The organism is Brevibacillus parabrevis (genome assembly GCF_003710905.1).
In the GTDB taxonomy this organism is placed as follows: Bacteria; Bacillota; Bacilli; order Brevibacillales; family Brevibacillaceae; genus Brevibacillus; species Brevibacillus parabrevis.
The window spans coordinates 402,617-458,324 of sequence record NZ_RHHV01000006.1; the positions used below are offsets into that span (position 1 = coordinate 402,617).

Here is a 55,708-nt window from a genome sequence, read left to right on the forward strand (position 1 = left end):
GCGACTGCCTCGCGAATGGATGTGCCGATGTCAGCGTAGCGCTTGACGAATTTCGGCGTCAATTGGGAAGCGTAACCAACCAGGTCGTGGAACACGAGCACTTGTCCATCACAGTCTGCCCCAGCACCGATGCCGATTACGGCAATCTCCAGCTTTTGGGCAATCATTTTGGCTACCTCTTGCGGCACGCATTCCAGCACAATCGCAAAAGCGCCAGCTTGCTGCAAAGCCAATGCGTCATCCAGCAATTTTTTTGCCGCTTCCAGATCGCGTCCCTGCACTTTATAACCGCCAAGCTGATGAACCGACTGCGGAGTCAGGCCGATATGTCCCACTACCGGAATGCCTGCCTGAACCAATCGGGTGATCAGAGGCGCAAGTTCGCTTCCGCCCTCCAGCTTGACTGCTCTGGCGAGTCCCTCCTGCATTAGTCTTCCCGCATTTTTCACCGCTTCTTCGATCGTGCCGTGATAGCTGAGAAACGGCATGTCCGAAACGACAAAAGCGCGTTTGGCCGCTCTTGTCACCGCCTTCGTATGGTGGACCATATCGTCCATCGTCACAGGCAGCGTGGAGTCGTAGCCAAGCACGACCATGCCGAGCGAGTCGCCAACGAGAATCATGTCCGCGCCAGCGTCCTCCACCAGCTTTGCCGATGGAAAATCGTAAGCTGTCACCATCGTGATGGGAATGCCCGCTTCTTTCTTTTTGCGGATGTCCGAAGTCGTGACTTGTTTTGTCATTTGCGTCTTCTCCTCTTTCGCGCCAAGCTTCGTGGATAGAGAGGAATAAAAAAACCTTCTCGCTCATAAAAGGGAGAAGGTTGTCCATGCCAAAGAGACATACTTGTCTTGAACGGATTCCTTCTGTCTCGGTCCACAAAGGCTCTGAGCAGATTTTTGTCCTTGCGTATTTGCCTTATCTATACACCATTTGCTGCAAAAATACTCCGGGAGTACCGTTCTTGAAAAGATACAGCCTCCCTTTTGGAGTATAGCAAATCATCTACACATTTGCACGATAATTGACGTCCGCCGAATACACTTTATGGATCTGGCCTGCCCGATCTTCCACCATGAGCACGCCTTCCTCATCAAGCCCTATCGCTTGACCTTCCAGCTTTTGCGAGATCGTCTGGACGGTTACCCAGCGGCCAATCGAATAGGAGTTGGCTTCCCACTCTTGCTTCACACGCGCGAAGCCTGCGCGCAAGTAATGGTCGTACTCTTCCTCGAAGTTTTGGCAAAAGCGCTGGATGAACGAAACGCGCTTGATCGGAGTGCCTGACTCGATTCGCAAAGAAGTCGCGATAGACAACAACTCTTCGGGAAAGTCAGCCTGTACACTGTTGGCGTTCAGCCCAATGCCGATCACCAAGTAATTGACGCGATCCGATTCCGCGTTCAGCTCGGTCAATACCCCACACACTTTTTTGTCCCCGATAAAAATGTCGTTCGGCCACTTGATTTTGACAGGAAGCCCTGTTTCCTCGCGAATCGTTCTCGCGACAGTCACCGCTGTCAGCAAAGTCATCTGCGGCGTTTTCGGCAGCGGGATCGCAGGGCGGACGATCAGGCTCATCCAGATGCCTGTCCCTTTCGGAGAGTGCCAGGGACGTCCCAGCCGCCCTTTCCCCCCCGTCTGTTGCTCCGCCAAAACGAGCGTGCCTTCCTGTGCGCCTTTTGCCGCAGCCTCGTGCGCGAGCGGCTGCGTGGAGACGACCTCATCATGGGCGATGACATGCTGTCCGATCCGCGCGGTAGACAGCCCCGCCATGATTTCTGCCGCAGACAGCCGATCAGGCGCTGCAAGCAAGCGATAGCCCGACTTGCGGACAGCTTCTACCTCGTACCCATCCCGCCGCAACTCCTCGATGTGCTTCCAGACCGCTGTTCGCGAACAGCCGCACGTCTGGCTCAGCTCTTCGCCGGAAATAAAGCGTCCCGGCTGATCGCGAAAGGCTTGAAGAATGACTTGTTTAATGTTCATCTTGCGCAACCTCTTTCTTTGCAGCTTCAATCAAATCATGGGGGGTGTTCGGCAATCCGTGCAGGGCCGCTTGCCGCAGCAGCGTCCGCAACACGTGGACAATCCATTCCCCCGGTTTCTTTTGCAGGGCGAGTTGCAGATCAAGCCCGGTTATCGCAAGTTCCTTCATGGTTTTGACCGGCATCGCGTGATATTGTTCGGACAGGCTCGCCAGCATGGCTTGCGGCTGTTGATTCCACCAGCATGCCAGCAAAAGCTGGGCGAGCTGCTCGCATTTTTCCCAGCCTGCTTCGAGCAACAACTGCCCCCACTCAAGCGGTTTTGGCTGATCCCACTCCGGTTGCAAATGCCGCAATTGCTCCACAAAAAAACCGATTGCTTCCGTCTCCCGCTTGGACATTCGCAAAAGCTGGCAGGCAGCGATCGCTTCCTCGGAGGTAAACTGCGCTGCGTAGAACAGAAGCGCCCATTTTTGCGGCAGACTGTTTACATGCGCACTCCGCCAAAATTGGGAAGCCGAATCGCGAAACAATCGCTGCAAGACAGGTGAATAGCCAAACAGTTCCGTTTCGTTGATCAGATCGCAACCGATTTGCGGGGCTTGGCTGCCGAGCATTTTATTCAGCTCTTCCCGGACACGCTCCACAGCGATATGCGCCAAAAGCGAAGCCGTCTCGCTCATGGCAGCAAGCGTCCTGGCCTCAATCGCAAAACCGAGCTGCGCCGCAAAGCGAACGGCTCGGAGCAATCGCAGCGCATCTTCCCGAAAGCGCTCCAGCGGTTGTCCCACGGCCCTGACCAGTCGCGCTGCCATATCTGCCTGACCGCCAAACGGGTCCTGAAGCTCTTTCATCCGATTCATCGCCATGGCATTCATCGTAAAATCCCTGCGCTCCAAATCCAGTCTGAGATCGGACACGAACTGGACGTCTGCCGGACGGCGATAGTCTTCATACTTGCCTTCCGTCCGATAAGTCGTCACTTCAAAAAATTGCCCCTCGATCCTGACAGACACTGTCCCATGCTTGAGTCCGGTCGGAACGTGATCGGGAAACAAGCGGATGACGTCGCCAGGATGGGCATTCGTACATATATCTATATCGTGCACGGGCCGAGACAGCAGCCAATCGCGGACGCATCCGCCGACATAGTAAGCTTCAAATCCGTGATTCTCCAACGTCTCAAGAACCCGGTTTGCCAGATGGAGCGTCATACCGCTCCCCCCTTTCTCGCATGGTTCACCCGATGTTATGAGGAGGCGACACTCATGAGATTTTTGTATGGGCTGTTCATTTTTGTATCCAAGTTGCATCAATTGGTGAAAAGCCGATTGTCCCGCCAATAGCTGTTGTTGCCCGTATCGAGTGCTTATCCGAGCAGCTTGGCGTAGAGCGCCTCGTACTCGGAGGCAATCGTTTCGTGACAAAACGTTTTGCAGGAGCGTTCGATGCTGTTCGCGGAAAACTGGCGATACATTTCTTCATTTTGCAACAGACGAATCGCCGCTTGCGCCATGCCTTCGACGTCTCCGATCGGACGCAAAAAGCCGTTGACGCCATCGACAACCACTTCGGGAATCCCGCCAGCCACGGAAGCCACGACAGGAACGCCACACGCCATTGCCTCCAGCGCAACCAGGCCGAAGCTTTCCTTTTCCGACGGCAAGAGCATCAAGTCTGCCATGGACAACACTTCCGCTACGTCCTCCTGTTTGCCCAAAAAGCATACGTCCTCTGTCAAATCTTGCTCGGCGATTTGCTTGCGGACGGCCCCCATCTCCGGTCCTTCCCCAATCAGGATCAGACGCGCAGGCATCTCTTGTCTGACTCGCGCAAAGATGTCAATGACATCCGGAACGCGCTTGACCGGACGGAAGTTGGATATGTGCATGAGGATTTTCTCCCCGTTTGGAGCGAACACTTTTTTCAGGTGCTCTACCTCTTTCGGGTAGTAGCGCCGCTTGTCGACGAAGTTGTACACCGGAACGATTTCTTTTTCGACGTGCAAAAGCTCTTTTGTCTGCTTGATCAAATCTTTGGATACAGCCGTCACGAGATCGCTGCGCTCAATGCCGAAGCGAATCATGTCGCTCAAGTTCGAGTCATACCCCAACACGGTAATATCGGTCCCGTGCAGAGTCGTGACGATTTTCAGATGATCCCCGACCATTTGTTTCGCTAAAAACGCACACAGCGCATGTGGCACGGCATAATGTACGTGCAATAAGTCCAGCTTTTCATTTTTGGCCACCTGCGCCATCCGGTTTGCCAGCGTCAAATCGTACGGCGGATATTTGAACACGTCATAATGGTTCACTTCTACTTCGTGGTAAAAAATATTCGGATGGAAGGCTCCCAGGCGAAAAGGCATCCCGCCGGTAATAAAATGCACCTGATGCCCGCGCTCCGCCAACAGCTTGCCAAGCTCTGTCGCGACAACCCCTGAGCCTCCCAAAGATGGGTAACAAGTAATCCCAATGTTCATTTCTTAGGTGTCACCCCTTTTCACAAGCTGTTCAATACATAAGGCGCAGCACTGACAAATCCTTCTGCATACGTCACGCCTGCTTGTTGCCCAAACAAGCGCTCGCGATACTCGACCGATTCCAGATACCCGTTGGTCAACGGAGTCTGCACACTGCCTTCTTCCAGCTCGAATTGACTGCGGTAGCAGCGGAGCACTTCCATTTTTTGCGGGTAGATCGCGGTAATGTCGACCACAAACTGGGGTGTGACCGTCGAATTAATAAAATAGTACAGAAATTGAGCAGGGCGATACGCTGGCAGCTCCGAATCAGGCAAATACTTGCGGATACCCGCATTGAAGATAGCTTCCCGCACGATGCGGCTTACGCTCTCATGATCGGGATGCCGATCGGAAAAATACGGAGCGAGCACTGTACGCGGACGCGTTTCGCGGATCAGCTTCACGACCCGCTCGATCGCTTGCTCCCTGACGCTCTCCAGCCCGCGGTCAGGCAAGCCAAAATTGTAGCGCGCCGCAACCCCTAGCAGCTTGTCAGCCGCAGCCGCTTCCTGTTGTCTGCGCTCCACCGTGCCATTCGACGACAGCTCGGCGTACGTCAGATCGAGAATCGCTGTACGCTTCCCGGATTGCGCCGCCAAAAGCAGGCTCCCCGCCGCGCCGATCTCCACGTCATCAGGATGCGCACCAATCGCCAAAATGTCGAGTGAACTCATGCCTCATTCTCCTCGTGCAGCACCTCGCGCCAGGACAACTCCCCGCGCTCCAGCGCCTTGAGCATGATTTCCGCAGACCCAAGGTTGGTGGCAAACGGAATTTTATGCACATCACACAGCCTGAGCAGCGCAATAATGTCCGGCTCATGCGGCTGCGAAGTAAGCGGATCACGCAAGAAAATAATCAGATCCATCTCGTTTCGGGCAATTTTCGCCCCGATTTGCTGGTCGCCCCCCAGAGGTCCTGACAAAAATCTGGTGAGTTTCAGCGAAGTGGCATCCATGATTCTTGCGCCTGTCGTACCCGTGGCATACAGCTCATGCTCGGCCAGGATCGACTCGTAGGCCGTTGCCAATTGGACAATCTCTTCTTTCATTCGATCATGCGCTATCAATGCAATTTTCACGAGAAACTCTCCCTTATGTCTCGATAGAGATCGCTTTTTTAATCAAACGTTTAATCAATCAAATGTTCCAGCCCGTAAATCAAACCGTACATGCTCATCACAGCTTTGATCGCCAAGTTGACGCCTGGCATAAACGACTCGCGATTGATGGAATCGTGGCGAATCGACAACGTTTGCCCGGTCGCACCGAACAGCACTTCCTGGTGAGCAACCATTCCCGGCAAGCGGACGCTGTGAATGCGGAAACCTTCGTACTCGGCTCCCCGCGCACCCGGAATCGTCTCCACTTCTTCCGGGTGTCCCTGCTTCAGCTCCTGGCGCACAGCAGCGATCATTTCCGCCGTCTTTAGTGCTGTGCCGCTTGGCGCATCCAGCTTGCGGTCGTGGTGCAGCTCGATGATCTCCACATGCGGCATGTACTTCGCTGCCATCGCGGAAAATTTCATGCAAAGAATGGCCCCAATCGCAAAATTCGGAGCAATGATCGCCCCCAGACCCGCTTCTTTGTAGCGATCGGTCATTTCCTGCAACTGCTCGGGAGTCAACCCGGTCGTCCCGATCACAGGTCGAACGCCGTGTGCCAAACACAGCTCCATGTTTTTGTACACGCTATGCGGTGTCGTAAAATCGACAAGCACGTCAGGCTGCATTTCTTCCATTTGTTTGGCAATTTGTTCCGCGTCAAGGCGCGTATCCAGATTGCCGGTATAGATCATCTGGTCGTCCTGCGCCAGCATTTTGACAACTTCCTGTCCCATGCGTCCGTTGGCGCCCGCCACCGCTACGCGTATTTGTTTATTCATGCGGATCGTTCTCCTCAATTCTTGTCCAGCGATCTTTATCGCGTGTGTTGAATTTGTGCATAATACGATCAAACGCTTCCTGCAAATCAATGCCAAGCGAGTTGGCGAAGCAGATCACAATAAACAGGACGTCGCCCAGTTCTTCTTCGACCGTTTTCTCGCCTTCGTCTTTCTTTTTGGGCTTTTCGCCGTAAAAATGATTGATCTCCCGTGCCAGTTCCCCGACTTCTTCCGTCATGCGAGCCAGCATGGACAGCGGTGAAAAGTACCCTTCCTTGAATTGCGATATGTATTGGTCCACTTCCTGCTGGATTTCTTGCATTGTTTTTTGCCGTTCCATTCGCCCACTCCTTTGTTGTTTTCATCCTTCTCTCTTTCACCTATCGTACACAAAAAGGCTGCGTTTGCCAAATCTCAATACTTCCTCTTCCAACATATGGACAATCAAATAATCGGTCATTTATAATGGCTTTCGTATGACCCTCAGGCATCAAGGTTTTCGCTCGCACAACTGCACAACATGTCGGACAAAAAAGCATCCATTTCGGCTCCGGCAAAACAGGAGGACACTATGAACATCCGTTTAAAGAGCATCATCGCCATCATTATCGGTTCTGCCATCATGGGATTCGGCATTAACGCCTTTAACATCCCCAACCATCTTGCCGAGGGCGGTATCACGGGGATTAGCATTTTGATCAAGCTATTGTTCCCGGTCGTAGATCAAGGGATTGTCTTTTTCGTCTTGAACGTACCGCTGTTTTTGTTAGGTTGGAAAATTCTCGGCCGCACGTCTTTTTTCTACACGATTTTAGGAACGGTCGCCCTTTCCGTCTTTCTCTCCGTCTTTGACGGCGTCATGCCGCTCGTGATGAAAGATCGACTGCTCGCTTCCCTGTACGCTGGTGTAGCTGTCGGCGTCGGTTTGGGCATTATTTTCCGCTATGGCGGAACGACTGGCGGAGTAGACATCATCGCCCGCTTGCTGCAAAAATACATGGGTGTCAGCATGGGTAGAACGCTGTTTTTCGGCGACATCCTCGTCATCGGCGCATCGCTCATCTACTTGAACCTGGAGAGCGCGATGTATACGCTCGTCGTCGTGTTTATCGCAGCGCGCGTGATCGACTTTTTCCAGGATGGGGCTTACGCCGGAAAAGCGCTGACCATCATTTCCAATCACGCCGAGCAAATCTCGAAGCAAATTCTCGATCTCGGCCGTGGCGTAACGCTTCTGGCGGGTAAAGGAGCTTACTCTGGGGAAGAAAAGAAAGTCATTTACGTCGTCGTCAGCCGCAACGAAGTCATGCGCTTTAAAAACATCGTGCAAGAGATCGATCCGCACGCTTTCGTGATCGTCAATGACGTGCACGAGGTGCTGGGCGAAGGCTTTACGCTTGATGAGAATAAAAAGCCGCTGCATGATTAAAGCTTCAAACGCAACAAAACCTTGCCTGAGCATAAGGGCAAGGTTTTTTGTGTACGCTTCCTTCCGTTTTCAGGTGGAGCGAATTTCGCCATCGTACTTTTTCCACGCCACATAAGCCAAAGCGGCAACGAGCGCAATCGCAATCGAGAGCAGCATCGTCATGGGCGAATCAGGCCGCATCATCAGGCGGGCAAAAGTGCTCTTCTCCTCGCCGACAAATGCCGTCTGAATGGAACCGTTCAAATCGCGCAAAGCTTCCCTGATGAGCTGCCAGTCCATTTGCGCGTTTCTCATCTCTTTGGAAATGACATCGTAAGCCGAGGAAATCGAAGCCAATTGCTCCTCCGGCAGCTGGATGCTCATGCCCGGTTTGATCGCCAAAAACAGCCGATAATTCTCGTCGAACTGCTCGCGAAATTGGGTGAAATTACGCTCTACCGCAGATTGCTGCAAGTTTTGCACTTGGGTGACAAGAGAGGGATAATAGCTGCGCCACATCGGCTGATGTTCATGCGTCAAAGCATCAATCGCTACCCGAACTTGCGTGGCGTGCCACAACAGCTGCTGCTCGCTCACGTTGGCCGAAGAAAAGCTTTTTTTCGCCGCCAAAATCGACTGCGTTACCGCGTTCAGGCTCTCGATTTTGAGCGGAGACGTCAAATGCTGGTTCGGGAACTTCTCCGCCAGTTGCACAATCCGCTCTTGTGCGCCTTCAATATCCCCTTTTTTTGCGTAATTCAAAAAATCATTGGCAATCTGATCCAGAGCCACTAATTGCTGTGCTTCGATCGGTTGATTCAGCTTGGAGTACAAACTGTGTATCGGCCAGGACAAAAACAATCCGATCGCCAAAAAGAACAGTAAAAACCGGATGTTTTTCTTCAACGCAAAAAACCTCCTTCCCCTAGTACAGCCTATGGAAAGGAGGACAAGATTAGACCTTGTTTATCGTGTGCTTGCTGTTCGCAATCCAAATAACCGATATGGATACCAGGCTGAGAAGCACAGTAAACAGCCCGACGAAACCATCGTACGGGTCAAGCACACTCGGCAGCCATGGGTGGATATCCATCACGTAATCCAAAAAGTCGTTGTTTAAAGTCCACAGCGCAGCGATCCCCACTGGCAGGATGCTCAATTTGTAAAAGCGTGCATACAGCACCGATTCAGCCGCCATTCCAGCATGTGAAATAATTAACATCACATCTGTCCAGCGTACTTCATTCCCCATCATCCAACCCGCCAAGATAATGCAAACGGCCCATACACCATACTTGAAATTCGTGATGCCTGCCAGTGCTTCCAGTACCGGGATGTGGCGACCCAACAAATAGGTAAGGATGACCAAAGTAAAAAGGCCACTACCTGTTGGGCTGTCTGGGACAAAAGGAGTCAAGTACGCTGGCGTTTCTGCCAGCTGGTTTTTATACCAGATGAATCCGTATATAGTTCCCAGCAGGTTTACGATAAACAGCGTCCATAGAAACCATCTTTTCCCCAAAGAATGCTTGAACCACTCCCATATCCAGATCATGTTTATCGTCTCCCGCTGTGTACGCCGCTAAAGAAAAAGCTGACCGCATCGTCAGCCAGCTTTTTCTCTATTAGCTTATTTCAAGGTTGCCATGTACTCGGCCAACTTCGTGATTTCCGCATCATCCTTGATCATGCCGCCTGGCATTGCAGGTGGCTTACCATTTTTGATGATATCGGCAATCTGCGTTGCATCGTATTTTTCACCGATCTTCTGGAGGTTTGGACCCATGCCGCCCTCCATGTTTTTGCCGTGGCAACCCATGCAGCTTGTTTGAGCTTTCCATACCGCATCTGCTGTAAAGCTGGTGTCAGCAGGTGCCGGAGCCGTTGCGTTGGAGCCATGACCAGCGCCACCAGAATCCTTGCTGGATGGATGGCTCAGGGAGTGCTCGTGATCCGCAGCCCACGTAAGGTAGAAAACGCCTACCAGAGCTGTCAGCATCAAACCAGTTGCTACCGGACGCTTGGAAGGACGGCGCTCTTTGCTGGTATCCAGCCAAGGAGCAAGCATCAGTCCGCCAAAGGCGATACCCGGAATAATGATCGTACCGAGGACTACCCAATCTCCCGCAGCCCAAGGGTATTTCAGCATTTGGTACAGGAACAGGAAGTACCAGTCTGGCAACGGAACGAATGACGTATCATTCGGGTTTGCCTTGTCAGTCAGCGGCGATGGATGAGAAACCGTCAGCACGAGGAAGCCGACCAAGCAAACAGCTGCCACCATCCACTCTTTCAGCAGGAAGTTCGGCCAGAACGGCTCATTTTTTCCCGGAAAGTCGGAGTAAGATGGAGAAATATTAGGGATACGCTTCGCCGATACTCGGGAATCTCCGACGAAGGTAGCATCTTTATCTTGTTTTGCCATGCTATTTCCTCCTTTTTATCGAAGACCCATTATAGTGGACCCGAGATACCTTGCGAACGGATCATAACAAAGTGAGCGCCCAACAGGCCGAGCAATGCGCCTGGCAGGAAGAATACGTGAATCGCGAAGAAGCGAGAAAGCGTTTGCGCACCTACGATGTCTCCACCTGTGAGCAACATTTTTACATACGGACCGATGAGCGGAACGGAGTTTGCAATCTCCAAACCTACTTTTGTCGCAAAGTATGCGGTGTTGTCCCATGGCAAGAGGTAGCCTGTGAAACCGAGGCCCAGCATGACGAAGAAGATCAGCATGCCCACAACCCAGTTCAGCTCGCGAGGCTTTTTGTATGCACCTGTAAAGAAAACACGCAAAGTATGTAGGAACATCATCACGATGACCAAGCTCGCGCCCCAGTGATGCATACCGCGTACGATTACCCCGAATGCAACTTCGTTCTGGAGGTATTTAACAGACTCGTAGGCGTTGATAATGTCTGGTACATAGTACATCGTCAAAAACATACCAGACAAGATTTGAATAACCGTAATAAAGAACGTTAGGCCCCCAAAGCAGTAAACGAAAGCAGAGAAATGGTGTGCCGGGTTCACGTGCTCAGGTACTTCGTGGTCGGCCAAGTCGCGCCACATCGGAGTGATATTCAGGCGCTCATCGACCCAATCATACATTTTTTGTAACATCTTAGCCGTTCACCCCCGGACGAGGATTTGCCTTTACCTTACCCAAATAAAGCTTGCCGTCTTTTACTTCTGTTTCGTACTCATCAAGAGATGCTGTCGGCGGTGTACCCAAGATGTGTTCACCGTTGATCGTGTAACGGCCCAAGTGGCATGGACAGAAATACTGATCTGGATGTTCCGGACTGGTATTCCAGTCAACGGTACAGCCCAAGTGCTTACAGATTGGGGACAGAGCAAGGATCTCACCCTTGTCGTTTTTGGTTACCCATGCAGACAACGTAGATTCGGATTCATACCAACCGTCCTTGGTATGTACCTTAAATTCAACGCGCTTAGGTACTGCGCTGAATTCATCTGGAGAACCAACTGCTACTTTATCTCCACCTGCATGTCCCTGCAGTAAAGGGTCAACCGCAAAGCGAATCATCGGGGTGATCATACCCGCAGCAAGGAACCCGCCAGTTCCCATCAGAGCGTAGTTCAAAAAAGTACGTCTGGAAATTTCGCGTTTGTCTCCCATCTCTTTTTTCCCTCCTTATCCTGTAAAATAGCGCTACGATGGCGTTTTCATACATATACACTAGGTCAATCCCAATCATAGCTAACGCCTATAAAGATGTCAAGAATGTCCAGCGGGCATGGTAGAAGCCAACCCCTGCCTGCTGATAGATTGTTGCCATTTTGTCAAAATTTGCTCCTTGTCCCTCCCGTTTTCCTGTAGTATTACCGGAAAACGCTTTCTCTATTGCGCCGTCTTTCGCTGCCACAGACGAATAATTTCGTGGACCAAAACATCCACAGTCACTTCAAAACGCAAGGCTGAGTCCAGATCTTCTTCTCCGACCGGAAGCATGAGACAGCCTTCCTGCCCCTGCTCGTCCAAGCGAATTTTGTCCTGCGAAAAATGCAATCCGACTGAAAAAGCGAAGTCTCGCGGCGTCTTCTGGCCTTGACTCGCTTCTGCAAACTGATAGCTGAGCGGAAACAGAAGAACTCGCCCCTTGAGCCGCTGTTCGATGCCTGCCGCTATATTCAGCAAATAGTTCATGCGCAGCACGTGTTCTTCTACCCCGATACCGTCCTTGTACAAATAAAGAGGGAGCAGCGCGGTATCCACATAGGGTCGCAGCTCCTCCCAATTTTCAAATTCGTTTACATTCCATTGCATAACGCCGTCTCCTCTTCTCGTGTAGATTCTGGAAACTAGCGTACCATGAATCGGCAAAGTCTCGCAACACAGCTTCCGGCCAAGGCAGCTACGCCTTTTCGTAAGCCATGATCTCTTTCAATTCGCCCGTCAGGCGGATGAACAGCTCTTTGTTTTTGGTAGCCAACGCCTCGTCAATTTCCTGGTACAGCGTCCGCTTGCGGTACTGCCGCATTTGCTCGTCGATTACCATCTCGGACAGCAACCCGGACACCATTTGATTGTTCGTTCCGTACGCGTTGGAATAGAAATTTGGCCACTCCATACCCATCCCTCACTTCAATAAAATAGTCGTTTCCGTAAAGCCGTTGTATTTTCGAAGCCAAGTCTGGCTCGCATAGGTGGCAGTGTACAACCACTGTTCATGCTCGTCTTGGCCGACTCGAAGCAATCCGAGATGCACCATCATTTTGCAGACTCGATTGATCAAAATATCTGCGGGTGCATCGTAGTAGAACTCTTTGATCCAGGGAACCAGCGTATGCAGCAGCGATTCCTGCCGCACCCAGCCGCCAGAGGCGATGAGCGGAATCAACTGGACAAGCATCGGCAAATTCGGGATCGCCCGCTTGTACAATCGCATCCAGAAGCGGATCACATCATGGTAAAGCTGATCGGAATACGGCTGTTCCAACCGCTCCCGTCCCGCCTCGGTAATGCCTACTCTCCCCTCCGCCTCCTCCATCCATTTGTTGTAGTAGCAGAAGTCGTAAAGCAAAGAGAAGCGATCCGGGTATACATCGAAGTGCAGTCCGTATCCAAAGCGCCATTTTTGCGGCAAAAGCGGCTCTTCCTTCACGTACAAAAATTGAAACAACTGCTGCTGATGCCGTTTGTACATGCCTCCCTCAGCCGTAAGCGGTACAGGCTCCTGCTGAAGGAATTGTAAAAATTGCATGATATCGTCGCAAAGAGCCGTTCCTTCGTCCCTGTACGCCTGCGGGCCGGGGATCACCAGATCGTTCTCCTCGCGCCACTGATCGAGCCAGGCTTGTATGAAAGGTTCTCGGATGTCCAACGGAATTTGATACTGCCCGACCGTTTTGCTTTTGGCAGGAAATATCCAGCCTCTTTTCATCGCCGCCGCGACAAATTGCCTTGCCGAATCCTGCTTTTTTTCTTTTGCTGCCAAAAGAGCCACGCCCGCTTTGGCGAGCAAATCCTCCAGCGACATGACGGTTCGCTTGTCGAGCAAAAGCTGCAGCAAAAAGTGTATTTCGGCTTGAGACAACTGCGCTACTTCCTGAGAGATTGTCAACCGGTGACGCAGACTGGACAAGAGAGAAGTGATCAATTCGTTTTTGGAATGAGGGTTGCATTCGCATCCGTAGTGGTTGGCAATCTGATGGAGCTGCCGGATATCGGTGTAGACCAAGATCTCAGCCAAGTTCATCTGTGCATCCCTTCTTTGCGATGGCTTTCTTGTATCCCTCATTCTTGCCAATAAGCGGAAAAATAAACAGGAAGCCACATGAGTGACTTCCTGTTCGTCGATTTTTTTATGCACTGAAGCTTTTTTTGCTTACTCTTCTTCTGTTTCGTGATCCCACTGATCGTGCAATTGCTGGTATTCTTTCGCTTCGTCGTATCGTCCCGCTTGCGTCAACAGCGCAATCAGTCGGCGAATTTGATCGAGGTCAAAGCCGGACAGCGTCACGTATTGCTTCAAGGCGTCGATAGCTTGCTCGGTTTTGCCCAGCGACAAGTAAATGTCTGCCGCCAGCGGGTACGAAGCCACGTACTCTTCGTCAATGGCTTGCAGCGTGGTTACCAGCTCCACCGCTTCCTCCAGTCGTCCCACGTGGAAAGCCATCAGTGTCGCTCCATACAGCACTTCCGGCGAGCGATCGAGCACAAGCGCCTGGCGGAATACTTGATACGCCTGCTCGAACTGCCCGTTTTGCGCCAACGAGCGTCCTTTGGTCAAGAGCAGCTCCAGACTTTCACTGCCCGCCTGCTCCAGAAGCTGCATCGCTACTTCATCTTCCCCGATGCGGAAATACAGGTTGCCGAGCGCAGCCAAAATGTCCTGATTGTCAGGCTCTTTTTGTCTGGCCTGCTCCAAATATTTGACAGCCACCTCGTCCAAATCTTGCAGCGCGTACAAATCTGCCAATAGCAAATCGAGCTGAATGCTGTCATAGCCCGATTCTTTGCACTCGTAGAGCAGATGCTGCGCCGTTTCAAAATCACTGGAATCAAGCGCGATTTCGGCAAGCAGCAATTGGCACTCTCTGCGCAAGGAAGGGTCCAGCTGCGGATTGTTTTCCAGAACCTCCGACAACAGTTTGCCTGCCACGTCCAAATGGCCCAGACGGTACCACACTTCCGCCAAATACATCATGACATCAGGCAAGTCAGCCCCGTGCTCCTGCACTTTTTGCAAGGCTGTCAAACCCAGTTCCACTTCGTCGTTCTCAATTCGCTTAATTGCCTCATCTATGACATACAGCCATTTTTTTGGCATCGTGCTCACCTCATATGTATTATGCTTAGGCCGTATTCTGGATGAATAGCCACAAAAGACCGTCCTAAGACGGTCTTTTCATTTCTCTTGATCATATACCATTATGCACGTGTAAGCCAGCTCATTGTCAATACGGTCATCAAAATCCCGAACACACTGAGCACAATCGGGTAGTTCGGCTTCGCTGAATCCGTTGCTGCCGGTTTTCCATCCAGCGGAACGATCGAGGCGGTCGCACTAGCCAGTGCATCACTTTGCGAAGTGAGCGGCTGTGCTTCTACCACGTATGTACCATCGTCTGTCTGCATGGAAGAGGAGATGACTTGCGCTTTTGGCGTGTTCATCGCCATCACTTCCCCGTTGATCACGAGGGAATTGGCTTGCTCGGTGGAAGTGGAATTGACATATAAAGTAAAAGTAAACAACAATAGCAACAAAACGGCTACACTTGCTCCCATGCGTCTCATTCTGGCTGTTACACTGAAAATTTTTCTGCCAATCGGGATCGCCCATTGCTCCTCGGACAAAATCCGGGCCATGACAGCATCAACAATGGAACGGGAAGGCGTAACGGAATGGTACTCTTCCTTGTCCATTTCCATCCACTCCCCGCTGTCCGACCAGATTTCATAGTCGGCACGACAGGCATAACACGATGCCATATGGTGATCAACACGGCGTTGGGTCACCTCTGACAACAGATTTTCGGCGTATTCAGGCAGAATTTCCTGAACTTCTTCACATTTCATCATCGATTCATCCCTTCAGCTTCATCCAATTGAGGGTCCAGGATGTAGGTTTCCAGCTGGCCTTTTATACTTTGGCGTGCCCGAAACAGCAAGGATTTCACGGAGCTGACGGTCAAATCGAGAATCGTGGCGATCTCTGTGTAATCCATTTGTTCGTACTCTCGCAAAATCAAGGCTGAGCGCTGCTTCTCCGGCAAGTTGTTAATAGCCAGTCTGACCATGCTCTCCCGCTCGTTGCGCAACAAAACCTGCTCGGGCAAAGTTTTGGGAGATGCCATCGGCACTTGCAGTGTATCATCGAGATACACGTCGGAGTTGCGGCTTTTGCGCAATTCGCTGAGTACAGAGTTACGGGCAATCGTATAGAGCCAAGTAGAGAAGGTTGCTTCTACATCACGGAAAGAATGAATGCTCTTATACGCCTTGTAAAACGTCTCCTGACAAATATCCTCAGCAATATGCTCCAGATGTGCCTGACGCAAAAGATGAGTGACAAATGAGAGGATCTTTTTTTCATATCGACGAATCAGTTCAGCATAGCATTCCAGATTACCTTCTTTAATTTCTCGGATAAGCTGGGAATCGGTCATGATCAGGATTACCTCCTTGCGATTCCGATCCCTCAGCGGCCTTTGTAACATTAGACTGCTGGGGATGTAAAAAGTTGCGCGACCTTACGATTCTTTTTCTCGTCAGACTGCGGGAATCCTTCACGAAAAAACCCCCATTTTTGGGGTTAAATGACATATGCGTAGGGCTTTGTGTCGAAAAGGCGTCTGCCCATCCCAACAGACGAGCTAAACTGCGCGTTTCGATACAACCATTTACCGTTCGACATAACAGATGTTGGAAGATGCATTTCGCTAAAATTGAGAATAGTGGAAAGATCATACTTTGTCAACCAGTTTTCCTTTTTCAGGAAGACAATATCAGCGTCTGCCCCTGGTGTCAAGCTCCCTTTTTGCGGATAAAGCCCGACTGCCTTGGCAACGTTTGTCGAAGCAAGTCTGACGAGTAGACAAAGCAACCTTTCCGGCGAATACCATCTCCGGCGATAATCAATGCGAACATCGTGAAGGGGAGCAGCGACTTGCCAACTGTCGTAAAAGTGCTGGTGCATGTGGCGAATGGCCCGGTCTGTCACTTCTGTTGGCAAACGAAAAATGTGCAAAAACGGATCGTGTTCTCTTGTTTCAAAGGCCACTGACGGATCAGCGATGACGGTACGCACCTTCCAGTATTTAGTAGCGTCCAGCCAAAGCTGCCGAATTTGATCACGCTGTTCTTTTTTTACGGACGCATCATTTTGTATGTGCAAATGCAGAATCGTTTGTTTAGACGTATGAAGTTGCAAAAGCGTTTCCCATTTTATTGTGGAAATTTCTTCTGGGCTGCGAACCGATACGTGAAAGGCCGCCAAGCCATGTTCACCGTATCTCGCCACCGTTTTCGCCTGTAGCTGGTCAGCCCCGATCCCGACATGCCAGACGTAATCCAGCGGACTGTTGAAATGGCGGGTTTGCTGGTATTCCATCTGCGGCTTGCTCATCCAGCTTTCGTGCAAAAACACGTCGGCGAAACTGGTGCAGCCGCTCCTGACAAATCCCTGCATCACTTCTATGTATGTGTGCCTATCTTTTATTTTATATAAAGATTGTGTCGGCAGTGCGACAAAGCCAGGCAAAAGATACATATCGGACGCGTCTACTTCGGCAAAAGCAGTCTCGCCTGTCGTCTTGGGCAAGGTGTCTTTGGCGATGCGGACGATCTTTCCTTCGTGCACCCACAAATCCGCTTCCTTGATTCCGTATGCAGTAACAACGGCTCCCCCTCGAATGACCATTCCTTGCTCCGACATGCTTGTCCCCTCCCGACCCTCGCATCGCACTGCGATTTGTACGAGCATATGCGCGGAAAAGGGAAAAAATGCAAAACGGCCATGGCCGTTTTGTTGACCGCAAGCGGTCACATCCCGTTTCATGAAAAACGTCTCGACGTTTTTCACAAAAAAAAGACCGCCGTTGATTGTAAGCGCATTCAAACGGCGGTAGCACATGTGTGCTTTTATAATATTGGATAGGAGTGGAGAGAAACCATACTGTATTTTTATAATAAACGGAATGTAAGCGCTTGTCAAATCATTTTTGCTAAAAAACGTCAGAGCAGTTCCTCCTCTTCTAGGCCCAATTGCTCATACAGAAAGGAGCCTGCTGTCTCGTCAACAGCAGGCTCTCTCTCCCGTTCCCTTATTGGCTGATGTTTTTCAGCAGTTCTTCAAAGCCCGGGAACGATACATTGATCGCTTCCTCGTTCTCAATCCCCGTCTCTCCTGTCGCAGCAAGACCAGCAATCGCCATCGCCATGCCGATACGGTGATCGCCCATGCTGTCGATCACCGCCCCTGTCAAGGCTGTCTGTCCTTCGATGATCATTCCGTCGTCCGTCGGCGTGACCCGGCCTCCGAATTTAGACAGCTGGCTCACGACCGTAGCGATCCGGTCGGTTTCTTTTACTTTCAGTTCTTCTGCATCACGAATGACCGTCTGTCCGATTGCCTGCGTAGCCATGACGGCAATGACCGGAATCTCGTCAATCAGTCGCGGAATGATATCCCCGCTGATTTCGATCCCGTGCAGCTGCGAATGGGTCACGAGCAGGTCGGCGACCGGCTCTTCGTTGACAATTCGCTCGTTTTGCAGCTCCAGGCTTCCGCCCATCGCTTTCACCACGTCGATGATGCCTGTACGGCTCGGGTTGATCCCGACATTTTCAATCAAAAGCGAACTGCCTGGCACTACCATGACCGCCGCGATCAAAAAGGCCGCAGAGGAAATGTCGCCCGGGACGGAAATAGCTCGTCCGGTCAGCTTTTGGCCGCCCTCTACAGACACCGTCAGCCCATCGCGAACGACAGAAACGCCAAACGCTTGCATCATCCGCTCCGTATGGTCACGGGACAAGTGCGGTTCGGTTACGCTGGTCACGCCTTCTGCTTGCAAGCCGGCGAGCAAAATCGCCGATTTGACTTGCGCGCTCGCGACCGGAGACTGGTACGCCATGCTTTGCAGCTTGCCGCCGCGAATGGACAAAGGGGTAAACTCCCCGTCTTTTCTGCCGTCAATTTTTGCCCCCATCTGGCGCAGCGGTCCGATGACACGGCGCATCGGTCTTTTGGCAATCGACTCGTCGCCTTCCATGACCGTATGAAACGGCTGTGTCGCCAAAATGCCGGACATCAGGCGAATCGTGGTACCGGAGTTGCCTACATCCAGATGCTGCATCGGCTCTTGCAAGCCGTACCAGCCTTTGCCTTGTACCGTTACTTTGTCACCCTGCTGCTCGATCTCGATGCCCATGCGGCGGAAGCAACTGATCGTACTGAGGCAATCCGCGCCAGGCAGGAAGCCTTCGATCGTCGTAACGCCTTCTGCCAAGGCTCCGAACATGACCGCACGGTGCGAAATGGATTTATCTCCCGGAACACGTACGGTTCCTGCTATTTTCTTTGCTGGACGAACTCGAAGCACAGTGCCACTCCCCTTTTTCTCTTCACCCGTTAGTCATACTGTGAAGCGTCTTCGTTGTAAAGCGTGTTTGCGCGACCAGGCTCATGTACGCCTGTATACATTGTAATCGAAAAAGCGGAGAAGTTCCTCCCCCTTTTCCATCTCCTCCTGGGAATGGAAGGTGATGCGCAGCGCACCGTATATATCTTCACGCGTCTCCCTGATTTGCAGGTTGGTGATGTTGATTTGCTTCGCACCGAGCAACGTCGTAATGCGCCCGATCTCCCCTGGATGGTCAGGAATGTCGATATACAAATCGTTCAAAGGCGGCAAAGCTCCTGTTTTGCGCTCAGGCAAACCGTCGCGGAAGTCGCGGGCTGTCTGGAAGAACCGCTCGATTCCATCCGGGTCGCCTTCTTCCACAAGCTCGACGACATCTTCCAAAGCTTTTGCCCAGTCTTTGGCGATCTTCACAATATGCTCGCGGTTTTGCAGCAATACGTCGCGCCACATGCGCGGATTGCTCGAAGCAATGCGGGTAATGTCACGGAAGCCGCCTGCGGCCAGACGCGCATGCCACGCGTTCTCTTCGTCGTATCCGGCGACCAGGTTGACCAGAGCAGATGCCAGGACATGCGGGAAATGGCTGACTGCTCCCACTACCTGATCGTGGGAATCCGCGTCCATCTGTACTACTTTTGCCCGCGTGAGGGAGAGAAGCTCGGTTAGACGCTCCACTTTTTCTGCTGCCGTGCCAGGGGCTGGCGTCAAAACGTAGTAGGCATTTTCCAACAGTCTGTCCGAAGCCGCCTCCACGCCTGATTTGTGCGATCCGGCCATCGGATGCCCGCCGATAAACGTCACATGCGGCGGAATGACTTCTACCGCCTGTCTGACAATGCCTGACTTGGTGCTCCCCACGTCTGTGACGATGACGTCTGGTTGCAGCTCCATGTCTTGCAACAAGCGCAGTGTAGCTACGATTTGCTCGACGGGGGCTGCGAGGAAAATGACATTGGCTTCGCGGACAGCCGTTTGCAAATCAGTCGTTCCAGCGTGAATCACTCCAAGTGTCAACGCTTTATCTAATGGTTCTTGTCGTACATCGTAACCGACAACACGGATATTGGGGTCACGTCGCATGGACAAAGCGATCGAACCGCCAATCAATCCGACACCGATTACAGTGATGGTTACTTTTTTCATCTCCACTTCCTGTCCTTCCTCATATGCGCGTAGACAAAGATGCCGGGGAACGCCCGGCATCTCGTGTCCGTTATTTCAATGCGCCAGTTACGATTTCTTTTAGCACAGACAAAATCTTTTCGTTCTGTTCTTTTGTTCCCACTGTAATCCGTTGATATCCAGGGAAGCCGAGCGCATTGCCCGAGCGAACGATGATTCCGTTCATCAAGAGCTTTTTGAATACTTCATCGGAATCCATTTTCAGGTCTACCAAAATGAAGTTGGTTTGCGTCGGGAAGTAGGAAAGTCCCCAATCGTCGAATGCGTCAGTCAATTGCTTCAAGCCTTCGCGGTTGCGGTCGCGGCAAGAGATGACAAACTCCTGATCGTGCAGGGCCGCGCGTGCTGCCACCTGACCAAGCGCTCCGGTATTGAACGGCTCGCGGACGTGCTCCAGAGCGGACACAAGCTCTTCGGAGGCGATGCCGTAGCCGATGCGCAGCGTTGCCAAGCCGTAAATCTTGGAGAACGTGCGCAAAATGATCAGGTTCGGATACTGGGACAGCATCGGAACGGTTTGCGGATACGCGGAATCAACGACATACTCGTAATAAGCCTCATCCATGACGACGAGAACGCTGCTCGGCACTTTTTGCAGGAACGCTTCCAGCTCTGTCGCCGTAACGATCGTGCCGGAAGGGTTGTTCGGATTACATACCCAGACGACTTTCGTCTGCTCGTTGATGGCAGCCGCCATCGCTTCCAGATCGTGCACGCCATCCTTGAGCGGAACCTCGATCAGCTCTGCCCCTTCGATAATCGCATTGGAGCGATATTGGGAGAACGTCGGCGTAGCCATGACGGTGTTCGTGCCTTCGCTCAGGAAAGCGCGAGAGATCATCAACAAGATTTCATCGGAACCATTTCCGAAGATCAGTTGACTAGGCTTCACACCGAGGGCATCTGCCAAGTCCCAGCGCAGGTTGAGGCTTGCGCCGTCCGGATAAAGAGCGAGATTGTCCAGTTGTTCCGCAATAGCTGCCTTTGCCTTTGGCGAGCAGCCATAAGGATTCTCGTTGGACGCCAGCTTGATCACTTCTGTCAAACCAAACTCCCGTTTGACGTCTTCAATGGGTTTCCCTGGCTGATATACCGGGGCATTGAGTATGCGTTGCTTCGGTTGCATCCACGTTCACTCCAGTCACATTTTTCCCACTATTGTAGCGCACTCGCCAACTGATGTACAAACGTTTTTATTTTTTCAACAGCATCTGGCATTCGTGCCGGATCTTTCAGTTCGTTCTCGTAGTTTTCAATCTGCTGCACAATCGCACTGCCCACGATTACCCCGTCCGCATGAGGAGCCACGGCCCGCACCTGCTCTGGTGTAGAAATGCCGAATCCGACAGCAGTCGGCGCACTCGTACTCGCCTTCACCCGTTGCAAAAAGTCTGCCAGATCCTCGCGCAAATCCGTCCTCGCCCCTGTCACGCCGAGCGACGAGACGCAATACAAAAAGCCTGTCGCCTGTTCGCCAATCGTTTGGATGCGCGCTTCGGAAGTCGGCGCGACCAGCGAAATGACATGAAGGCCGTTTTGCTTCGCCGCCGCAACGCAAGGGCCGTTTTCTTCAATCGGCAAATCGGGAATGACGACGCCATCTGCCCCGTGTGCCGCCATTTCCGCAAAAAACCGCTCGACTCCATATTGCAGCACCGGGTTGAAGTAGGAGAACAACACGATGCCCGCTTCTACTTTCGACTGGCGCAAACGGCTCACCAGTTGCAAAGCGTCTGCAATCGACACGCCGTTTTCCAGTGCGCGCTGGGAAGCTCGCTGAATGGTAGGGCCGTCTGCCAGCGGGTCAGAGTAAGGTATGCCCAGCTCAATCACATCGGCTCCGGCCTCCGCCATGGCGGTCACAAGCTGAAAAGTCGCTTCGATAGTTGGATCGCCCACCGTAATGAACGGGATAAAACGCTTGCGGCTGCGATCCGCAAACAAACGGTCGATTCGATTGGTAGCTGCCGTCATTACGCCTCGCCTCCTTCTGTCCGTTCTGCCAACGCTTCCTGAATGGTCAACACGTCTTTGTCTCCGCGCCCCGACAGGCAAATGACCAGCACTTGCTCAGGAGACATTTGCGGAGCGCGCTTGATCACTTCCGCAATCGCATGAGCGCTCTCCAGCGCGGGGATGATGCCTTCCGTCCGGCACAAAAGCTCGACTGCCGCCAGCGCCTCCGCATCTGTGACAGACGTATACGTCACTCTGTCCGTATCTTTCAAATACGCATGCTCGGGACCGACACCCGGATAATCCAGCCCGGCGGAGATGGAATGCGCTTCTTGCACCTGTCCATGCTCATCTTGCAGCAAGTAGGTAAGCGAGCCGTGAATCACTCCTGGACGTCCAAGCGTCAAGGTTGCCGCGTGTTTGTCCGTATCGATTCCTTTTCCCGCCGCTTCCACGCCGCGCAGCGCAACAGACTCATCCTGGATGAACGGATAGAACATGCCGATCGCATTGCTTCCGCCTCCTACGCACGCGACCACTTCGTCAGGCAATTTGCCGAGCTGTTCCAACACTTGACGCCGGGTTTCCTCTCCGATGATTTTCTGGAACTCGCGGACCATGTACGGATAAGGATGCGGGCCGACGACCGATCCGATGACGTAAAACGTTTCCTCTACGTGAGAAACCCAGTGGCGAATCGCTTCATTCGTCGCGTCTTTGAGTGTGCGCGAACCTGATACCGCCGGAATGACTTCCGCTCCGAGCAAGTTCATGCGAAACACGTTCAGCGACTGACGGCGAATGTCTTCCTCGCCCATGAATACTTTGCAGGAAAGCCCCAGCTTCGCTGCTACGGTAGCGCTCGCGACACCGTGCTGGCCCGCTCCTGTTTCCGCGATAATCGATTTTTTGCCCATCCGTTTTGCCAAAAGGGCTTGACCGAGCGCGTTGTTCAGTTTGTGCGCCCCGGTATGGTTGAGGTCTTCGCGCTTGAGGTAGATTTGCGCCCCGCCAAGCTCTTGCGTCAACCGTTCAGCGTACGTCAACGGCGTAGGACGCCCAGCGTATTTGCTCAGCAGCTCATTCAGCTCTGCTACGAACTGTGGATCACGTCGCGCTTCCTCAAAAGCAGTCTCCAGCTCGTACAAAGCGTTCATCAACGTTTCCGGGACGAATTTCCCTCCAAACGCTCCAAAACGTCCATTTTCGTCAGGCACGACCCGCGCGGTTGTCTGTGTATTGCTTGGCATGCGCCTTCACCCTCTCCACCAGTTTTTTTATCTTTTCTCCGTCTTTCTCTCCATCCGTTTCCACTCCGCTGGACACATCGATCACAGGGGCCTGATACGTTTCGAGCAGCTCTCCGACATTTTCGGCGTGAATGCCGCCCGCGATGATGCAATCAGCCGCTTGGCACGCAGCCTTCAACAGAGGAATCTGCTCCCACGAAAACTTTTTCCCGGTTCCCCCGGCTTGGGCAGGGTCATACGTATCGAACAAAAAGGCGCTTACGATCCCTTGATACGCTCCAATCGCCCGGGCTGCATCCTCTTCGCCGCCGACAGCCAGCGCTTTCCACACTTCCACGGAAAAACGTTCCCGCACTTGACGGCAAAATTCCGGCGTCTCCTGCCCGTGCAGCTGCACGGCAGCGAGCGGCACTTCCTGCAACACCTCCGCCAACTCGTCCAGCGTCGGGTTGACGAACACGCCTACCGCTGGCGGATGAGCCGGGACGGCTGCAAGCAGCTCTCCAGCCGTCCGTGCGTCGATCCTGCGCTTGCTCGAGGCAAAAACCAGGCCCACGTAGTCGACATCCAGCTCTTTCAAAAGCGCAAGCGTTTCCGGGCGTTTGATCCCGCAAATTTTTAATCGGGTCACAAACTCACCCCCGCTTTCGCTCCAACCAGCTCGATCACCGCTTGCGCTACGTCTGGCTGACGCATGAAATGCTCTCCCACCAAAACGGCGCGCGCACCTGCTCTCCTTACCTTCTCGACATCCTCCGCTTTGGAAATGCCGCTTTCGCTCACGACTGTCAACGAAGCAGGCAGTCCGCCAATCAGTTCGTCTGTCACAGCGAGATTCGTCTCGAATGTGCGCAAATTCCGGTTGTTGATTCCGAGCAGCTTCGGTTCGATCGCCCGGAATACGCGGTCGCATTCCGGCTTGTCATGCACTTCGACAAGTACGTCCATCCCCAGCTCTTCTGCGGTTTGATACAAATGCCGCAGTTGCTCGTGATCGAGAATCGCCGCGATGAGCAAAATGCAATCCGCGCCCGCTGCCCGCGCTTCCACGACCTGGATGTCCTCGATGAGAAAATCTTTGCGCAGGAGCGGACGGTTTACCACTTCGCGGATGCCTTGCAAATAAGCCAAACTTCCTTGGAAAAATGTCTCGTCGGTCAAGACGGACAAGCATTCCGCTTCGGCAGCTTGATACGCCTGCGCGATTTGCAGCGGATCAAAATCCGGGCGAATCAGCCCTTTGGACGGAGACGCCTTCTTCACTTCTGCGATGACGCTGACTGGACGGGAACTTTGCACAAGCGCTTGATGGAAGCCGCGCGGACGATCCTGGTTTTTCGCTTGCTCAAGCAAGTTTGCGATCGTCGTCACTTGTTTCAGGTGAGCAATTTCTCCGCGTTTCTTTTCCACAATGTTAAGAAGCATGAATCATTCCTCCTGCAATTTGCCGGATGTGCTCCAGCTTGCGCATGACCAGTCCGTCGTCGATCAGCTCTGCCGCCCGAATCACTCCTGCCTCAATGGAACGCACGCGATCAGACAAGTAGAGGATCGCTCCTGCATTCAACAGCACGATGTCGCGTGCCGCACCGCGCTTGCCAGCGAATACATCGCGAATGATCTCGGCATTTTCGCTCGAATCCCCGCCGCGCAGCGCCTCTTTGTCATGTCGGCGCAATCCGAACTGCTTGGGATCGATCTCGTACGTGCGAATCTGGCCATCTCGCAGTTCAGCGATCTGGCTCGTTCCCGTCACGGTCAGCTCATCGAGTCCGTCCGAGCCTGCCACAACCAGCGCCCGCTCTACGTGCAGCTCTCGCAGTACAGCCGCAACCGTCGGGAGCAGCTTCGCATCGTAGACGCCCATGAGTTGGTGACTGGCGTTTGCCGGGTTGGTCAGAGGGCCGAGCAAATTAAACACGGTGCGTACAGCCAGCTCCTTGCGCGGTCCGGCTGCATGCTTCATCGCCTGATGGTACAGCGGGGCAAACAGGAAGCACAGATTGGTAGCACGCAAGCAATCCGCAGCCTCTTTTGGCGACAGGTTGACTGGGACTCCCAGCGCTTCCAGCACATCCGCACTGCCGCTCTTGCTCGATACGGCACGATTGCCGTGCTTGGCGATCCGCACGCCGTCGCTTGCCGCCACAATCGCACTCGCCGTCGAGATGTTGAACGTGTTGCTGCCGTCTCCTCCGGTGCCGCACGTATCGACCAAACCGGGATGATCGATCGGAAAACGCATCGCTCGTGCCCGCATCGCCTGGGCAAACCCGATAATTTCCTCAACCTGCTCTCCCTTGAGCCGCATGCTGGCCAAAAAGGCGCCGATCTGGGCAGGAGTCGCTTTGCCGTCCATGATCTCTCCCATTGCTTCCTCAGCGATTGCTCGTGTCAAATCGCTTCCTTGCAAAATTTGTTCCAGTGCATAGGTCAGCATAGCAATTCCTCCTTGCGCGCAAATAGCTGTTCTGCTTTTTCCAGAGCCGAAATCATCGCGGCCGCCTTGTTTACCGTTTCCTGATATTCGCTTGCCGGAATGGAATCCGCCACGATGCCTGCGCCAGCCTGCACATGCGCGTATCCATCCTGGAAGAACAAAGTGCGAATCGTAATGCAGCTGTCGAGCGAGCCGTCAAAGGAAATGTAGCCGATCGCTCCCGCATACAAATGGCGCTCATCCTGTTCCAGCTCGGCTATGATTTCCATCGCCCGCAGCTTCGGCGAGCCTGAGACAGTTCCCGCAGGAAAGGCGCTCAACAGGGCGTCAAACGCGTGCAGTCCCTCGCGCAGCTTGCCTGTCACATGCGATACCATGTGCATCACATGCGAGTAATTTTCGATGACGAGCGCCTCCTCCACTTGCACGCTTCCGTACGCGGAGACTTTGCCGACGTCATTTCGGCCCAAATCGAGCAGCATGTAATGTTCGGCCCGCTCTTTTTTGTCTGCCAAAAGGTCTGCGGCCAGCTCCTCGTCCTCTTGCGGTGTCGCGCCTCTTTTTCTCGTCCCGGCAATCGGGCGCATCTCGACTTTTTCATCCTCCACCCGCACGAGCAGCTCAGGAGATGTTCCGACCACCGTCTCGCCTGCGTATTCGAGGTAGTACATGTACGGAGAAGGATTCAGCGTACGCAGCAGCCGGTACACGGCAAACGGGTCGACATCGGTCTTCACGGAAAAGCGTTGGGAGAGCACGACCTGAAAAATGTCTCCTGCGGCGATGTACTCTTTCGCCTGTTCGACCATGCGCTCGTATTGCTCGCGGCTCATGTTTGGCTCGACCTGCAGCGGTTTGGGCGAATCGACTGCCACTTGAATCCGGCTGTCCTGTTCCAACGGAGCGGTGACTTTTTCCGCCAATTGCTCCAGCCGTTCGCAGACTAGCCTGTATTTTTCGTCAATAATGGCTGGCGAATCTCCTGGCTCGACGTGCAAATTCACGATCAACTGAATTTCTTGTTTCAGGTGATCGAACGCGATCATCTCGTCGACGAACAGAAAACGCATGTCAGGAGCTTGAACCGCTTCCTTGCGATGGGCCGGGAGGTTTTCAAAATAGCGCAGCGTATTGTAGCCAAAAAAGCCGACCGCTCCGCCGCTAAGCCGGGGAAAGCCCGGCAGCTTGGGGCTTTTGAAGCGATCTGTCTCCTCGCGCAAAAAGTCGACGGGGTTGCCTGTCATCGCTTTGCGCTCACCGCTTCTCGACACAACGGAGATGTCTGCTCCTTTTGCTTCCACGATCTGAAAAGGGTTCATCCCGATGAAGGAAAAGCGTGCCCAGCGCGCGCCGCCTTCTACGCTTTCCAGCAAAAACGAATCGCTGGTGCGAATCTTCTGATACAAACGGATAGGAGTCTCCTGATCAGCCAGAAGTTTCAAGCTCACAGGAATCAGGGAATACGACGCCGAAAGGGTCTTGACCTCGGCAAGGGAGGGAAAATACATGGAACTCTCATCTCCTTTTTAGTGGGAGCGAAAAGGACGAAGACACCCGTCTTTTCACCACCCGCTGTCTAGAGCGAGAGGTAGGGGGAGAAAAAAATATACAAAAAAATCCAGCAAAAAGAACTGGATCGGGTAGATAAATATGTACCCAGCCTGCTCTTCTCTCCTCAACCTAACTCATCTCTACTCTGCTCTACTCATTCTCATCTCAGCCGGAATTGGCTCTTCACGAACAAACGAGGCGCTCTCGTTTCACTTATGGTAAAAGAGAGCGCCCTGATTGTCAACTGCGATTTGTCAAATCAGGTCGAAGCTTTACAGCATCCCGCAAGAAGACGTGTTGAATCTCTTTTGCCGATTTCTCTGTGTTGACATGCATCATGACACGTATACAGAGCGGCAAGCTGCCTGGTACAGGAATTTCGCGTGCGCACATCAGGGGAACATACTGCCACGCTTCCCCTTCAAGAAGACGTGCCGCCTGGGCGGGAAATGTCGCACACAAATCCTCTGTCGTCGTGATGATAATGCTGCCAATCTCTTCAGGATTCACTTCATTGCGCGTAACCATTTCTTCCAGCAGCCACTTGGTGGAAGAGACAATCTCGTCTCGCGTATCGGCTTCCACCGTGACTGCGCCTCTAATTCCTCGCATTCCCATTACAAAGCCCCCGCTTCTTCACTCATTACTGTCAGGATGAGCTGTTCGTCTACATTTTTCACAATCTCCGCCTGCCCGATTGCGCTAGGCAATACGAGGGCAAGCTTGCCGCCAACGGTCTTCTTGTCCCGCTTCATCGCATCGAGTACATCTTGCGGCAGCAGTCCTTTTGGCCAAGCCGTAGGCAAATGGTACAAACCAATCAAGTGCTTCGTGCGGTCGTACACACCGTTTGGCGCAAGACCGATTCGCTCTGCTAGTTTGGCAGCCAGACACATCCCGATTGAAATCGCTTCGCCGTGATTCAGCGTGGAGTAAGCTGACAACGCTTCAAACGCATGCCCGAACGTATGCCCCAAATTCAATAGCGCCCGCGGGCCCTGCTCCGTCTCGTCAGCAGAGACAATCGCAGCCTTCACTGCGCAGCCTTTTTCAATCGCTTTCCCTAACAATTCTGAATCAAGCTCCCACAGGCTTGCGGCGTTCTCCTCCAGCCAATCTGCAAAGGAAGCATCGGAAATAAGGGCGTGCTTGATTACCTCGGCAAAGCCGGCAGCCACTTCACGCTTGGGCAAAGTGTGCAGCACTTTTGTGTCATAGATCACGACGCGAGGCTGATGAAAAGCGCCGATCAAGTTTTTCCCCAATGGGTGATTGATCGCCACTTTCCCTCCGACCGAGCTGTCGTGGGCAAGCAAAGTAGTCGGCAGCTGGACAAAATGAATGCCGCGCATAAACGTAGCCGCCACGAAGCCAGCCAAATCTCCCACGACTCCGCCGCCCAATGCGAGAATCGCAGATTGGCGATCCAATCCCGCTTGAATCGCTTCGGTCATCAGCCGTTCATAGACTGGAAGACTTTTCGATTGCTCGCCCGCTTCCACTACGCTCGCTGTCGCGTTGTATCCGGCAGCGCGCAGAGCATCACGCAGCGGCTCTAAGTAACGAACCGCCACGTGCTCATCTGTTATAATCATGAGTTTGCTTGTGGAGACAACCCCCGCCTCCGCAAGCAAACCAGGCACCCGCTGCAATAGAGAATCACCGATCACAATCTCGTAGGAACGCTCTCCCAGCTCTACTGTCAGTCTGTTGGTATCCATTAGAATTTCTCCGTGTACGCGCGGTATTCACGCACGTTTTCAATCATGTCGTCCATGGAATCGCTCGGGAATTTTTCGCACATCGCTTGGGCGATTTCCCATGCCACCACAGCTTCTGCCACGACACTCGCTGCCGGAACCGCGCAGCTGTCGGAACGCTCGATGCTGGCCGAGAACGGCTCTCTGGAGTCGATATCGACGCTCATCAGCGGCTTGTACAGCGTCGGGATCGGCTTCATCACGCCTCTGACAACGACAGGCATGCCTGTGGTCATGCCGCCTTCCAGTCCGCCTGCCCGGTTTGTTTTGCGACTGTAGCCTGTTTCCTCGTTCCAAACGATCTCGTCATGAACTTGGGAGCCTTTCAAATCCGCAGCTTCAAACCCGATTCCGATCTCCACGCCTTTGAAGGCTTGAATGCTCATGATCGCCTGAGCGAGTCGTCCGTCCAGCTTGCGGTCCCATTGCACGTGGCTGCCCAAGCCGATCGGCACGCCTTCCACGATGACTTCAACCACGCCGCCGAGAGAATCCCCGTCTTCTTTGGCCTTGTCGATCGCTGCCATCATAAGCGGCTCCGCTTCTTTGTCCAGGCAACGGACAGGTGATTCTTCCGTGCGGGCGATCAGCTCTTCCAGGCTGACTTCCTGGCGTTTTGCCACGACATCGTTGATCTGCAACACTTGTCCGCCGATCTGGATGCCAAAAGCGGCGAGCAATTGACGCGCTACGGCGCCGACCGCAACACGCACAGTTGTTTCGCGGGCGCTGGAACGTTCCAGAATATTTCGCATATCCCGTTGATGATATTTAATCGCACCGTTCAAATCAGCATGGCCTGGGCGCGGGCGAGACACGCGGCGTTTTTCCTCTGCGCCCTCTTCTACCGGCTCGGCACTCATGATCGTCTGCCAGTGCGTCCAATCCTTATTTTCAACAACCAGCGTGATCGGCGCTCCTGTCGTATACCCGTGGCGCACGCCAGACAAAATTTTCACCTGGTCCTTTTCAATTTGCATTCTCCGGCCCCGCCCGTGACCTTTTTGGCGGCGCGCCAGCTGTTCGTTGATTGCCTCAATGGAAATCGGCAAGTTGCTTGGGATTCCCTCGATGATCGCTGTAAGCTGCGGTCCGTGGGACTCCCCCGCTGTCAAGTAACGCATCTCTTCCTTCCTCCATCCTCCAGGCAGCTCATGTCCCCAGTTCCTTCCGGTTCGGGTCGCTGTCCTTTATCACTTTTAAGCGCTATAATATCATACCTGTCTCGCTCTGGAAACACAAAAAGTACAATCCTACGCGAAAACCTTTCGCTTGAAGAAAAAACGCCCCTCCAATGGAGAAGCGCTTCGCTTGCAGATGGCGCTGACTAGAAAGGATCGACCATCAAAAATGGATTGGGGCTCAGCGGCCTTCTGGAATGATCCACACGTATCAAATCATCCAGCTGAGTTTTTTCAGCCCCAAGTATTTGTCCGCATTCTTGCAACGTAATCAAACCCCGACGGTATGCTTCGATGACCTTGTGCTTATCCATCTGCTGCCTCCCTTGGCAAAGTAAGTATTCCTAGTCTTGGGAAAAAGGAGCAGAGTTATACACACGGCCATAGAGAATCATCCCATTTTTCGGTAAAAGAATGTGTCTTCCGTCTCCAGCTGGTATTGCTGCGGCTGGAAGATTTGCTCCGTGCTGCCGACAAACAGCACGCCGCCCGGTTTGAGCGCCCGGCTGAATTTGTGGTACAGCTCGTGCTTGGCTTCCTCTGTAAAATAGATCATCACATTGCGGCAAATGATCAAATCGAACTGGGTATCAAACGTATCCGCCAGCAAGTTATGCTTTTTGAACGTGACACGCTTTTTCACCTCTTCGGAAATCCGGTAGCTGAGCGTGTCTTTGACGAAGTATTTGTCCACAAGCTCTTTCGGACAATCTTGCAAGGAACGGTCTGTATACACGCCTTGCTTTGCCTTGGACAAAGCGCCCTCATCGATATCCGATGCCAGCACGGTAGCATCCAGACGCTTGCGCAGCAAAATCAGGGAGAGCGTGTACGGTTCTTCGCCAGTGGAGCAAGCCGCGCTCCAGCACTTGACACGCGACGATTGCTTGGCAAGCCGCGGCAAAATTTTGTTCTCCAGCACCTCCCAACGACCTGGGTTGCGGAAAAACTCGGAGACGTTGATCGTCATCCGATCGAGAAACTCGTAAAAAAGCTCCTTGTCCTTTGCAATCGCATCAAAATATTGGACAAACGTGCCGTAGCCCCGCTTTTGCCGCAACGAAGTCAGGCGCCGCTTCATCTGTGCTTCCTTGTAGAGGGCAAGATCAATTCCGGTCATTTTTTTAACGCTTGCAATAAATTGGAGAAAGTCTTTATCTTCCATTCAGAATCGTACCCCCTTTCATACCTGTTGTTCATCATTTCGCTATCGTTCGCCAAATTCCTATCCATTTCGCGGGAGTTTTTGACGAAAAAAAGAAAAAACCCCAAAAAGGGGTTTTTGTGGTGATATCTTAGATCCAGCGTTGGATTGTTTTCTCGAAGGAGAGAACTTCTTCAGCGGAGAACCAGAGACCGATTTCACGCTCAGCGCTTTCTGGGGAATCGGAACCGTGGATGATGTTCATGCCAACGGAAGTAGCGAAATCGCCACGGATTGTGCCGGAAGCTGCATCTACCGGGTTTGTTTTGCCCATCATAGCACGAGCTGTGGAGATCACGTTGTTACCTTGCCATACCATAGCGAATACAGGACCGGAAGTGATGAAGTCAACCAGTTCGCCGAAGAATGGGCGCTCTTTGTGCTCAGCATAATGTTCTTCAGCCAGTTCGCGGCTTACAGTCATCAGCTTAGCGCCAACGAGTTGGTAGCCTTTTTTCTCGAAACGGGATACGATTTCTCCGATCAGGTTACGTTGTACGCCGTCAGGTTTTACCATAAGGAATGTTTTTTCCATTGTAAGTATGCCTCCATCAAAGCTATGTATTGGTGTATACAACACCAACGAAAATTTTATCAAAACTGGGGTGGTCAAGCAACAGTCAGACCGTTAAAATCTCATTAAAATTTGCGATCGACGATAAAATTAGCAATTCCTGTCAACGATGTTTTTGCCTGCGTATTGGGCAAATCGCTTATAATGGCATGCGCGCGGGCAATATAGCGCTCGGCCAGCCGCTGGGAAAATGCGATTCCTTCGTCAGCCCGCACCAGGCGAATCGCTTCGTCCGTGTGCTCCCAAAACGTATTTTCCTTGATCCACTCCTGGAACTGTCCGCTCGCCTTGCCATGAAAAGCGGTGTAAAGGGCTGGCAGCGTGATGTTTCCATGCAAAAGGTCGCTCCCCGCCGGTTTTCCCAACTGCTTCTCCGTTCCGGTGAAATCGAGAATGTCATCGGTAATTTGAAAAGCCATCCCCACGTTGTACCCGTACCAGTACATTTTGCGTACCAGCTCTTCAGTAGCACCGCTGGCAACGGCACCCAACTGACAGCTGATCGCAATGAGCAGCGCCGTTTTCCGCTTGATTCTGCGCAAATACGTCCGGAAGTTTTGATCCCAGTTGTTCAAATCCTTGACTTGCTCGATCTCGCCTTTGCACACCTCGACAATCGCTCTGGACAAAATCTGGTGCAGCTTCGGATTCGGCAATTGGGAAGCGACTGCAAGCGCACGGGCGAAAATGTAATCGCCTGCGTACATCGCCACCTTGTTGTCCCATTTCATGCGCACCGTGTCTTTGCCCCGTCGCTTGTCGGCGTCATCAATGACGTCGTCGTGCACCAGCGAAGCCATATGAATCAGCTCAAGCGGCACAGCTACGTGCTTCAATACTTTTACATCGTACTTGCCCCATTTGCCTCCGAGCAGCACAAAAACCGGACGAATGCGCTTTCCCCCAGCTTTAAGCAAATGAGTCGAGGACTGATACAGTTCCCGCACATCCGTATCAATCGATTTTTCCAGCTCATCTTCAATGTACTGGACATCCTTTTTCATCTTGAAGTAAATATCGACTAGGTTCATCCGTTATCCGTTCCACCTATCTCGCAAGCGTAATATTGGTCTTGTGGCCATCCGCCTGCCACAACTCGACTGTCGCGGGTGCCGCAAGAAGCCCCAGCTCTGCCGCGCATCGGTAATAATACTCCAGTCCTACCCGCTGCACTTCGCCAAAATCGTGTTGCAGTCCCGCGAAGTAACGAAGCCACTCCTCTTTTGTCCCGCCAAAATGCGTGCATACGTAATCGACCAACGGGCCAGGATTTGCTTTCGTCTTCTTCTTGCTCGTCAAAAAAGAGGCGTGCACTTCCGCAATCAACGCAAAATGCTCGTCAATCACCTCGCGTCGCAGCGCCCAAATGGCAAACGTCATGGAATAGCCTGTGAAGCGGTGCCACAATTCGCCGAGATCGTATACGTGCAGCTCACCAGCTGTCCGCTCTGCGGTAATCGCATCATCGCCAATGAGCAGGGCAGCATCCGCATCTTGCAGCATGTGTGCGAGATTCGGCTCTTGTGTAACGTAGGTGATCTCGTAATCGTAAAACTTGTGGAGAATGATTTTCAGCAAGTTCACTGTCGTTGCCGACGTGTTGGTCAGGGCAATTTTGGCCCCGTTCAGTTGCTCAATCGGCTTTTTGCTGAATAAGAAAAGGGAGCCTACTCTCCCGTTGGCACTGACAGACAGGTCTGCCAATGCCACATATTGGGAGGCATGCTCAGCATAGCTAAACGAGGAAATCGGCCCCATGTCAATCTCGCCTTTGGCCATCGCCAGATTCAACTGGGCAGGCACCTGGCGGATGAACGCGATGCGATCCTCGAATTTTGCTTGTTCAAAATAATAGTAAACAGGCAGTACGTTGGTATACAAGATTTGCCCGATCCGCAAAGACTTTTGCATGCGTCTATTCCCCCCAACGCCGAAACAGCGAATGTGGTACATCAAGTGCATCCAAAGCTTTCCCCACGACAAAATTAATCAAGTCATCCATCGTTTGCGGTTTTTGATAATAACCAGGCATGGCTGGCAAGATCCGCACACCCAGCTTGCTCAATGTCAGCATGTTTTCCAGCTGGATCGCATTGAGCGGCGTCTCCCGCGGAACGAGGACCAGTCGTCTGCCTTCCTTGATCATAACGTCAGCGACGCGTTCCAGCAAATTGCCCGAAGCGCCGTGTGCAATCCCGGAAACCGTTCCCATCGAGCACGGAACCACGATCATGCCGTCGCAGCGATACGATCCGCTCGCCGCCGGGCAGTTGAAATCGCGAAGCCCCCAGTAGTGCAGCTCTCCCGGGAAGGATTGTTGCAGCTTTTCTCGCAGCAAACCTTCCCGGTCGTCTGAATGCCAGTCCAGCTCATCGTGAAAGACTTGCCAGCCTGCCTCGGTAATCATCAAGTGAACGATATGACCTGCGCGCAAAAGCTCGGTCACCACACGCACACCGTAAATCGCGCCACTTGCCCCTGTAATTCCGACTACCCATTTTTGTTGGCTCATGCGATCACCAGATCAATCATAGTAAACACGAACATGACTACGCTCAAAATGCCGTTCATGTTGAAAAACGCAACGTTTACTTTGGACAAATCCGTCGGCTTCACCAGCGTGTGCTCGTAGATCAGGATCGCACCGGAAATGAGTACGCCGAGCAGGAACCAGATCGACAAGTCAGCCACTACATACAGCGACATCAGTCCAACAAAAGTGATGATGTGGCACAGTCTCGCCACAACCAAGGCGCTGGCAACCCCAAAGCGGCTCGGCATGGAAAACAGCCCTTCCTTGCGGTCAAAGTCAGCATCCTGGCAGGCGTAAATAATATCGAAGCCCGCCGTCCAAAACAGAACGGACACAAACAGGAGCAAGCCAACCGCGTCTACCTGGCCTGTCGTGGCGACCCATCCTCCCAACGGTCCGAACCCGATTGCTACTCCCAAAACAAAGTGGCACAGCCAGGTGAAGCGTTTGGTGTAGGAATACAGCACCAGGACAAACACAGCAAGCGGCAACAGCTTGACTGCCAAATCGTTCAACTGGAACGCCGCAATGAACAGCACGGCGAACGAAACGACGATAAACAAAACAACTTCCAGGACGGAAATAAGCCCCGCCGGAATCGCTCGTGTAGCTGTCCGCGGGTTTTTGGCGTCAATGACGCGGTCAATCAGCCGATTCAACGACATTGCTGCACTGCGCGCCCCGACCATCGCAACCGTCACCCAGAAAATCTCCATCCAGGTCGGCCACGCCTTCTCCACTACAATACTTCCCAAAACCGCCCCCATAAAAGCAAACGGCAAAGCAAACAGGGAATGCTCGAATTTTATCATTTCCAAGATGATTTTCAATTTACGTAGACCCATCTATGACACTTCCTATCTACTGAAAAAATACCGTTGTTGTCGAGGCGGTTACGGCTTCGTGCCAATGTGCAGCGCGGATACGCCGCCCATGAACAGCTTGACTTGAACCGGGTCCAAGCCTGCTTTTCTAAACATCCCGGCAAGCTCACGACTGTCCGGAAAATTGGTCAGCGAGTGCGGAAGCCAGGCATATTCCTCGTATTTGTTCACGGTCATTTTCGCAATCAATGGCAAAATTTTATAGAAGTATAAGTAAAATAGCTTGCGATACGGAATGAATGGAGGCTTGGACACTTCCAGAGAAACGACTTTCCCGCCCGGTTTGACTACGCGCGCCATTTCATTGAGCACTTGCTGCACATCCGGAACGTTGCGCAGGGCAAAGCCGATCGTGGCAAAATCGAATGTATTATCCTCGTAAGGCAAATTCATCGCATCGGCATTCACCAGCTTGACGTTGTTGCTGACTCCCTCATTCGCCACCTTGTACGCGCCTACATCCAGCATGTTCTGGCTGAAGTCGAGCCCGACCACCCGGCCGTCTTTCCCTACTGCCTTGGCAAGCGCGATCGTCCAGTCCGCCGTGCCGCAGGCTACATCCAATGCGGTATGGCCCGGTTGAATGTTCATCTGCTTCATGGTGTAGTTGCGCCAGGCCAGATGGCTGCCAAAACTGATGACGTTGTTCATTTTGTCGTAGTCGCTCGCGATGCTTTCAAATACGGAGTGAACGTATTTTGCCTTCTCGTTCATTTGTGTCTGGTCCACTAGGCTACATCTCCTCAATAACTCGTTTCAGGCGATTCACTCGATGGGAGTAACGAGCTGTTATGGAAGCAAGCACATTGCGTGTTTCTGCTGGCAGCGAACGCACCATTTGCTCGCACATGCCGATCATTTCCATGGCTTTCATCTCAACGCCCGACAGTACCTGGGCAAGCGTAGCACCCGGTTTTTGCAGCAAAAAACGAGCAAAACCAAAGGGAACCTGCTCTTGCCACTTGATTTGCTCCCACTCTCCGATAACGCTTTCTACCTTGGCCGTTTCTTTCATCAGATCGACCCACAGGCGGCGGCGATCATCCGAATCGGCATACTTCTCTACGATTGCTACGTACAAACCTGTGTCGATGGCGTTGCGCAATTCCCAGTACTCTTCATCCGACAAGCTTCTGGAATCGCGTCCCGCAATGTACAGCTTCATTTTGGCTTCATTCACGCGCTGAATGGCTCCGGACAACACTTGAATCGCTTCAATCTCGCCCGTTTCCGCCAGCAGGTTGTAGTAGCGGCTGCTGTAGTAATCTCCGGCGAGCACAGTCAACTGTCTGTTTCGCTCTGCGCTCAAGGAATGTTCGTATTGATTTTCCACATTTTCATGCATGTCCAGTCCCAGCTGGACAAGTCCAGTCGCTGTGCAGAAAATGGATGCCCGTTCCTTCGTCATGCCTTGCTCCAGCAAAAACAAATACAAGAGTTCCAGGCGATTCTCCGCCATGGAAGGAACGTCCACGTAATATTCTACATAGGAATGGGTGGTTCGCTTGTAGATCTGCTCGATGATCGATCGAACCTCTTCTACATAGGGGGTATGTTCTTTGCTCATGCGTCCTCCTCCACAAGCTGCGCAACCTAAAGATGTCTGCCTGTTCCGTACACTTCCGTCTACCTTTACCATCCGGTCAAAAGGCCGTCCTTGCTATCATACCATACTTCTACCATCAGGGACTAATTCTCTCATAAAAATACGGATCGATTCGCACGGGAAATGTGTTTTTCACAAACGAATCCACATCGGCGATCTCCGCCGCCGGTTTGGACAATGACTTCAAATTCGCCCCAGTTGTTTGAATGGCAACAAGGAGTCTCGACTCTTTTGGCTGTTCGCTTTCTTCCAGCAAACGGAAATACACTTGACCAACATTATCCGTGTGCGTTAGCAAGCCGTATGTCAATCCGTAAAAATCACGATAAACTTGACTTTCATCCACTTTTTCACCCGGTTTCACGATCAAATCGACATAAACCGACGGATTTTCCCATTTTATACGCTTCATTTTATAATGTGTGGGCGTCAATGTAAACAAATCCAGGACATTTCGCTCGCTCAGCTGAACAGGGTGTGATGTCTGAAAAGTGGGCACATCTGCCTGCCTCCATAAAGCACTCGGGACCATCGACAGCATCAGAGCCAGAAAAGTGGAAACAGCGATCGCCATGAGCAGTTGGCGCGGCATAGACATCCCTCCTCTTCACCATTGTACAAACAAAAAAAGCAGGCTATGCCTGCTTTTCCGCTGGAGCTGTTTATTCTGTCGTATCGACAACACCGTGCTGCGAGTAAATGACGGCTTTTCCCCGAACTTTGATGGCCGAAGTATGCTCCGTGAATTGAAAGATCATCACTTCGCCCTTGTCGAGCTTTTCTGTGTGATGAAAACGGGTGTCCGAGCCTCTCGTAAGCCCGATGACATGCACGCCGTTTTCCTTGGCTTTGACGACAAAATAGTCCTGGTTGATTGTTGGCTGTGACAAGTTGTTTCCTCCTGACCAGTGCGTGATGCGCCTCGTCTAGTATGATGTCCCGTCTGTCTCCAAACGGCCCATGATTTTTGCTACATACTTCTGCGTTTCCCGAGGCAGCTGGCTGTACTTTGCCTCCAGCTCCTCGTCACTGTCGATACCCAGACGGCCTACCCGGCCCGGACCTGCATTGTACGCCGCCAGCGCCACCTTGACATTGCCGTCGTAGCGGTCGAGAAGCGATTTCAAATATTTCGTTCCACCCGCCAGGTTTTCATCCGGGTCGTATGAATTGCGGACACTCATCGCCTGTGCTGTTTTGTCCATCAGTTGCATCAAACCTTTGGCACCCGCTTTGGACACGACATTCGGATTGAAATTCGACTCGGCTCTGACGACTTCCCGGATCAGATCGGGATCGACGCCAAGCGATTTGGCGGTTCGTTCAATTTTCTCCAAAATAGCTCCGGGAGCAACCGCTGCTCCTTTTTCCATCGTCGGATTCAACTCTGACTCATAGTCTGCGGCCAGCTTCCATTCTCTGCTGCCGTCGAGCTTGGCCAAAATCTCTTGCGAGGAGATGACGCGCTGTCCTTGCGCCAACTGTGATTGCAACACGTCAGAAAAGAGATCCTGCTCCTCGTAGGACAAGGAGGAAGCTGCGCGATTGCTTGAATAGGATTGCTGTGTTGATTGTAAATACGGCTGAAGCGATACAGGCACCTTCATGGCACTAAACAACCCTTCCCTTGCTTGTCTCCCTACTATTATAAAAAAGAAAGATCAGGAAGCCAATAGCAAAAATGGCAATTGTCAAGAACAAAAAAAGAAGCCTCGCAAAAGGCTTCCTGGTTTTTTATTCAGATGGTCGGAATGCAGGGATTCGAACCCTGGACCTCACCCACCCCAAGGGTGCGCGCTACCGGGCTGCGCCACATCCCGACTGTACATCTGTACTTTACAATATTTTACCTGTAGAGTCAATAGAAAATTGCTGGATTTGGCAGTTCATCCCAGGCCTAGCGCCTGTCCGATCAGGAGCGGATGAGACTGAATACTTCTGCACGCGCCGCCGCATCTTTTTCAAACATGCCGCGCACCGCAGAGGTGATCGTTTTCGAGCCGGGCTTTTTCACGCCGCGCATGGTCATGCACATATGCTCTGCTTCAACCACGACGATCACGCCATGAGGGTCGAGCTTGCGGACGATCGACTCGGCAATCGTCGTCGTAATTCGCTCTTGCAGCTGCGGGCGCTTGGCTACTGCTTCAACCGCTCTCGCCAGCTTGCTCAAACCGACAACCCGTCCACCGCGCGGAACATAGGCCACATGCGCCTTGCCGAAAAACGGAACCAGGTGATGCTCGCACATGGAGTAAAAAGGAATGTCTTTGACCAAAACCATTTCTTCGTGATCTTCGCTAAAAACGGTCTCAAAGTACTGTTCCTCGTTGATATGCATGCCCTCGAATACTTCTGCATACATTTTTGCGACGCGTTTAGGGGTATCCAGCAATCCTTCGCGATCGGGATTTTCTCCGACCGCCTCCAGAATCATGCGGACAGCCTGTTGAATTTTATCCAAATCAACGTTCATTATTTGTACCTCCTACCTAGCGGCCCATCCCGTTTGCGAAGCTTGCGGCTTCTCCGGCTGGCCCTGACCAGATCCGTTTGTCATGCTCCGTTGTACGCAGCCGAACCCACGCCAATCTTACCATACTCATTTCAAAAAAACAAAAACATCTGACAAGACAACTGTATGTACACCAAGCCAAAGTTGTCCGCCCTTTGTTGCCTGTCTTCAACCAAAAAGGGCAGCCGTCCTCACGTGCACAAACGTTCGCATCCCGGACGTTAAAAAAAATCCACATTTCATCAATGTGGATTTTTTTATGTAAGTGCTTCGTTCTCAAAAGAAACAACTACTTGATGGAGTCTTTGAGTTGTTTACCTGGTTTAAACGCAGGTACTTTGCTGGAAGCGATTTCGATCTCTTCACCTGTTTGTGGGTTACGACCTTTACGAGCCGCGCGCTCACGAACTTCGAAGTTACCAAAGCCGATCAGTTGGACTTTATCACCAGTTTTCAAAGCATCAGCAATTGCATCGAGAACAGCGTCAACTGCTTTAGTTGCATCTTTCTTGGTGAGTTCGGTGGTTTCAGCCACTTTTGCAATCAATTCTGTTTTGTTCATTTTCTTCACCTCCCCTCAAAGAACACCAAGTCCTAGCTATTATTTTTCTTAACCGAAACGAAGCGTTTTATACACGATTGGTGGTATTTACCGATCTGACAAGCTTATAGTAATACACCGATTTCTTAAATTCAAGCCCCTCCTGTCGAAATTGAACGAAATACAAGAAAAAAAGGCATCCCGTCACGCCGGGTGCCCCCTTTTGGAATCAATTGTCTAGGTCTATTTACCTAGTCCTTAAAGTATGATGGCAATCAGACCGCCGGAGCCTTCGTTGATGATCCGCCCCAATGTTTCTTGCAATTTATACCGCGCATTGTCCGGCATCATCGTAATTTTTGCCTGGATGCCTTCCCGCACAATCGAGTGCAGCGATCTGCCGAAAATGTCCGAATTCCAGATCGACAGCGGATCTTTGTCGAAGTCCTGCATCAAGTAACGGACAAGCTCTTCGCTCTGCTTCTCGGTCCCGATGATCGGAGCAAATTCCGATTCGACATCGACGCGGATCATGTGAATGGATGGCGCAGTCGCTTTCAGTCTGACGCCAAAACGCGGTCCCTGGCGGATCAGCTCAGGTTCGTCCAAGGTCATTTCATGCAGCGACGGAGCAGCGATTCCGTAGCCCGTACTGCGCACCATATGCAAGGCTTCCGCTACCTGGTCGTACTCTCGCTTGGCGTGGGCAAATTCCTGCATAATCTTCAGCAAATGGTCCTTGCCGTTGATCTCGACGCCCACGATTTCCATCAGGATGCGATCATACAGTTCATCCGGCGCGAACAGGTCGATCTCCGCAATCCCTTGGCCCATGTGCATTCCCGCAAGAGACGCCCGCTCCACGAAGTCATAGTCATTGAAGAAGCCGACGACGCGGTCCACGTCGCGCAACCGGCGGATATCCTGCACGGTTTCACGTACGGCTTCTTCATAGTTCTGACGGAGCCAGTGGCCGTTCTCCAGCACCATGACCCAGCTAGGCAGGTTCACGTTTACTTCATGCACAGGGAACTCGAACAGCACTTCACGCATCAAGAGGAGGATTTCCTGTTCTGTCATGTGATCGACAGACAAGGCCACTACTGGCACGTCGTACTTTTCCTGAAGCTGCAAACGCAGGTTTTGCGCCTCGTCAGAGCGTGGACGCGTCGAGTTCACCACGATGACGAACGGTTTGCCCACTTCCTTCAGTTCATTGACGACCCGCTCCTCCGCGTCAATGTATCCTACACGCGGAATTTCCGCGATGCTGCCATCTGTCGTAACAACGATTCCGATAGTCGAATGCTCCTGGATGACTTTACGCGTTCCGACTTCAGCTGCTTCCTCGAATGGCACTGGCTCCTCATACCACGGAGTGTTCACCATTCGTGGACCGTTGTCATCCTCGAAGCCTTTTGCCCCCTGAACCGTATAACCTACGCAGTCAACGAGGCGGACATTGATGCTGAGTCCTTCTGTCACATGTACGTTTACGGCTTGATTCGGAACAAACTTCGGCTCTGTCGTCATGATTGTTCGGCCAGAAGCACTCTGCGGCAGTTCATCTGTCGCTCTGATCCGCTCTGCTTCCGATTGGATATTCGGGATGACGACCTGCTCCATAAACCGCTTGATAAAGGTCGACTTTCCCGTACGAACCGGGCCTACTACCCCGAGGTAGATGTCTCCGCCCGTCCGTTCGGCAATGTCTTTAAAGATGTCGACTCGTTCCACCATCGATGACCTCCTTCTATTTGTCTATTTTTACACTATGACCGATTTTCCGAATTATCCCTGACCGTCAGTATTTTCGTAGGGAATCTCGTACTAGTTTCGTGGACAGTACAAGTATATGTGCGACTGGACCAACTAGAACAAAAAAACAACTCCGATCAGAGTTGTTTTTTGTGTTCGCTATTTGATTTGCAGCAGCCTCGGCTCACCGTCTACCAACTCGTACGGGAACGATTTGGCGGGAACAAACATCGATACGCGCGACAGGACGTATCTCGGGTCTGTGTTTGGCGTGACAGTCGCTTTGTTCTCGCGCAGCATCGTCGCAATATCTGCCGCGTAGTCAATTCCTACTTGCCCATCCGCATTCATGACCAGCGGCAGCAAATAATTGCCCATGGTCGATGGCACTTGCCACGCCTTCACACCGATCTCCGTATGGTCGATCGAGTAGTAGCCGTTGCCGAGGTCGGCTTGCACCGGCAGCTTGTTAAAATAGCCGCGATAGCGGTCTACAGCCGTCTGTACATCGGCAACCGTGCTGACAGCCCCTAGATGGATGAGCTTGACGGTTGGCTTCGTCTCCACGTCAATCAGGATGTATTTGTACAGCCCGCCCTTTTCAAAGGCGTTTCCAGGCACATCCGGGATGTACTTGGGAATCATTTTGCGAAAATCAATCTCGTATTTCTCAAAAATGGGAGTGTCCAGCGGTTTCGTCACAATCGGGAGCACAGCGGTATCTTTTTTGAACTCGTCGATACCTTTTTGCGCCGCCTCCAGAAAAAATGAGCTGGGCACCTGATTTTCCGCCTTCCGCTCGTTCGGATACAAACATCCGGACAACAAAACAGAAAGCATGCACAAGCTGATCGTCAGCTTGAAAGTTTTACGCCATGATTGCCACATCTTATGTATACACCTCAAACCCTCATTCTTCGTTTTCCAAGCGCTGTCGCTCAAGTGCCGCAGCCACCACCGATTTTAACCGGCTCTCCGGGATTCGGACCGTGCAGTCGTTCTCTGTCGCCTTGGCCTGACAAGCCAGGCGCACCCCCTGCCGCAAGTCCTGCTCCGGCATTTTGCGCAGCTCCAGCACGGTAGGAGGAGCAAGTTCTCCGCTCTCCACAATGACACGGCACATCAGACAGGAGGCGTGGCCTCCACACCTTTGCGGGATCACGATCCGGGCATTGCCAGCAACACTGACAAGCGATTGGCCCGCCCTCGCTTTCACGCTTTTACCGCCGGGAAGAAAAGTCACCTTCCCCATGTCGTCACTCCTTTTTCAATACGGGCGATGGGCCAGCTTCACCGTTCCTTGCCCGACGATCTTGATTTGGCAGCCAAGTCTGAACCCTTCGGCCCGCTCTGCTTTGCGCAGGCGCAGCTTTTCCTCGCTCGTGATCTCGCTCAGGTACTCCGCGCCTTCTACCACTTGCGTGCGGCACTGAGCGCACACGCCTCTCTGGCAAGCATGCCCCCACGGAACTTTATGTTTTTTGGCAATCGCAACGATCGTCTCATTCAACTCCACAGGCACTTCATACGTTCCTGAGCGAGTGATCAGTGTTACCTGAGACATCCCCTATCCTCCCCTTACACAAAAATCACGATCAAAATCATGACAAATACCGCGATTAACATCAGGAAAGCGCAAGTCTTCACGAGAAATCTGACAAGCGCATTCGTCATTTTTCTGGCAAAGATCATCAACAAATTGCAGACGAACATCAGGCCGATGGCCAGTAGTGAAATGTTCATCTTCGTCATAGGATCGATATACATCTGGCTTGCAGCATCCTTTGCATTTTTTGCTTCATTATACCATACTTCCCAGCTCTCGTCTGACCTTGTGAACCTCTATCTGGACGTTCGCATAGACTATTCTGATGAATCCGCCCATGGGAGGGATGAATGTTGAGCAACAAAGTAAATGGTCGAAAATGGCGAAACCCGTACGCTCCCATACCGAGCAAAAAATTGAGCGACCAAGTGGCCGACGTCTCATTAGCCATTACCCCGAAAAAAATCTTGCCAGCCGTGGACCTTAGATCCTCCGTCTCAAAAATGCGCAACAACATCAAAGGGATCAGCACCACGATTCGCCAGGTGGAAGAAACGATGGATACGCTGTACGGTGCCATGGAAATCATCGAGAACTTGGGCAAACGTACGGCTGAACCGGAAGTTGCTGCCGAAAAACCTGTCTCGACCAAGCGCAAAGGAAACGCGGAATCAGCGAGAGACAATGCAAAGGGCAGAGAAACAGCGAAAGCAGTGGAAACACCCCATGAATCGAGCGCAGCCTCAGGCTCTGGCTCAGGAAACCCGCTCGGCAACATTGACATCGGGCAAATTCTCGGCCTGCTGCAATCTCCATTGGTGCAAAACCTGTTGACCCAGACGGTGAGCGGCTCAAGCAAGCAAAGAAAAAAAGAGGGATGAGATCCCTCTTTTTTTCTTGGTATCTGTAGGTCAGCCATGTCCCTGTAGAGCCATGATTGTTCCTAATTTTACTGTATGATGCTTTTGACAGCAGGTAACGGGCATAATCGCCCATTTCTCTCACTTTAGCAGCTTGGACAAGGATGACATGTCATTCAAATTGATTTCCTTGTTGCGGAACATCTCGATGATCTTGTCTTCCTTTTCCGGATTGAGCTGTTTGCCGCTCATGGTCGCGAGCGTCTGCAAAATTTGCCGAAGCTTTGCTTCATCCTCAAAGTCGCTGCGCTTCATCTGACTCGCAAGCGACCGCAATTTGCCCTCGTCGACCTTCTCGCTGCCTTTTCCCTGCAAACGCTCCAAAAAACGCTTGGAAAGATTGTTATTCATCTGCGCTCTCCTCCTGCATCTGGGCTTTCACCCTATCGTATGTGCAGGAGCCTAAATGTGTGAAACGCTACGCTTGCGTCTCATCCGGATTCAGATAGCCCATTTCAAACGTCTTTCCTCTGCCCATCAGTTCCTCTACCCCTTGGCGCGGTTCTTTGCCTTCGAACAAGATGCCGTACAGAACGGACGTGATCGGCATTTCAACCTGCTCCCGCTGTGCGAGCGCGTGTGCCGCATGTGTCGTACGCACCCCTTCGACAACCATGCCCATCTGCGCCAAGACGTCATCGAGCTTTTTGCCTTGTCCGAGCATGTAGCCTGCGCGCCAGTTGCGGCTATGGCGGCTCGTGCACGTCACGATCAAATCACCGACCCCAGCCAGCCCGGAGAAAGTAAGCGGCATAGCGCCAAGCTTGATGCCGAGGCGACTGATTTCCGCCAGGCCACGCGTCAAAAGCGCCGCTTTCGCGTTGTCGCCAAACCCCAGCCCATCTGACATGCCCGCTCCGAGTGCGATGATGTTTTTCAACGCCCCGGCGATTTCCGCTCCGATCAAGTCCGGGTTGGTGTACACCCGGAAATTGGCGTTCATCAAAAGATCTTGCGCACGCAGCATGCTGTCCTCCGACTCGGACGCAACCACGACTGTAGTAGGCTGCCTGCGGACTACCTCTTCTGCATGGCTCGGCCCGGACAAGACGGCAAGCCGTCCAGATATTTCGCGAGGCACCTCTTCCATGATGACCTCAGACATCCGTTTCAGACTTTCCAGCTCAAAGCCTTTTGTGGCATGGATCAAAAGTGTGTCGCTATATAAAAACGGTGCCAACTGCCTGCAAATTTGCCGCATGGCGTGCGAAGGCACTGCCAAGAGAACAATCGGTTTGCCGGAAACAGCCGCTTCCAGATCCGTTGTCGCCACGATGCTTTCGGCGAGCTTCACTTCAGGCAAATATTTGGCATTGGTGTGCTTTGTGTTCACTTCGTCAGCCAGTTTGGAATCGCGCACCCACAGCCGAACCTGGTGGCCGTTTTCAGCCAACACAGAAGCGAGAGCTGTCCCCCAACTACCTGCACCGACTACTGTAACCTCTTTTCTCAATAGATCCCCCTCCATCCTTCGTTCTGCGAGAACGATTCAGACCCATTCAGATCTATCCCAGCTTGCGATTGGACTTGTCTCCCAGCTTCCGTTCCGTACCTGCTATAAGATTTTGGATATTGTTATAATGGCGAACATACGCAAACACCGCGATTACCAAACTTGTCCAAACAAAGGAAATCGGTTTATCCAGCAGGTACAAAGAAATAGGAATCACCGTAACGAGGACAAGCGATCCAAGGGAGACGTAACGGGTAATGGCAATAACCAGCACAGCCAGTACCGCTGCAATCAAAAAGGCGAGGGGAGAGAAGCCGAGCACCACGCCGAGCGTAGTTGCAACGCCCTTTCCCCCGCGAAATCCAAAATAGATAGGCCAATTGTGCCCCGCGATGACAAACAAGCCCGCTACTGCATAGGCAGCGGCATCACCTGTCATGAGGTGTGTTATTCCCATCGCCGCCAACCCTTTTAGTGCGTCAAGGATCAGTACGGCAATACCCGGACCTTTCCCCAGCACGCGAAGCGTATTCGTCGCCCCTGCGTTCCCGCTGCCATGTGAGCGAATATCAATTCCTGCAACTTTTTTGGCAATAAGATAGCTGAAGCTAATTGAGCCGATCAAATAGCTGAGCACCCAGGCTAATAACACCATGGCGGTTTCCTCTCCCTACGTTTTTTTCCGCGTCCATATCCGAACAGGAGTACCTTCAAAGACAAATGCTTCGCGGATTTTGTTCTCTATGTAGCGCTCATAGGAAAAATGCATAAGCTCCGGATCATTCACAAACAGGATGAATGTTGGAGGCTTGACTGTCGCTTGCGTCGCGTAGTTGATTTTCAGACGCTTGCCTCGGTCAGATGGCGGCGGCGTGCGGATCGTTGCATCCGTAACGATATCGTTGAGGACGGAGGTCGGAATGCGCATCGAGTGTGCTTGCGCTACCTCGTTTACTTTTGGAAGGATCGTGTGAACACGCTGCTTGGATTTGGCTGATACATACATGATTGGCGCGTAATCGAGGTATTTGAACTCTTCGCGGATCAGCTCGGTAAAGCGCTGCATCGTTTTGTCGTCTTTTTCAATGGCATCCCACTTGTTGACGATGATGATCACGCCGCGACCAGCTTCATGGGCATAACCGGCGATTTTTTTGTCTTGCTCGATGATGCCTTCTTCCCCGTTGATGACAACGAGAACGACATCACTGTCCTCGATGGAACGCATGGCGCGCATGACGCTGTATTTTTCCGTCGTCTCGTACACTTTCCCGCGCTTACGCATACCCGCCGTGTCAACGAGAACGTAGCTTTGACCTTCCCGTTCAAACGGAGTATCGATCGCATCGCGTGTTGTACCTGCGACATCACTGACAATGACGCGCTCTTCGCCCAAAATGGCGTTGGTCAAGGAAGACTTCCCTACATTCGGGCGTCCGATGATCGACACGCGGATGACGTCTTCTTTTCGCTCTTCGTCGTCTTCCGCCGGGAAAAAGCGAACCACTTCCTCCAGCATGTCGCCCAAGCCGAGGCCATGGCTGCCGGAAACCGGGAACGGCTCACCCAAGCCAAGCGAGTAAAAGTCGTAAATATCGGCACGCATGTCCGGGTTGTCCGCTTTGTTTACAGCCAGAACAACTGGCTTACCCGTACGGTTCAGCATGCGAGCCAGCTCAAGGTCAGCGTCCGTTACGCCTGTTCGGCTGTCGGTAATCATGATGATGACGTTGGCCTCATCAATCGCCAGCTCAGCCTGATAGCGCATTTGCGTGAGAATTTCATCGGTCTCGCCAAACTCAATCCCGCCCGTATCAATGACGTGGAAAGTATGAGTTAACCATTCTCCTTTGCCGTACAGGCGGTCACGGGTTACTCCCGGCATATCCTCCACGATCGCGATGCGCTCGCCGACCAGTCTGTTAAATATCGTGGACTTCCCCACGTTGGGTCTCCCCACAATGGCTACCACAGGTAATCCCATAATCAACAACACTCTCTCTCATTTACGTTTTGACTAGCTAATCATACCATACACTACTTGTGACGAACAATGATAAGGGTATCCTTGCTCACCTCATGCACCATGGCGTCCAGAATCTTTTCCAGCGTAAAGGCTGTTTGCTGCATGCTCTCGTGCGTAGACTCGATGAAAATGGGCGCTCCGCCCGCGATTCTCTCCTTGTTCACGGTAATCACGGCCAAAATGGTCCCGGTCATGGTCTACAGCTCCTTCTTCGCTAATTTGGTCTTTTGCGGCATTCGGAAGACGCTTTCCAAAATCGGCACGGCATCGATGACTTGTTTGCCATGCTCCGCGTCTTTTTCTTGCGGCAGCAAAAATACGCCGAGCCGCCCGGATTGCAGGTCGCGCTTCACGAGCGGGGTCAAGGAAGGCTCCCCCGTATCGGTGTACACGCCAAGCTGCGTGGCGACATCATGCAAAATCGCCTGTCGCTGGCCGGGATGCGCGATCGTCACCTTGGCATTGGCGTCTTTGGGACTCACAATAAACCCAACGCCATGCTCCCGGATGATGTTCTGCGCATCTTCCAGTCCCACGTTCATGATGTAAATATCCCCGACGTACAAATCCTTTCCTTCCACCCGCACCTCTGCCGGACTGGTCTCGGCGATCAGGGAGAGCGTCTTTCCCGAACGCAGCTTGCGCGAGATGAGAAGGGCGATGACTCCGGCAATGATTCCGCCCCACCAGTTGAACAAAATCGTAGCAGTCGTCGCCACCAGCGAGGTAAAAATCACCATGTAGTTGCGGCCTTCAAACACCATGGCGATCCCTTCGATATACGGCCCGCCGCGCGGCACCAGTTCTTGCTTGTCGATTTCCGTCAGCGTCGTGCGCTCCATGTTGCGCACATCCCTGAACTGTTGAGCGGCCACGGTTAAAAAGGTAACGGCCGTATAGTTTTCCTTGAGCAAGGCTGGAACAGCCAGTGCCCCCAATGCCGAAGCGATTACGCCGAGCGAAACATGAATAATTTTTCCGTGCGGATAGGTCGGATATTGCCTATAATCCGTTCGCAGCAAATTGATTCTGCACATGATTCCGAAGACGAATCCAATCGTCAAAGGAACGACAAATTCATTGGCTAACAGCTCTTTAAACACTCGCGATCACCTGCCTGTGTCGGAATGGGAAGGCTCTGTCTCTCTCCGTCCAAACAGCCGACGAATGGCAGACCAGAGCAAACTGACCAGCCCCAGCAAGGAGATGCCGCTCCACAAAAGATCTTGCGCATAATCCGTCCCCAGGCTGCACGTGCCAGAAGCTTGCCAAAAATAGAGCGTGTGGAGAGCATCCGCCATCGGTAGCGCAAGCATAAGCGCGAACAGCCGGGCCGCGTTCAGCTTGCTGATGGAAAAGGCAACCGCAACACTAATTCCTGGCACAATGACCCGCTCGTCCCAAAACAGCAAGATCGGATCGGTAAAAAACAGCCAGCGCAGCCAAAAGACCATGACAGAGATGCCTAACGCACCTACCACATACAGTCTTCTCGTCGCTTTGGGGAGGCGCGTGTAGAGGACCACACTTGCAAAAAGGGGCAACAACGTTCCGCTGAGACTCACCTGGATGGGAGCGAAGAACAATTTCCAGCTGACAAAGGAGCAGATCAGAAACGCACAAAGCACGGCAAGCACGCGTCTTCTTTCCATGTTCATTTCCCGCAGCTGCGCGTCAAAGCTTCCCATCCAGACAAGACAAAGCAGAGACCACTGGATGAGAAGCGCAATGGTTCCCTCGTTCATGTTCATCTCCTCAAAATTGTGGTTGTCTCCCCAAAGTATGCCTCAAGCGCTCCCCTTTCATGAATCACCCGCTTGTCCGTGTTTAGCGCTGGGCCAACTGATCAAGCACGATTCCCCGCAAACGGGCGCGCTCTGCTGTTTTCCCTGTAACCAAAAGCGGCACGTTGATTGCGTCTGCCAGCTGCACAATCCCTAGCGCCGTCATCGCCACCCGAATCTGATGATGCCACGCGTCCACTTCCTCCAGGCATTCTGCAAGCGATTTTGTATGAATCAACCGCAGCAAAGCTCCGGCCACACCGACCGCTTTCGCTCCCAAGCTGATTGCCTTGAATGCATCCAGCCCGTGGCGCACGCCTCCTGTCGCCATAACGGACGACTGGGCGTGGATGTGGCTGTCCGCTTCCAGCAAGCTTTCTACAGTCGTAAAGCCCCAGTCTTCAAACATGGTCAGCGGGTGACTGCTCCGCATGTTTTCCACTTTGGCAAAATTCGTTCCGCCCCTTCCGCCGACATCGATGCTGCGGATTCCGGCTTCCAGCAGTTTGCGCATCGTTTCCTTTGTCATGCCAAACCCGACTTCTTTGACGATGACCGGGACGTTTACTGCTTCGCTGATGTTTTGAATGCGCTCCAAATAGCCGCGGAAGTCGCGATCTCCCTCCGGCATCAACAGCTCCTGCATCACATTCAGATGAATTTGCAGGCCGTCCGCCTCCAGCATGTCAATCGCTGCTTTCGCCTGCTCAACCGTTGCCTCTGCCCCGACATTGGCCCAGATGATCCCGTGTGGATTTTCTTTGCGGACAATCTGATAGCTGGAAGCTAGGGACGGGTCCCGGAGCGCCGCCATTTGCGAACCGACAGCCATCGCCAATTGCCGTTCTCTGGCAATAATTGCAAGCTTTTGATTGATTGGCGTCGTCGCCTCGGCTCCCCCCGTCATTGCGTTAATGACAAAAGGGGATGGCAGACGAAACGTGGCAAACTCCGTCGCAAGCTTCGTCTCCTCATATCCTGTATTCGGCACACTGTTTGGGACAAAACTGACATCATCGAAGCAGTTTGTCCCATTTTCAGCCGTTGCCAGCGCGTTGCGAATATGATCGAGCTTCCGTGTGGATCGATCCATGCATGTATCCCTCCCGTCAAACTATCTTTCCTCTCTGATTGACAGCCAAGCAAAAAGGGATACGCAAAAGCGTACCCCCTCATTTCACGTCTATACCGCTTACTTGAACTTGTCTTTCAGATCGGCAAACAGTTCACCAAGCGTCACGCCCATAGGCTGATTGTTTTCTTGCGTGAATTGTTGTTGCTCACGCTTGCTTGCGCGCTCTGCCTGCTCAACGCGCTCTTCTTCAACCGCGCGAATGCTCAAGCTGATGCGCTGCTCTTGCGGAACGACATCGAGAATCTTCACTTGCACTTCCTGACCTTCTTTGAGCACCTCGCCAGGAGTGTTTACGCGACGATTCGCGATTTGGGAAATGTGAACCAACCCTTCGATTCCAGGAGCCACTTCCACAAAAGCACCGAAGGAAACAAGGCGTTTAACCGTACCAGTAGCCACAGAGCCTGCTTTGAACTCTTCCGCTACTTTCGCCCAAGGACCCGCTTGCGTTTCCTTGATGCTCAGGCCAATGCGCTCATTTTCACGGTCGATCTTGAGCACTTTCACCTGTACTTTGTCGCCTTCCTTCACTACATCGGACGGTTTTTCAACGCGGTTCCAAGCCAGTTCGGATACATGCACCAGACCGTCTACTCCGCCGATGTCCACGAATACGCCAAAGTCAGTCATGCGTTGAACGGTTCCTTCCAGCACTTGACCTACTTGGATTTGATCCAGAATGGACTGTTTTTGCGCTTTTGCTTCATCTTCCAGCACCGCTTTGTGGGAGAGAATCACTTTGTTCTTCTCTTTGTCCATCTCGACCACTTTCAGCGTCAGGGACTTGCCTTTGTAATCGGAGAAATCTTCTACGAAGTGACGCTCTACCATGGATGCAGGAATGAAGCCGCGAACGCCTACATCTACAACCAGGCCGCCTTTTACTACTTCTTTTACGGTTGCTTCGATGATGGTGCCAGCCTGCATTTTTTGCTCCAGATCAGCCCAGGAAGATTCCATCGCGACAGCTTTTTTGGACACGACGAGTTCTTCTTTTTCATCGTTGAGCTTGATTACTTTCACTTCAAACGTGTCGCCAACCGAAACGACGTCAGCCACTTTTTCTACGTGCAGCGGGGAAAGCTCGCTGATCGGAATCAGGCCATCGTATTTGTAGCCCACATCCACAAGAGCCTGTTTGTCTTCGACTTTCGTTACCGTCGCTTTTACGACATCCCCTACGGAAATGGTTGTTGCATCCGTCAAGCTTACGTTTGTTTCATCCATCATCCAAAAAACCTCCTTGAATACCATCCAGTCCCAGGCCATCTATGTACAGGTTGTAAGCAACCACATTACACGAAGCGGGAGCAAGTATATTTTTTACTGTCGCCCGAAGGCTGGCAGTTAGCACTGACATAGCCAGTAAGTTCCAGCAAATGTAGTATTCGTCCCTTTGTCAATTCTATACCGGACTTAGGGAAGATGCTGGCTCCGCAATTCTTTGATGTGGGTCATGATCAGGTCGCTCGTCTCTTTCAGCACTTCAGCGCTGCTTTTCGCTTCGCGCAGGCTGGCGAGATCAATCGGCTTTCCGTAGACGATCTTGATCGGACGAAAAGCGCGATACGGCCCGACAATCGCCACCGGAATGACCGCGGCTTGCGATTTGAGCGCAAACATCGCTACGCCTGACATCGCTTCTCCCGGTTCACCCGTTTTGCTGCGGGTTCCCTCAGGGAAAATTCCAAAGATTTTTCCATCTTCGAGCAATTTGAGCGTCGTGCGGATTGCCGCCCGATCACCCGCGCCCCTCTTGACGGGAAAAGCGCCGAACTTCGTGATTAGAAAAGATAATACCGGGATTTTAAAAAGCTCTTCCTTGGCCATGAAATGTACCTGTCGTTCAATTCCGGACCCGAGCAAAGGCGGGTCCCAGAGCGAAATGTGGTTGGCACACAAAATCACCGGGCCTTCCTTAGGTATATGTTCACGCCCAATCACTTGCCAACGATAGACAAGCGAAAATATGATGCGGAATATTCCGCGGAATAAACGGTAATAGGTCACTTGGCAGACTCTCCCGTTCGCTCGCAGATTTGCAAGATGTGATCAACCACCTGCTCAATCGACATGCCTGTTGTATCCACCAAAACGGCATCTTCCGCCTGGCGCAACGGTGCCACCTCTCGCTGTGTATCCCGACGATCCCGCTCCTCGATTTCTTTTTCCAGCTCGGCAAGGTCTGTCTCGGTTCCTTTTTCACGCAGTTCTTTCCATCGTCTCTCTGCTCGTTCACGACTGGAAGCTGTCAGAAAAATTTTCACCTCGGCATCAGGCAGGACATGTGTTCCGATATCTCTGCCGTCCATGACCACATTCCCTTGTTCGGCGAGCTGTCTCTGCAGTACCAGCATTTGTTCGCGAACAGGACCGTAGCTCGCTACAATAGAGGCGTACTGGCTGACCTCTGTGGAACGAATCTGATCCGTTACGTCGATGTCATTCCAGAACACGCGTTGGCGACCAGCTTGGCGCACCAGCCCAATCTTGTTGTTTTTCAAAAGCGCAGAAACTGCGGACTCGTCGCTAATCGGAAGCTGCTCGTGGGAAACGCCCCAGGCAAGAGCACGGTACATGGCACCCGTGTCGATATAGACGTATTCCAGTTGCCCTGCCACCTTCTGTGCGACGGTGCTTTTCCCTGCTCCCGCAGGTCCATCAATTGCTATGTTCATTCACTTCTCACCTGCTATGTACAGTAGTTCAGAAAGGGAGTAAAACAAGAAAAGCTTCTGCCCGAAGCCTGTTCCCATTCATGTGGAGAAAAACACACATATGACCGTAAACGGTCTACGAAAACGATCGTTGCCGTTTTCTATGTTATCTATAATAGTACCATAGTATGGAAGCATGCGCAAACCTTTAGGGCTTGTCTGACACGCCTTCCAAGCGTTCTGTCTCGATCAGAAAAGCGCGAGCAGGAACGTATTGTATCAGGATTTCCCCGGCTGTCAGCGCGATGGCGCAGGCCACAATTCCAATCATGATGCCTTTCTCTACCCGTCTGGAAAATCGGCGAAAACGCTCGTCGTACTGACTGGTCAATGGGGTCACTTCCTTTTGGCAAAGCGTCAATCCTCGACGCCTTTTTTGCGAAGCTCTAGCTGTCTTTCGTAACACGCCCTAACCACTTTTACCCGATCCTGTTCACTGATATTCGTAAACTTCCCTGATATCCACTGATGCAAGCCCTTCTCTTCCGGCGCCTTTTGTCTGACGACCTCCAGTTCGGCAAATGCATGCTGCACCTGGCCAGTTCGGCTAGGCAGCGATATCCAGACCTGGAGCAAATCCTTTTCCCGCAAACGATAGGACTCGTCGCAGCTGAAAGACAGACCGCCACCGCTGATGTCGATCGTTCGCGCCAAAAAATGATAGCGCCGCATCGGGTCCTGATGCTTTACAGCGATGTCCAGCGTCGTTTCGATACGCAAGTAATTGCGCCGTTGTGTGCGCACAATCTCCTCTTTATTCGGCAATTGCAACAACAGCACCGGGATATGCGCGCTTTCTCTGCCGACGATGGAGGTATGGAACTCATAGCGAGAGCCGTCCTCTCCTACGTACCAGACCAGGCAGCTTGTGCCGGGCCGAAATACCCCGGTTCTTCCCGTGTTTTCACTGGTCGGCAATTCGATAGAAGCTACCTCTTCTGTCAAGTCGGTGACGCGGCTTTTGAAAGCATCCAACTCTGTTTCTTCTTCAGAGGAACCCGTGAAGTGAAGTCGTATGGTTTGTCCTACTCGTGGAAGCATCATATAGCAAATGTTCCTCCTTTTCCCTCTCACCCCCTCATTATATACTCTTTTCTTTCGAATCAGCAAATAGGGAAAGCCGTCAAATTCAGCTTTCCCCTTGCATTTTTCCGCGCTTATTGCTGATTCTCCCGGTCTGTGCCAGTCTCCATTTTCACGACTTCTTCCTCGTCGCCGTTCATGGCGTTGATGTACACCATGTATGAATTTCCTTCAAAGCTGCCCGTCAGCTCCCAGGTCAAAACTTCTTTGCCGTCATTTTTCCCTTCGATCAAAGCCAGCCGCTCGCTGGTGACTTTCACGCTCGGATTTACTTTTTTGCGCGCCTCTTCTTTGGACAGACGCGGCTTGGACAGCAGGCGTTGTTTGTGATTGAACAAGTATTCCGTAGAGTTGAATGCGGTCACTTCTCCGTTGTCCAGCGCGATCTCAATCGTCACGGAATCCGGATAGATGCGCACGCCATCCTGGACGGGCACAAACGTGAACAGCGCATTGCGGTCATAGCTGTCGATCTCGGAAACAACCATATCCCCGAAGCCATGCTTGCGCAAAAACTCTTCGCCTCTCTCTTGCGCTTGCTTCATATCGAGTTTTTCTTCCCCGATCTCACGCTCGTTCATCATCCAGACGACTTTGCCGCCGCGTTTGGTCACATCGAGGTTGATCGCCGCTTTCTGTCCGTTCGGAATGACGCGGACACTGTAAGCTGTGTACGTTTGTCCTTTTCCGTTCTCGTCGACTTCCACCTTGGCGTCAGACGCGTTGATGCGCAAAAATTCCAGTGCGCTTTTCTTCGCATCCTCAGCGGTGGCGGGCTTGCCGTCAATTCCCTGGATTCGTTGCTGTTTTTTCTTGTCCAGGCTCTGGATGCCCACTCCCCAGTCCAAATCCGGAAACTCCTGCACTTTTTTCTCGATCGTCTGGAATCCGTCTACAATTGTGTTGTCCGACTTCTTGTCGTCTGACGCGAGCGCCGTCTCTACGTCCATCCAGCGCAGTTGCTTGTCGATGACATTGGCCTGGACGTTGCGCAACTGGTCCTGAATGTCCTGGGCTTGTTTATGCAAGCTTTTCAAGGTGCCGTACTCCTTGTCGCTAAGCGGCTCCTTGTCCAGATCGCGCACAGCAACCCGGTAAGAGAAATCGGCTACACGCGAAAGCATCTCCTCTGTGTTGCTGAAAGGCATCAACGTAAGCGGAAGCTGGCCCACATCCGATTGGGC

Annotated in this window: 67 protein-coding genes and 1 tRNA gene (2 of these 68 cut by a window edge); 2 read left to right on the forward strand and 66 right to left on the reverse strand. The window is 52.3% G+C overall.

Going from position 1 to position 55,708, the window contains the following annotated elements; genetic code table 11:
* The 8 genes from panB to EDM60_RS08355 form a co-directional block, all read right to left on the reverse strand.
* Positions 1–743, reverse strand: partial view of a 3-methyl-2-oxobutanoate hydroxymethyltransferase gene (gene panB / locus EDM60_RS08320; protein WP_122963554.1) — the 5' portion only. Its footprint begins 112 nt before the window's first position; 743 of the gene's 855 nt are visible here — the first part of the coding sequence; the start codon lies at positions 741–743; its stop codon lies beyond the left edge, outside the window.
* 262 nt (positions 744–1,005) lie between these two features.
* A complete protein-coding gene (locus EDM60_RS08325) occupies positions 1,006–1,989 on the reverse strand; it encodes a biotin--[acetyl-CoA-carboxylase] ligase (RefSeq protein ID WP_122963555.1) in 984 nt (327 codons plus the stop codon).
* The gene (locus EDM60_RS08330; RefSeq protein WP_122963556.1) at positions 1,979–3,202 is read right to left on the reverse strand and encodes a CCA tRNA nucleotidyltransferase; all 1,224 of its coding nucleotides are present in this window, start codon (positions 3,200–3,202) and stop codon (positions 1,979–1,981) included. The genes EDM60_RS08325 and EDM60_RS08330 overlap by 11 nt, the downstream gene beginning before the upstream one ends.
* A 155-nt stretch (positions 3,203–3,357) precedes the next feature.
* On the reverse strand, positions 3,358–4,473 hold the full coding sequence (gene bshA / locus EDM60_RS08335) for an N-acetyl-alpha-D-glucosaminyl L-malate synthase BshA (RefSeq protein ID WP_122963557.1): 1,116 nt from the start codon (positions 4,471–4,473) through the stop codon (positions 3,358–3,360).
* A 20-nt stretch (positions 4,474–4,493) separates the two neighbouring features.
* A complete protein-coding gene (gene bshB1, locus EDM60_RS08340; protein WP_122963558.1) occupies positions 4,494–5,189 on the reverse strand; it encodes a bacillithiol biosynthesis deacetylase BshB1 in 696 nt (231 codons plus the stop codon).
* Positions 5,186–5,596: a methylglyoxal synthase gene (locus EDM60_RS08345; RefSeq protein WP_063226978.1), complete on the reverse strand. Its 411-nt coding sequence runs from the start codon at positions 5,594–5,596 to the stop codon at positions 5,186–5,188. The genes bshB1 and EDM60_RS08345 overlap by 4 nt, the downstream gene beginning before the upstream one ends.
* Positions 5,597–5,646: 50 nt before the next feature.
* The gene (dapB, locus tag EDM60_RS08350) at positions 5,647–6,399 is read right to left on the reverse strand and encodes a 4-hydroxy-tetrahydrodipicolinate reductase (RefSeq protein ID WP_122963559.1); all 753 of its coding nucleotides are present in this window, start codon (positions 6,397–6,399) and stop codon (positions 5,647–5,649) included.
* On the reverse strand, positions 6,392–6,739 hold the full coding sequence (locus EDM60_RS08355; RefSeq protein WP_122963560.1) for a nucleotide pyrophosphohydrolase: 348 nt from the start codon (positions 6,737–6,739) through the stop codon (positions 6,392–6,394). Before EDM60_RS08355 ends, dapB begins: the two co-directional genes overlap by 8 nt.
* 231 nt (positions 6,740–6,970) lie before the next feature.
* On the opposite strand from EDM60_RS08355, the gene EDM60_RS08360 reads away from it, so the two are divergent.
* Positions 6,971–7,828 carry a YitT family protein gene (locus EDM60_RS08360; protein WP_063226975.1) on the forward strand — a complete coding sequence of 286 codons (858 nt, stop codon included), beginning with the start codon at positions 6,971–6,973 and terminating at the stop codon, positions 7,826–7,828.
* 69 nt (positions 7,829–7,897) lie between these two features.
* Here the strand turns inward: EDM60_RS08360 and EDM60_RS08365 are convergent, their stop codons facing one another.
* The 44 genes from EDM60_RS08365 to EDM60_RS08575 form a co-directional block, all read right to left on the reverse strand.
* The gene (locus EDM60_RS08365; protein WP_122963561.1) at positions 7,898–8,713 is read right to left on the reverse strand and encodes a sporulation protein YpjB; all 816 of its coding nucleotides are present in this window, start codon (positions 8,711–8,713) and stop codon (positions 7,898–7,900) included.
* Positions 8,714–8,762: 49 nt separating this feature from the next.
* Positions 8,763–9,362: a DUF1405 domain-containing protein gene (locus EDM60_RS08370; protein WP_063226973.1), complete on the reverse strand. Its 600-nt coding sequence runs from the start codon at positions 9,360–9,362 to the stop codon at positions 8,763–8,765.
* Positions 9,363–9,437: 75 nt separating this feature from the next.
* Positions 9,438–10,232, reverse strand: a complete 795-nt coding sequence (locus EDM60_RS08375; protein ID WP_122963562.1) for a menaquinol-cytochrome c reductase cytochrome b/c subunit — start codon at positions 10,230–10,232, stop codon at positions 9,438–9,440.
* Positions 10,233–10,261: 29 nt separating this feature from the next.
* On the reverse strand, positions 10,262–10,933 hold the full coding sequence (gene qcrB / locus EDM60_RS08380; RefSeq protein WP_049740092.1) for a menaquinol-cytochrome c reductase cytochrome b subunit: 672 nt from the start codon (positions 10,931–10,933) through the stop codon (positions 10,262–10,264).
* 1 nt (position 10,934) lies between these two features.
* Positions 10,935–11,453 (reverse strand): Rieske (2Fe-2S) protein, encoded by a 519-nt coding sequence (locus EDM60_RS08385; RefSeq protein WP_063226971.1) that lies wholly within the window; start codon positions 11,451–11,453, stop codon positions 10,935–10,937.
* A 222-nt stretch (positions 11,454–11,675) separates the two neighbouring features.
* Complete coding sequence (locus EDM60_RS08390; RefSeq protein WP_122963563.1) at positions 11,676–12,101, reverse strand: DUF2487 family protein; 426 nt, start codon at positions 12,099–12,101, stop codon at positions 11,676–11,678.
* Between the two features lie 88 nt (positions 12,102–12,189).
* Positions 12,190–12,405 (reverse strand): IDEAL domain-containing protein, encoded by a 216-nt coding sequence (locus EDM60_RS08395; protein WP_063226969.1) that lies wholly within the window; start codon positions 12,403–12,405, stop codon positions 12,190–12,192.
* Positions 12,406–12,414: 9 nt separating this feature from the next.
* Positions 12,415–13,533 (reverse strand): hypothetical protein, encoded by a 1,119-nt coding sequence (locus EDM60_RS08400; RefSeq protein WP_122963564.1) that lies wholly within the window; start codon positions 13,531–13,533, stop codon positions 12,415–12,417.
* A 129-nt stretch (positions 13,534–13,662) separates the two neighbouring features.
* Positions 13,663–14,607 carry a tetratricopeptide repeat protein gene (locus EDM60_RS08405; protein ID WP_122963565.1) on the reverse strand — a complete coding sequence of 315 codons (945 nt, stop codon included), beginning with the start codon at positions 14,605–14,607 and terminating at the stop codon, positions 13,663–13,665.
* A 101-nt stretch (positions 14,608–14,708) separates the two neighbouring features.
* Complete coding sequence (locus EDM60_RS08410) at positions 14,709–15,359, reverse strand: zf-HC2 domain-containing protein (RefSeq protein ID WP_122963566.1); 651 nt, start codon at positions 15,357–15,359, stop codon at positions 14,709–14,711.
* Positions 15,356–15,946, reverse strand: coding sequence for an RNA polymerase sigma factor (locus EDM60_RS08415; protein WP_063226965.1), 591 nt, complete (start codon positions 15,944–15,946; stop codon positions 15,356–15,358). Before EDM60_RS08415 ends, EDM60_RS08410 begins: the two co-directional genes overlap by 4 nt.
* A 146-nt stretch (positions 15,947–16,092) precedes the next feature.
* Positions 16,093–17,214 (reverse strand): amidohydrolase family protein, encoded by a 1,122-nt coding sequence (locus EDM60_RS08420; protein WP_122963656.1) that lies wholly within the window; start codon positions 17,212–17,214, stop codon positions 16,093–16,095.
* A 388-nt stretch (positions 17,215–17,602) separates the two neighbouring features.
* Positions 17,603–18,883 (reverse strand): 3-phosphoshikimate 1-carboxyvinyltransferase, encoded by a 1,281-nt coding sequence (gene aroA, locus EDM60_RS08425; protein ID WP_122963567.1) that lies wholly within the window; start codon positions 18,881–18,883, stop codon positions 17,603–17,605.
* Positions 18,884–18,964: 81 nt separating this feature from the next.
* Entirely contained in the window at positions 18,965–20,068 is a 1,104-nt protein-coding gene (locus tag EDM60_RS08430; protein WP_122963657.1) for a prephenate dehydrogenase, read from the reverse strand.
* 70 nt (positions 20,069–20,138) lie between these two features.
* Positions 20,139–21,233 carry a histidinol-phosphate transaminase gene (hisC, locus tag EDM60_RS08435; RefSeq protein ID WP_122963568.1) on the reverse strand — a complete coding sequence of 365 codons (1,095 nt, stop codon included), beginning with the start codon at positions 21,231–21,233 and terminating at the stop codon, positions 20,139–20,141.
* 29 nt (positions 21,234–21,262) lie between these two features.
* Positions 21,263–22,081: a tryptophan synthase subunit alpha gene (gene trpA, locus EDM60_RS08440; protein WP_122963569.1), complete on the reverse strand. Its 819-nt coding sequence runs from the start codon at positions 22,079–22,081 to the stop codon at positions 21,263–21,265.
* Entirely contained in the window at positions 22,081–23,313 is a 1,233-nt protein-coding gene (gene trpB, locus EDM60_RS08445; RefSeq protein ID WP_122963570.1) for a tryptophan synthase subunit beta, read from the reverse strand. The genes trpA and trpB overlap by 1 nt, the downstream gene beginning before the upstream one ends.
* A complete protein-coding gene (locus EDM60_RS08450) occupies positions 23,273–23,944 on the reverse strand; it encodes a phosphoribosylanthranilate isomerase (RefSeq protein ID WP_122963571.1) in 672 nt (223 codons plus the stop codon). Before EDM60_RS08450 ends, trpB begins: the two co-directional genes overlap by 41 nt.
* Positions 23,941–24,738 carry an indole-3-glycerol phosphate synthase TrpC gene (trpC, locus tag EDM60_RS08455; RefSeq protein WP_122963572.1) on the reverse strand — a complete coding sequence of 266 codons (798 nt, stop codon included), beginning with the start codon at positions 24,736–24,738 and terminating at the stop codon, positions 23,941–23,943. The genes EDM60_RS08450 and trpC overlap by 4 nt, the downstream gene beginning before the upstream one ends.
* Positions 24,728–25,753 (reverse strand): anthranilate phosphoribosyltransferase, encoded by a 1,026-nt coding sequence (gene trpD, locus EDM60_RS08460; protein ID WP_122963573.1) that lies wholly within the window; start codon positions 25,751–25,753, stop codon positions 24,728–24,730. Before trpD ends, trpC begins: the two co-directional genes overlap by 11 nt.
* Entirely contained in the window at positions 25,747–27,261 is a 1,515-nt protein-coding gene (gene trpE, locus EDM60_RS08465; protein WP_122963574.1) for an anthranilate synthase component I, read from the reverse strand. Before trpE ends, trpD begins: the two co-directional genes overlap by 7 nt.
* Before the next feature lie 283 nt (positions 27,262–27,544).
* Entirely contained in the window at positions 27,545–27,922 is a 378-nt protein-coding gene (aroH, locus tag EDM60_RS08470; protein WP_122963575.1) for a chorismate mutase, read from the reverse strand.
* Positions 27,922–29,025, reverse strand: coding sequence for a 3-dehydroquinate synthase (gene aroB / locus EDM60_RS08475; protein WP_122963576.1), 1,104 nt, complete (start codon positions 29,023–29,025; stop codon positions 27,922–27,924). Before aroB ends, aroH begins: the two co-directional genes overlap by 1 nt.
* Positions 29,025–30,188 (reverse strand): chorismate synthase, encoded by a 1,164-nt coding sequence (aroC, locus tag EDM60_RS08480; protein WP_122963577.1) that lies wholly within the window; start codon positions 30,186–30,188, stop codon positions 29,025–29,027. Before aroC ends, aroB begins: the two co-directional genes overlap by 1 nt.
* Positions 30,189–30,391: 203 nt before the next feature.
* Positions 30,392–30,559: a hypothetical protein gene (locus tag EDM60_RS28485; RefSeq protein WP_007785434.1), complete on the reverse strand. Its 168-nt coding sequence runs from the start codon at positions 30,557–30,559 to the stop codon at positions 30,392–30,394.
* Positions 30,560–30,636: 77 nt separating this feature from the next.
* Positions 30,637–31,410, reverse strand: coding sequence for a CheR family methyltransferase (locus EDM60_RS08485; RefSeq protein ID WP_122963578.1), 774 nt, complete (start codon positions 31,408–31,410; stop codon positions 30,637–30,639).
* A 130-nt stretch (positions 31,411–31,540) separates the two neighbouring features.
* Positions 31,541–31,984 (reverse strand): nucleoside-diphosphate kinase, encoded by a 444-nt coding sequence (ndk, locus tag EDM60_RS08490; RefSeq protein WP_063226951.1) that lies wholly within the window; start codon positions 31,982–31,984, stop codon positions 31,541–31,543.
* Between the two features lie 104 nt (positions 31,985–32,088).
* A complete protein-coding gene (locus tag EDM60_RS08495) occupies positions 32,089–33,054 on the reverse strand; it encodes a polyprenyl synthetase family protein (RefSeq protein WP_122963579.1) in 966 nt (321 codons plus the stop codon).
* Between the two features lie 16 nt (positions 33,055–33,070).
* A complete protein-coding gene (locus EDM60_RS08500) occupies positions 33,071–33,934 on the reverse strand; it encodes a menaquinone biosynthesis protein (RefSeq protein WP_122963580.1) in 864 nt (287 codons plus the stop codon).
* Between the two features lie 4 nt (positions 33,935–33,938).
* On the reverse strand, positions 33,939–34,535 hold the full coding sequence (locus EDM60_RS08505; protein WP_122963581.1) for a UbiX family flavin prenyltransferase: 597 nt from the start codon (positions 34,533–34,535) through the stop codon (positions 33,939–33,941).
* A complete protein-coding gene (locus EDM60_RS08510; protein WP_122963582.1) occupies positions 34,532–35,401 on the reverse strand; it encodes a UbiA-like polyprenyltransferase in 870 nt (289 codons plus the stop codon). The genes EDM60_RS08505 and EDM60_RS08510 overlap by 4 nt, the downstream gene beginning before the upstream one ends.
* Before the next feature lie 48 nt (positions 35,402–35,449).
* Entirely contained in the window at positions 35,450–36,169 is a 720-nt protein-coding gene (locus tag EDM60_RS08515) for a demethylmenaquinone methyltransferase (protein ID WP_122963583.1), read from the reverse strand.
* Between the two features lie 4 nt (positions 36,170–36,173).
* Positions 36,174–37,007, reverse strand: coding sequence for a heptaprenyl diphosphate synthase component 1 (locus EDM60_RS08520; RefSeq protein ID WP_122963584.1), 834 nt, complete (start codon positions 37,005–37,007; stop codon positions 36,174–36,176).
* A 115-nt stretch (positions 37,008–37,122) separates the two neighbouring features.
* Complete coding sequence (locus tag EDM60_RS08525; protein ID WP_122963585.1) at positions 37,123–37,638, reverse strand: hypothetical protein; 516 nt, start codon at positions 37,636–37,638, stop codon at positions 37,123–37,125.
* Positions 37,639–37,708: 70 nt separating this feature from the next.
* Complete coding sequence (gene mtrB / locus EDM60_RS08530; RefSeq protein ID WP_063226943.1) at positions 37,709–37,936, reverse strand: trp RNA-binding attenuation protein MtrB; 228 nt, start codon at positions 37,934–37,936, stop codon at positions 37,709–37,711.
* 36 nt (positions 37,937–37,972) lie between these two features.
* Positions 37,973–38,653, reverse strand: coding sequence for a lytic transglycosylase domain-containing protein (locus EDM60_RS08535; protein WP_122963586.1), 681 nt, complete (start codon positions 38,651–38,653; stop codon positions 37,973–37,975).
* 136 nt (positions 38,654–38,789) lie between these two features.
* Positions 38,790–38,866: transfer RNA gene (locus EDM60_RS08540), tRNA-Pro, on the reverse strand.
* Positions 38,867–38,958: 92 nt separating this feature from the next.
* On the reverse strand, positions 38,959–39,525 hold the full coding sequence (folE, locus tag EDM60_RS08545; protein WP_173595995.1) for a GTP cyclohydrolase I FolE: 567 nt from the start codon (positions 39,523–39,525) through the stop codon (positions 38,959–38,961).
* Positions 39,526–39,850: 325 nt separating this feature from the next.
* A complete protein-coding gene (locus tag EDM60_RS08550) occupies positions 39,851–40,123 on the reverse strand; it encodes an HU family DNA-binding protein (RefSeq protein ID WP_005831316.1) in 273 nt (90 codons plus the stop codon).
* A 237-nt stretch (positions 40,124–40,360) separates the two neighbouring features.
* The gene (spoIVA, locus tag EDM60_RS08555; protein WP_063227114.1) at positions 40,361–41,839 is read right to left on the reverse strand and encodes a stage IV sporulation protein A; all 1,479 of its coding nucleotides are present in this window, start codon (positions 41,837–41,839) and stop codon (positions 40,361–40,363) included.
* 180 nt (positions 41,840–42,019) lie between these two features.
* On the reverse strand, positions 42,020–42,748 hold the full coding sequence (locus EDM60_RS08560; protein ID WP_122963587.1) for a hypothetical protein: 729 nt from the start codon (positions 42,746–42,748) through the stop codon (positions 42,020–42,022).
* 22 nt (positions 42,749–42,770) lie between these two features.
* On the reverse strand, positions 42,771–43,112 hold the full coding sequence (locus EDM60_RS08565; protein WP_122963588.1) for a 2Fe-2S iron-sulfur cluster-binding protein: 342 nt from the start codon (positions 43,110–43,112) through the stop codon (positions 42,771–42,773).
* A 15-nt stretch (positions 43,113–43,127) separates the two neighbouring features.
* On the reverse strand, positions 43,128–43,424 hold the full coding sequence (locus EDM60_RS08570; RefSeq protein ID WP_122963589.1) for a 2Fe-2S iron-sulfur cluster-binding protein: 297 nt from the start codon (positions 43,422–43,424) through the stop codon (positions 43,128–43,130).
* A gap of 14 nt (positions 43,425–43,438) precedes the next feature.
* Entirely contained in the window at positions 43,439–43,627 is a 189-nt protein-coding gene (locus EDM60_RS08575) for a DUF2768 family protein (protein WP_063226937.1), read from the reverse strand.
* A 129-nt stretch (positions 43,628–43,756) separates the two neighbouring features.
* Here EDM60_RS08575 and EDM60_RS08580 point away from each other — a divergent pair, with 129 nt between their 5' ends.
* Positions 43,757–44,287 carry a hypothetical protein gene (locus EDM60_RS08580; protein ID WP_122963590.1) on the forward strand — a complete coding sequence of 177 codons (531 nt, stop codon included), beginning with the start codon at positions 43,757–43,759 and terminating at the stop codon, positions 44,285–44,287.
* Positions 44,288–44,407: 120 nt separating this feature from the next.
* On the opposite strand, the gene EDM60_RS08585 is transcribed toward EDM60_RS08580, so the two are convergent.
* The 14 genes from EDM60_RS08585 to ypeB form a co-directional block, all read right to left on the reverse strand.
* The gene (locus EDM60_RS08585; protein WP_122963591.1) at positions 44,408–44,677 is read right to left on the reverse strand and encodes a stage VI sporulation protein F; all 270 of its coding nucleotides are present in this window, start codon (positions 44,675–44,677) and stop codon (positions 44,408–44,410) included.
* Positions 44,678–44,744: 67 nt separating this feature from the next.
* A complete protein-coding gene (locus EDM60_RS08590; RefSeq protein ID WP_122963592.1) occupies positions 44,745–45,779 on the reverse strand; it encodes an NAD(P)H-dependent glycerol-3-phosphate dehydrogenase in 1,035 nt (344 codons plus the stop codon).
* A gap of 52 nt (positions 45,780–45,831) precedes the next feature.
* Positions 45,832–46,434 carry a glycerol-3-phosphate 1-O-acyltransferase PlsY gene (plsY, locus tag EDM60_RS08595; RefSeq protein WP_063226933.1) on the reverse strand — a complete coding sequence of 201 codons (603 nt, stop codon included), beginning with the start codon at positions 46,432–46,434 and terminating at the stop codon, positions 45,832–45,834.
* A 15-nt stretch (positions 46,435–46,449) separates the two neighbouring features.
* Complete coding sequence (gene der, locus EDM60_RS08600) at positions 46,450–47,763, reverse strand: ribosome biogenesis GTPase Der (protein WP_122963593.1); 1,314 nt, start codon at positions 47,761–47,763, stop codon at positions 46,450–46,452.
* A 53-nt stretch (positions 47,764–47,816) separates the two neighbouring features.
* Positions 47,817–47,999 carry a capping complex subunit for YIEGIA gene (locus EDM60_RS08605; protein ID WP_122963594.1) on the reverse strand — a complete coding sequence of 61 codons (183 nt, stop codon included), beginning with the start codon at positions 47,997–47,999 and terminating at the stop codon, positions 47,817–47,819.
* A gap of 3 nt (positions 48,000–48,002) precedes the next feature.
* Positions 48,003–48,908 (reverse strand): YIEGIA family protein, encoded by a 906-nt coding sequence (locus tag EDM60_RS08610; protein ID WP_122963595.1) that lies wholly within the window; start codon positions 48,906–48,908, stop codon positions 48,003–48,005.
* A 6-nt stretch (positions 48,909–48,914) separates the two neighbouring features.
* Positions 48,915–49,550 carry a YphA family membrane protein gene (locus EDM60_RS08615; RefSeq protein ID WP_063226930.1) on the reverse strand — a complete coding sequence of 212 codons (636 nt, stop codon included), beginning with the start codon at positions 49,548–49,550 and terminating at the stop codon, positions 48,915–48,917.
* An 82-nt stretch (positions 49,551–49,632) separates the two neighbouring features.
* A complete protein-coding gene (gene fni, locus EDM60_RS08620) occupies positions 49,633–50,682 on the reverse strand; it encodes a type 2 isopentenyl-diphosphate Delta-isomerase (RefSeq protein ID WP_122963596.1) in 1,050 nt (349 codons plus the stop codon).
* Between the two features lie 99 nt (positions 50,683–50,781).
* Complete coding sequence (gene rpsA / locus EDM60_RS08625; protein WP_122963597.1) at positions 50,782–51,954, reverse strand: 30S ribosomal protein S1; 1,173 nt, start codon at positions 51,952–51,954, stop codon at positions 50,782–50,784.
* 186 nt (positions 51,955–52,140) lie between these two features.
* Positions 52,141–52,734 (reverse strand): lysophospholipid acyltransferase family protein, encoded by a 594-nt coding sequence (locus EDM60_RS08630; protein WP_063226927.1) that lies wholly within the window; start codon positions 52,732–52,734, stop codon positions 52,141–52,143.
* Complete coding sequence (cmk, locus tag EDM60_RS08635) at positions 52,731–53,402, reverse strand: (d)CMP kinase (protein WP_063226926.1); 672 nt, start codon at positions 53,400–53,402, stop codon at positions 52,731–52,733. The genes EDM60_RS08630 and cmk overlap by 4 nt, the downstream gene beginning before the upstream one ends.
* 187 nt (positions 53,403–53,589) lie before the next feature.
* A complete protein-coding gene (locus tag EDM60_RS08640) occupies positions 53,590–53,772 on the reverse strand; it encodes a hypothetical protein (RefSeq protein WP_122963598.1) in 183 nt (60 codons plus the stop codon).
* 26 nt (positions 53,773–53,798) lie between these two features.
* Positions 53,799–54,485: a flagellar brake protein gene (locus EDM60_RS08645; protein WP_122963599.1), complete on the reverse strand. Its 687-nt coding sequence runs from the start codon at positions 54,483–54,485 to the stop codon at positions 53,799–53,801.
* Between the two features lie 113 nt (positions 54,486–54,598).
* Positions 54,599–55,708: the 3' portion of a germination protein YpeB gene (gene ypeB, locus EDM60_RS08650; protein ID WP_122963600.1), read on the reverse strand. 258 nt of this gene lie beyond the right edge of the window; 1,110 of the gene's 1,368 nt are visible here — the last part of the coding sequence; its start codon lies beyond the right edge, outside the window; its stop codon occupies positions 54,599–54,601.

Bases quoted from the DNA above. Each gene is read 5' to 3' on its own strand.
- EDM60_RS08325 (WP_122963555.1), bottom strand. From the start codon at position 1,989: ATGAACATTAAACAAGTCATTCTTCAAGCCTTTCGCGATCAGCCGGGA.
- EDM60_RS08330 (WP_122963556.1), bottom strand. From the start codon at position 3,202: ATGACGCTCCATCTGGCAAACCGGGTTCTTGAGACGTTGGAGAATCAC.
- bshA (WP_122963557.1), bottom strand. From the start codon at position 4,473: ATGAACATTGGGATTACTTGTTACCCATCTTTGGGAGGCTCAGGGGTT.
- bshB1 (WP_122963558.1), bottom strand. From the start codon at position 5,189: ATGAGTTCACTCGACATTTTGGCGATTGGTGCGCATCCTGATGACGTG.
- dapB (WP_122963559.1), bottom strand. From the start codon at position 6,399: ATGAATAAACAAATACGCGTAGCGGTGGCGGGCGCCAACGGACGCATG.
- EDM60_RS08355 (WP_122963560.1), bottom strand. From the start codon at position 6,739: ATGGAACGGCAAAAAACAATGCAAGAAATCCAGCAGGAAGTGGACCAA.
- EDM60_RS08360 (WP_063226975.1), top strand. From the start codon at position 6,971: ATGAACATCCGTTTAAAGAGCATCATCGCCATCATTATCGGTTCTGCC.
- EDM60_RS08370 (WP_063226973.1), bottom strand. From the start codon at position 9,362: ATGATCTGGATATGGGAGTGGTTCAAGCATTCTTTGGGGAAAAGATGG.
- EDM60_RS08375 (WP_122963562.1), bottom strand. From the start codon at position 10,232: ATGGCAAAACAAGATAAAGATGCTACCTTCGTCGGAGATTCCCGAGTA.
- qcrB (WP_049740092.1), bottom strand. From the start codon at position 10,933: ATGTTACAAAAAATGTATGATTGGGTCGATGAGCGCCTGAATATCACT.
- EDM60_RS08385 (WP_063226971.1), bottom strand. From the start codon at position 11,453: ATGGGAGACAAACGCGAAATTTCCAGACGTACTTTTTTGAACTACGCT.
- EDM60_RS08390 (WP_122963563.1), bottom strand. From the start codon at position 12,101: ATGCAATGGAATGTAAACGAATTTGAAAATTGGGAGGAGCTGCGACCC.
- EDM60_RS08395 (WP_063226969.1), bottom strand. From the start codon at position 12,405: ATGGAGTGGCCAAATTTCTATTCCAACGCGTACGGAACGAACAATCAA.
- EDM60_RS08400 (WP_122963564.1), bottom strand. From the start codon at position 13,533: ATGAACTTGGCTGAGATCTTGGTCTACACCGATATCCGGCAGCTCCAT.
- EDM60_RS08405 (WP_122963565.1), bottom strand. From the start codon at position 14,607: ATGCCAAAAAAATGGCTGTATGTCATAGATGAGGCAATTAAGCGAATT.
- EDM60_RS08410 (WP_122963566.1), bottom strand. From the start codon at position 15,359: ATGATGAAATGTGAAGAAGTTCAGGAAATTCTGCCTGAATACGCCGAA.
- EDM60_RS08415 (WP_063226965.1), bottom strand. From the start codon at position 15,946: ATGACCGATTCCCAGCTTATCCGAGAAATTAAAGAAGGTAATCTGGAA.
- EDM60_RS08420 (WP_122963656.1), bottom strand. From the start codon at position 17,214: ATGTCGGAGCAAGGAATGGTCATTCGAGGGGGAGCCGTTGTTACTGCA.
- EDM60_RS08430 (WP_122963657.1), bottom strand. From the start codon at position 20,068: ATGAAAAAAGTAACCATCACTGTAATCGGTGTCGGATTGATTGGCGGT.
- hisC (WP_122963568.1), bottom strand. From the start codon at position 21,233: ATGCAACCGAAGCAACGCATACTCAATGCCCCGGTATATCAGCCAGGG.
- trpA (WP_122963569.1), bottom strand. From the start codon at position 22,081: ATGACGGCAGCTACCAATCGAATCGACCGTTTGTTTGCGGATCGCAGC.
- trpB (WP_122963570.1), bottom strand. From the start codon at position 23,313: ATGCCAAGCAATACACAGACAACCGCGCGGGTCGTGCCTGACGAAAAT.
- trpC (WP_122963572.1), bottom strand. From the start codon at position 24,738: ATGCTTCTTAACATTGTGGAAAAGAAACGCGGAGAAATTGCTCACCTG.
- trpD (WP_122963573.1), bottom strand. From the start codon at position 25,753: ATGCTGACCTATGCACTGGAACAAATTTTGCAAGGAAGCGATTTGACA.
- trpE (WP_122963574.1), bottom strand. From the start codon at position 27,261: ATGTATTTTCCCTCCCTTGCCGAGGTCAAGACCCTTTCGGCGTCGTAT.
- aroH (WP_122963575.1), bottom strand. From the start codon at position 27,922: ATGGGAATGCGAGGAATTAGAGGCGCAGTCACGGTGGAAGCCGATACG.
- aroB (WP_122963576.1), bottom strand. From the start codon at position 29,025: ATGGATACCAACAGACTGACAGTAGAGCTGGGAGAGCGTTCCTACGAG.
- aroC (WP_122963577.1), bottom strand. From the start codon at position 30,188: ATGCGTTACTTGACAGCGGGGGAGTCCCACGGACCGCAGCTTACAGCG.
- EDM60_RS28485 (WP_007785434.1), bottom strand. From the start codon at position 30,559: ATGGATAAGCACAAGGTCATCGAAGCATACCGTCGGGGTTTGATTACG.
- EDM60_RS08485 (WP_122963578.1), bottom strand. From the start codon at position 31,410: ATGGAAGATAAAGACTTTCTCCAATTTATTGCAAGCGTTAAAAAAATG.
- ndk (WP_063226951.1), bottom strand. From the start codon at position 31,984: ATGGAAAAAACATTCCTTATGGTAAAACCTGACGGCGTACAACGTAAC.
- EDM60_RS08495 (WP_122963579.1), bottom strand. From the start codon at position 33,054: ATGAACCTAGTCGATATTTACTTCAAGATGAAAAAGGATGTCCAGTAC.
- EDM60_RS08500 (WP_122963580.1), bottom strand. From the start codon at position 33,934: ATGCAAAAGTCTTTGCGGATCGGGCAAATCTTGTATACCAACGTACTG.
- EDM60_RS08505 (WP_122963581.1), bottom strand. From the start codon at position 34,535: ATGAGCCAACAAAAATGGGTAGTCGGAATTACAGGGGCAAGTGGCGCG.
- EDM60_RS08510 (WP_122963582.1), bottom strand. From the start codon at position 35,401: ATGGGTCTACGTAAATTGAAAATCATCTTGGAAATGATAAAATTCGAG.
- EDM60_RS08520 (WP_122963584.1), bottom strand. From the start codon at position 37,007: ATGAGCAAAGAACATACCCCCTATGTAGAAGAGGTTCGATCGATCATC.
- EDM60_RS08525 (WP_122963585.1), bottom strand. From the start codon at position 37,638: ATGCCGCGCCAACTGCTCATGGCGATCGCTGTTTCCACTTTTCTGGCT.
- EDM60_RS08535 (WP_122963586.1), bottom strand. From the start codon at position 38,653: ATGAAGGTGCCTGTATCGCTTCAGCCGTATTTACAATCAACACAGCAA.
- EDM60_RS08550 (WP_005831316.1), bottom strand. From the start codon at position 40,123: ATGAACAAAACAGAATTGATTGCAAAAGTGGCTGAAACCACCGAACTC.
- EDM60_RS08560 (WP_122963587.1), bottom strand. From the start codon at position 42,748: ATGTGGCAATCATGGCGTAAAACTTTCAAGCTGACGATCAGCTTGTGC.
- EDM60_RS08565 (WP_122963588.1), bottom strand. From the start codon at position 43,112: ATGGGGAAGGTGACTTTTCTTCCCGGCGGTAAAAGCGTGAAAGCGAGG.
- EDM60_RS08570 (WP_122963589.1), bottom strand. From the start codon at position 43,424: ATGTCTCAGGTAACACTGATCACTCGCTCAGGAACGTATGAAGTGCCT.
- EDM60_RS08575 (WP_063226937.1), bottom strand. From the start codon at position 43,627: ATGTATATCGATCCTATGACGAAGATGAACATTTCACTACTGGCCATC.
- EDM60_RS08580 (WP_122963590.1), top strand. From the start codon at position 43,757: ATGTTGAGCAACAAAGTAAATGGTCGAAAATGGCGAAACCCGTACGCT.
- EDM60_RS08585 (WP_122963591.1), bottom strand. From the start codon at position 44,677: ATGAATAACAATCTTTCCAAGCGTTTTTTGGAGCGTTTGCAGGGAAAA.
- plsY (WP_063226933.1), bottom strand. From the start codon at position 46,434: ATGGTGTTATTAGCCTGGGTGCTCAGCTATTTGATCGGCTCAATTAGC.
- der (WP_122963593.1), bottom strand. From the start codon at position 47,763: ATGGGATTACCTGTGGTAGCCATTGTGGGGAGACCCAACGTGGGGAAG.
- EDM60_RS08605 (WP_122963594.1), bottom strand. From the start codon at position 47,999: ATGACCGGGACCATTTTGGCCGTGATTACCGTGAACAAGGAGAGAATC.
- EDM60_RS08615 (WP_063226930.1), bottom strand. From the start codon at position 49,550: ATGAACGAGGGAACCATTGCGCTTCTCATCCAGTGGTCTCTGCTTTGT.
- fni (WP_122963596.1), bottom strand. From the start codon at position 50,682: ATGGATCGATCCACACGGAAGCTCGATCATATTCGCAACGCGCTGGCA.
- rpsA (WP_122963597.1), bottom strand. From the start codon at position 51,954: ATGATGGATGAAACAAACGTAAGCTTGACGGATGCAACAACCATTTCC.
- cmk (WP_063226926.1), bottom strand. From the start codon at position 53,402: ATGAACATAGCAATTGATGGACCTGCGGGAGCAGGGAAAAGCACCGTC.
- EDM60_RS08645 (WP_122963599.1), bottom strand. From the start codon at position 54,485: ATGATGCTTCCACGAGTAGGACAAACCATACGACTTCACTTCACGGGT.